Raw genomic sequence first — 57671 nt, forward strand, 5'->3', positions numbered from 1 at the left:
CGTGCGATATCAAGGACCCGACGCAGAACATCGTATGGGTCACGCCTGAAGGCGGCGGCGGTCCGAACTATCCGAACATGTAATCGATGCTTCACTTGCCTTCGCAGCGCCTGCTTCTAAATGCCGGCGCTGCGAAGGCAGGAACTCAACGCCGTTCCACCGCGTCAACCCGCTCCCGCACCCTCGCCACCACCGGCGCCCAGTCGCCGACGCGTGGCTGTCGAACCAGCTCAATCGAATCGTACCAGGCCGTCTTTGGCGTTCCATCGCCCCAGAACCAGGCGGAGACGTGGTCGATCATCAAACAGGTCGGCACGCCAAGCGCCCCCGCCAGATGCGCGGGCCCGCTATCGATCGTGACCACCAGATCCAGATTCGTCAGCAACGCCGCGACATCGTCGAAGCCTGATTGAAAATGATGCGTCAGATCGACGACGTCGAGACCCTTGGCGCGCCACTGCGCGACCGTCTCTCCGCGCCCCGGCGACACAGCGAAATAGGTCACACCGGCTACATCCAACAGCGGTTCGATTTGCCCGACCGGCACCGAACGCCGCATGTCCCGGATATGGTCCGGATTGCCGTTCCACACCAGACCGACCTTGCGATTGCCCCGCTTGCCGGCCATATGCGCTTCGACTCGTTCACGCCATGCCTGCTCAAGCGCGGCATCAGCGCTCAGGTACGGTGCGCCCCACCCGGTTGCGCCGACAATACCGAGCCGCAGCGGCAGGCTCATCAGCCCGCAATGAAAGTCCGGCTGCGTCTCCAGACTCGTTTCGAGCGGCAAATCGGCGGGCAGCATTCGTTCGAATAGATGCCGCAGAGGTCCGTCGTGGCCGAAAATCACCCGGCCGCCCTCGCGCCGCGCCCGCTCGGCGAGCAGCGGCAAAAACCGCACCGCCCAGAGGCAATCGCCGTTGCCTTGCTCGCCGTACACCACGAGCGTTTTGCCAGCTAGCGATTCGCCCTGCCAATGCGCGCTGATCGCCGCGAGGGCTTGCTGCGCGTTATTCAGTTCGCCCGCGGCAAACGCGATACGCGACTCGTAATGCGCCCAGCCTTCGGCAAAGCGCCCGCTGCGAATCTCGAGTTCCGACAGATCGAACAACGCATGGGCATTGTCCGGGGAAAGCGTCAGCACTTGTCGCAGCAAGCCCTCGGCCTCGGCGAAGCGCGCCTGCTCCTTGATGCACAACGCCAGCTTGTGAAGCGCCACCGGGTTGCCCGGCACGACGCGCACGGCTTCGCGCAACAGCGCCTCGGCCGCGGCAAAGTCGTCGCGCTGCTGGACGGCCGCCGCGCGCCAGATCAACGCGTTGGCGTCTTCGGCGTGGCGCGCGAGCAGCAGGCCGGTGGCCGAGTCGACCAGCGCCCAGTCGCGCAAGACGAACGCCGTTTGCGCAATCGTATGCAGCAGTGTGGGTTCGCAGGAAGGATCGAGTTGATACGCGCGCACCAGCGCAGCAAGTGCCTCGCGCTGGCTCGCCTTGTCGCGGCCGGCGTGTTGCAGCAGCGCCTGACCGAACGCCAGGCAGTCGCCGGCGGCGGCATCGGGCGCGGCGGCACTCGCACGCAGGCCCGCGAGGGCGCTCGCGGACGGCCCGGAATTGAGATCGGTCATGGAGACGGCACTGCTCACGCAGAACGGCTAAAGAGGCGCTGAAGCAGGCTCGTTAAGGCGCGCTCGCCGCGATCTTCGGCGTGCTGACGGCCACGTCGCCGCATTGCGCGCGATGACGCAGCGCATGGTCGATCAGCACCAGCGCGAGCATGGATTCAGCGATCGGCGTGGCGCGAATGCCGACGCACGGATCATGCCGCCCGAACGTTTCGACGACGACCGGCTGCCCCGCCTTGTCGATCGAGCGGCGCGGCGTGCGAATGCTCGACGTCGGCTTGATCGCGATCGACACCGTCACGTCCTGTCCAGTCGAAATACCGCCGAGCACACCGCCCGCGTGATTGCCGACGAAGCCCTCCGGCGTCAATTCGTCGCCATGCACCGAGCCGCGTTGCGCGACGCTGGCAAAGCCCGCGCCGATCTCGACGCCCTTCACCGCGTTGATGCCCATCATGGCGTGCGCAATGTCCGCGTCGAGGCGGTCGAACAGCGGCTCGCCGAGGCCGACCGGCACGCCGGACGCCACGACGTTGATGCGCGCGCCGATCGAGTCGCCGTCCTTGCGCAGCGCGTCCATGTACGCTTCCAGTTGCGGCACGATCTGCGCGTTGGGCGCGAAAAACGGGTTCTCGCGCACGTGTGCCCAATCGACGAACGGCACGTCGATCTCGCCGAGCGCGGCCATATAGCCGCGAATCTCCGTGCCGAACTTCTCGCGCAGCCACTTCTTGGCAACCGCGCCCGCGGCGACCGTCGGCGCCGTGAGACGAGCCGACGAACGGCCGCCGCCGCGATAGTCGCGGATGCCGTATTTCTGCCAATAGGTGTAATCGGCGTGGCCCGGGCGGAACGTGTCGGCGATGTTGCCGTAGTCTTTGCTGCGCTGGTCCGTGTTGCGGATCAAGAGCGCGATCGGCGCGCCGGTGGTCTGGCCTTCGAACACGCCCGACAGAATCTCGACCTTGTCTTCTTCCTGACGCTGCGTGACGTGGCGCGACGTGCCAGGCTTGCGCCGGTCGAGTTCGAACTGGATGTCGGCTTCGTTGAGCGCCATGCCCGGCGGGCAGCCGTCGATCACACAGCCGATAGCGGGGCCGTGCGATTCGCCGAAGGTCGTGACAGTGAAAAGCGTACCGAGCGTGTTGCCGGACATGGGCGTCGTCCAAAGAAATGCGGGGAAGACGCTATTATGCCAGCCCCGTGGCGGCTGGACCGCGCCGCGCAGTCGCGTTGGCCGATCGGCCAGGGCGTGCATGGGCAGGCGCTTCCGCCGGATCACCTGGCTTGTCGGGACATTCGCTGCGCCATGTAGGATTGTTCGCATCGCCGCCTCTGCCCTGGTCAGTTAGGCGCGGCCGCGCAAAACATCGCACGTCAGGAATTTCTGCGCCAATATTGCGCGCTACTTGCGCGAACTATCGGCGTTCGGGCGGCGCTGGCATTCCAGCACCTTGCGCCTCTCCGGCGTCCGCGCGGGCATCTTTCGTTTTCCGTGACGCCGCGCGCGGACTTCAGCGCTGCGGCCGCGCTACTTGCGCGCCCCGCGCAACTCGGTGACGATCTGCTGCAACGTCTCCGGCGTCGCCAGTTGCGGTTCGATCGGCTCGCCTACCGCCAGCGTGAGACGGCTCATGACGCCCTTCTGGATCGGCCGCGGCCAGCGCGCGTCGCCCGCGCGCGAAAACACGCTGCCCCATAGGCCGCGCAGCGCCATGGGAATGACTGGCGCCGGCGTGCGCCGGATGATCTCGGTGACGCCATGACGGAACGGATTCATGTCACCGGTTCTGGTCAGCTTGCCCTCCGGAAAGATGCAGACCAGATCGCCCTCCGCAAGCGCCTGCGCGCAGCGCTCATAGGCGCGCGTCAGCACCTCGGGATCCTGATGCGCGGGCGCGATCGGAATCGCTTTGGCGTGACGGAACACCCAGCCGGCAAAGGGCGACTTGAAGATCTGGTGGTCCATCACGAAACGGATCGGTCGCGGGCTTTCGGCCATGATGACGATCGCGTCGACGAAACTCACGTGATTGCAGACCAGCACGGCCGCGCCCTCTTCCGGAATCCGCTCGGCATGCACGAGGCGAATCCGGTAGAACGTGTGCACCAGCACCCACGCGATGAAGCGCAGCAGAAACTCCGGCACCAGCGAGTAAATGTAGGTCGCCACCACGATGTTGAGCAGCGCGGTGACGAGGAAAATGGCCGGAATGCTGAAACCCGCCGAGGTCAGAGCGACGGCCATCAGCGACGAGACGATCATGAACAGCGAGTTCAGGATATTGTTCGCCGCGATGATGCGCGCGCGGTGGCTCGGCTGGCTGCGGCTCTGGATCAGCGCATACAAGGGCACGCTGTAGAAGCCGCCGAACATGGCGAGCAGGAACAGATCGGCCAGCACGCGCCAGTGCGCGGGCCGCACAATGAACTCGCCGACGCTCAGCAGATGTCCCGGCAGCGGCAACGCATGGCTCGCGAAAAACAGGTCGATCGCGAACACGCTCATGCCGATCGAACCGAGCGGCACGAGACCGATTTCGATGCGTCGCTTCGAGAGCTTTTCGCACATCAACGAGCCGAGGCCGATGCCGATCGAGAAGGTGCCGAGCAGCACGGTCACGACGTCTGGATCGGCGGACAGCACATTCTTCGCGAAGCTGAAAAACGACGACAGGAAGATCGCGCCGACGAACCACAACCAGGAGATTCCAAGCAGACTCAGAAACACCGTGCGGTTCTCGCGCGCCAGTTTGAGGTTGCGCCACGTCTCGCTAACCGGATTCCAGTTGATGCGCAGATCGGCCTGCGGCGCCGGCGTCACGGGAACGAAGCTCGACACCACGCGCCCCACCAGCGCGATCGCGACGCACGCGCAGGCCAGCACCACCGCGCCATGTTCGGCGAAACCCGCGCCCACGCCCCCGACGATCGTGCCGATCAGGATCGCCACGAAGGTGCCCATTTCGACCATGCCGTTGCCGCCGACCAGTTCCGCCTTCGACAGATGCTGCGGCAAATAGGAGTATTTGACCGGCCCGAACACGGTCGAATGCACGCCCATCAGAAACGTGCACAGATACAGAAGCGGCGCGCTATGCAGCCAGAAACCCGCGCCGCCGATCAGCATCACGACGATCTCGAAGCTCTTGACGAAGCGCGTGAGCATCGCCTTGTCGTACTTGTCGGCAATCTGGCCGGAGGTGGCCGACAGCAGCACGAACGGCAGAATGAAGATGGCCGAGATCAGGAACGCCGCCGTCTTCGGATCGACTCCGGAGAAGCGCGCCGCCTGATACGTGACGAGCGACGTGAAGCCGATCTTGAACACGTTGTCGTTCATCGCGCCGAGGAACTGGGTCCAGAAAAACGGCGCGAAACGACGCTGGCTGAGCAGCCGGAACTGGGATTCGTGCGCCTCGTGTTGACGCGCGGCGCGGCGGGCAGCAGGTAACGGACGATCGCTCATGGAGTTCCGGAAGCAGGCTAAAAGAACGACAAGTAAGAAGGTGCGATGCGCGGTGTCGCGCACGGCCGGGTCGCCGAGCGGCGCGCGGTGCCGGACTGCAAACCCGTCACGCGGACTCGCACCGGCCTTGGTGTCGAGCCGGTTACCGAACCGGACACAAGACTCCACATAAGGCCAAACCCAGCGCCGGACACAAAAAAAGCGCACGCTTTCGCGCGCGCCTCGACTGCCTTTTCGCGCTCACCGCAACGGCTGGCGCGTCGCAGTGAATCGCCGCGCATTAACGCGCCGGCTGCTGCTCCTGCTGTTCTTCCGGCCAGTCGCGGATATAGGCCTTGAGCATGCGGTTTTCGAAACCCTGCTCTTCGACCACTGCCTTGGCGACGTCGTAGAACGAGATCACGCCCATCAGCGTGCGGCTTTCGAGCACCGGCAGATAACGCACGTGATGCTCGAGCATCATGCGGCGGACTTCGTTGACGTCCGTTTCCGGCGTGCAGGTGAGCGGATGGTCGTCCATCACCTTGCGGATCGTCGACGTGCCGACGCTGCCACCGTTCTTGCTCAGCGTCAGCATGATTTCGCGGAATGTGAGCATGCCGACGAGGTCGCCGTACTCCATCACCACCAGCGAGCCGATGTCGTGCTCGGCCATGGCGTTGACTGCGTCGTGCAGCGTGGTATCCGGCGTGACCGTGAATAGGGTGTTGCCTTTGACTTTGAGAATGTCGCTGACTCGCATGATCTGTCTCCCGTAGTGCCCGCTAAGCTGGTAATGCATCGATGTCTTTCGATCCTAGCGGAAAGACCCATAAAAGGAAAGCGGCCCGCCCACCAAGGCGCAGCGGGCGTTCGCAGGTTGGAAGCCGTGCTTGCGCGCCCACGCGCATCGGGAAAACCGCGCTTGATGCGCTGCATGCCAGTGATAGGATGGCCGCCACTTTCACCTTTCGCGAGGCCGTCCGTGGCCTCGCCGCCCAGCATGTCCGCCAACCGTTTCGACACGCTTGCGCTGCACGCCGGCGCTGCTCCCGACCCGACAACCGGCGCGCGCGCCACACCGATTTACCAGACTACCTCGTTTTCGTTCCGCGACTCGGACCACGCCGCGGCGCTCTTCAACATGGAGCGCGCCGGCCACGTCTATTCACGCATCTCGAACCCGACCGTGGCCGTGTTCGAGGAACGCGTCGCCGCATTGGAAAACGGCGCGGGCGCGATCGGCACGGCAAGCGGACAGGCAGCCTTGCATCTGGCCATTGCCACGTTGATGGGCGCGGGCTCGCATATCGTTGCCTCCAGCGCGCTGTACGGCGGATCGCACAATCTGCTGCACTACACGTTGCGGCGCTTCGGTATCGAGACGACCTTCGTCAAGCCCGGCGACCTCGACGCGTGGCGCGCCGCGCTGCGCCCGAACACACGACTGCTGTTCGGCGAAACGCTCGGCAATCCGGGCCTCGACGTGCTCGACATCGCCGCCGTGGCGCAGATCGCGCACGAACACCGCGTGCCGCTGCTGGTCGACTCGACCTTCACCACGCCTTACCTGCTCAAACCGTTCGAGCACGGCGCGGACTTCGTCTATCACTCGGCCACCAAATTTCTCGGCGGCCATGGCACGACGATCGGCGGCGTGCTGGTGGACGGCGGCACCTTCGACTTCGAAGCCTCCGGGCGCTTCCCCGAATTCACCGAGCCTTACGACGGCTTTCACGGCATGGTGTTCAGCGAGGAAAGCACTGTCGCACCGTTCCTTCTGCGCGCGCGCCGCGAGGGCCTGCGCGACTTCGGCGCCTGCCTGCATCCGCAGGCGGCGTGGCAACTGCTGCAAGGCATCGAAACGCTGCCTCTGCGGATGGAACGGCACGTCGCCAACACGCGCCGCGTGGTCGAATTCCTCGCCGGTCACGCGGCGGTCGAATCCGTCGCCTATCCGGAGTTGCCGACGCACCCGGATCACGCCCTTGCAAAGCGCCTGTTGCCGCGCGGCGCCGGCGCGGTGTTCAGCTTCAATCTGCGCGGCGACCGCGTCGCCGGGCGGAGCTTTATCGAGGCGCTTTCGCTGTTCTCGCATCTCGCCAACGTGGGCGACGCACGCTCGCTCGTGATCCATCCCGCATCGACCACGCACTTTCGCATGGACGCCGCCGCGCTCGCCGCGGCCGGCATCGCCGAAGGGACGATCCGCCTCTCGATCGGCCTCGAAGATCCCGACGATCTGATCGACGATCTCAAGCGCGCGTTGAAAGCCGCACAGAAAGCGAGCGCTTCGAGCGCTTCTAGCGCGCCGCACGGCGGCGCGGCCGGTGCAGCCGCCCAACCTCGCCCGGAGTCCGCATGATCCTGACCGTTCAAGGCAAAGCTGCCTACGCCTACACCGGCGGCAAAGCGTTCGATGCGAGCCTGCCGACCGCCGTATTCATCCACGGCGCCGAGCACGATCACAGCGTGTGGGCGCTGCAAACCCGCTACTTCGCGCATCACGGCTTCAGCGTGCTGGCCGTGGATCTGCCCGGTCACTGCCGCAGCTGCGGCCCGGCGCTGACCACCGTGCCGGCCATGGCCGACTGGCTGGCAGCGCTGCTCGACGCCGCCGGCGTGCAACGCGCCTTCGTAGCCGGTCACAGCATGGGCTCGCTGATCGCGCTCGACTTCGCCGGCCGCTATCCGGAGCGGACGACGCATCTCGCCCTGCTCGCCACGGCGATTCCGATGGCCGTCTCCGACGCGCTGCTCGACGCCGCCTTGCACCGTGAGCCCGAAGCGATCGGCATGGTCAATCAATGGTCGCATTCGACCTTCGCGGCCAAACCCTCCTGCCCCGGCCCCGGCTTCTGGCTGCACGGCATGAACCAGCGCTTGATGGAACGCGTCTCGGCAAGCGGCGAGCCGAATCTGTTCCACACCGACTTCGCCGCCTGCAACAGCTACGCGGACGGCCTCGCCCGCGCCGCGCAAGTGCGTTGCGCGGCACGCCTGATCGTCGGCCAGCGCGATGCGATGACGCCGCCGCGCGCCGCCAGAGCGCTCGCCGGCGCCCTGGCGCAAGCCGGTGTACCGGTCGACACAGTCACACTTGAAGCCGGTCACGCGCTCATGTCCGAGCAACCCGACGCCACGCTCGACGCCCTCTTCGGCTTCGCTTCCAGAGCGCCCCGCGAGGTCGGATAAGGGTCACGAGTTGTCACGATAACGGCGTGAAGAGCGGCGCGCCATCGGCCGAATGGCCAGGTTGCGCGCGTCGTCCGATAGCCGCACAATGGGTCAAGCCTGTCCTGTTTCGAGCGCGCGTGTCTGGCATGTTGGCGCACGCCGGAGCATCGGGAAGCGTCGCAATCCGGAGGCCGTGATGGCTCAAACCGCGCACACCGATCACTTCGCGAGTTTCGCGGAGTTCTATCCGTACTACCTGAGCGAGCATCGCAACACGGTCTCGCGGCGGCTGCATTTCGTGGGATCGCTCGGCGTGATCGGCTGTCTCGCCATGGCGCTCGCCACCGGCGACTGGCTATGGCTGCCCGCCGCCGTGATCTGCGGATACGGCTTTGCCTGGGTCGGACATTTCTTCTTCGAGAAGAACCGGCCCGCTACCTTCCGGCATCCGCTTTACAGCCTGATGGGCGACTGGGTGATGTTCAAGGACATCTGCGTCGGCAAGATTTCGCTGTAGCGATGCATTAGTTTCAGCGCCGGCCTGTACGCACTCCGCGACTCAAGCCGCCTGATGCGGCATGGAAGGCGTGCCGGGTTCGCTCTGCTCGGCGCGCGCCGCGCGAGCGGCCGCGCGCGCCGCCAGCAACGCGGCAAGTGTGACTTTCAGCTTGTCGTTTTCCAGCGCCGCCAACAGCATCTGGCCATCCACGCGGGTGGACGCCAGTTGGAGCTGATACTCGAGTTCCGAGTGGTCGATCACGAACAGTTCAAACAGGCGCTCAACCGTGATTTGCGCCGGATTTGCCAGCAGCAGGAAATGCGGACGCAGCCCGTCCTCCTGCAAGCGCGCGATCCACTCGATCTCCTCGAGCTTTTGCAGCAGGTTGATCGTGGTGTCCATATCGCGCCGAAGCATCCGCGAAAGTTCGGGTACGGTGTAGCCGCGCTTGCCCGCTTCACGCGCTTCCGAGAGCCGTGCGAGCAGTTCCAGCGAGTCGAACAGATTGCTGCCTTCGAAGGTGGGCCTGTGAAACTGGCCGATGCGAATGGCCGGCAACGCGGACGCGATCATCGCGCCTGCGAGCGTGATGAACCAGCACAGGTACATCCACACCAGAAATAGCGGCACGGCCGCGAATGCGCCGTACACCGCGGTGTAGGTCGGAATGCGCCGCACGTAATAGCCGAAGCCGCGCTTCGCCAGTTCGAAGGCGATCGCCGCGGTCACGCCGCCAATCACCGCGTCGCGCCATTCCACGCGGCAATTCGGCAGGTAAACGTAGAGAATCGTGAAGGCGACCGCGGTGAGCGGCAGCGCGGCGCCGGTGAGCGCCCACTCGATGACGGGCGTCATGCGCTGCGCCGCCGTGAAGGTCATGGACTGCGTGAACAGATACGACGATATCGACAAACTCACGCCGATCAGAATCGGGCCCAACGTGATGATTGCCCAATACACCAGAATGCGCTGCGCGATCGGCCGCGCTTTGCGCACGCGCCAGATCACATTGAAGGCAGATTCGACTGTCATCATCGTCATCACGGCGGTGACGAACAGAAAGATCATGCCGATGGTCGTGAGGCCTTTCGCCTTCGACGCAAACTGATTCAGATAGTTAAAGATCTGACTGTTGAGCTGCGCGGGCATCAGATGGTCGGCGAGAAAAATCTGCAGCGACATCTGGAACGAAGCAAAGATCGGAAACGCGGTGAACAACGCGAACGCGACCGTCGCAAGCGGCACGAGCGAAAGCATGGTGGTGAACGTGAGGCTGCCGGCCACCTGCGGAATGCGGTCTTCGCTGCTGCGCTGCGCGGCAAATTGCGCGAGCCGTTTGAGCGTGTCGAGATCGAAACGCACCCTGGACAACAAACCCACCTCCTTGCTGCGTGCAACGGTATGACAGGACCGCGCGAGACCTGGCCGAATGGCTATGGGCGGCCTGTGGAGCGGACCCAGCCCCTATAATACCCGTTCACCGATGAGGCCTATGAAAGACATTCTCGTGCTCTATTACAGCCGTCACGGCGCCACGCGCGAACTCGCGCTGGCGATCGCACACGGCATCGACAGCGTTCCCGGCATGCAGGCGCGCGTGCGTACCGTGCCGGCGGTCTCCACCGTCTGCGAAGCGACCCAGCCCGACATTCCCGCCGAGGGCCCGCCCTACGTCGAGCTGCGCGACCTCGAAGATTGCGCCGGTCTCGCGCTCGGTTCGCCTACCCGCTTCGGCAACATGGCCGCGTCGCTCAAATACTTTCTCGACGGCACCACGCCGCAATGGCTGTCCGGCGCGCTCGCCGGCAAACCCGCTGGCGTCTTCACGTCCACAGGAAGTCTGCACGGCGGCCAGGAGTCCACCCTGCTTTCCATGATGCTGCCGCTTTTGCATCACGGCATGCTGATCGTCGGCATTCCGTACACGGAGAGCGCACTGAGCACCACGCAAACCGGCGGCACACCTTACGGCGCGTCGCATTTCGCGCGCGCGGGCAGCGCCGAACACGGCATCTCCGCGGACGAGAAGACGCTCGCCATCGCGCTCGGCGCACGCATCGCGCGCACGGCGGCATCCATGAGTGAAAGGCCGTGAACGAGCCGCACGCCCAGCCGGCCGCGTCGAACGCCGACCTCGGCACGCAGGCGCCCACGACCGCCGCGGCTGCACCCGTGCCGCGAAATCGCGCCGCCGCGCTCGGCGCCACTACTGCCTTGGTTGCGCTGATCGTCGTGTCCGTCGTGTGGGAATGGTGGCTCGCGCCGCTGCGTCCCGGCGGTTCGTTGCTCGTGCTCAAGGCTGTGCCATTGCTGCTCGCCCTGCCCGGCGTCTGGCGGCAACGGCTGTACACGCTGCAATGGGCGTCCATGCTGATCCTGCTGTATTTTGCCGAGGGCATTGTGCGTGGCTGGAGCGAGCGCGGCTTAAGCGCGGGGCTTGGCTGGCTGGAAGCCGCGCTCTCGGTGGTCTTCTTCGTCTGCGCGCTGGCCTACGTCGCGCCGTTCAAACGCGCGGCGAAACGAGCGGCAAAGCAGGCTGCAAAGCAAGCTGCCACTCAGGCTGCAACCCGGCCCGCGAATCACGCCGGAAGCAAGCCCGCCGACCACGCCAATCCGTCCGGCTGACAAAAACGCTCCGCCTCACCCGACATTTCCGCCCGAATACGCTGACCGACCAACATGACCCAGACCGCTTTCCTCGCCGCCTGCCGCGACGCCATCGGCGCCGCGCAGGTGCTGACCGATCCGCACGACACTGCCCCGTACCTGACCGACTGGCGCCGCCGCTACATCGGCGCGGCGTGCGCGGTGCTCTGCCCGGCCGCGCCTGACGAAGTCGCGGCACTTGTGAAGCTCGCCGTCGAACATCGCATCGCGCTGGTTCCGCAAGGCGGCAACACGGGCCTCGCCGGCGGCGCCACGCCGGACGCGAGCGGCGCGCAGGCGGTCATCAGCTTGCGGCGTCTGAACCGGGTGCGCGACATCGATCCGCACAACAATACGATCACAGTCGAAGCCGGCGTGATTCTCGCCGAAGTGCAGAAGCACGCCGACGAGGCCGGCCGCCTCTTCCCCTTGAGCCTCGCCGCCGAAGGCAGCTGCACGATCGGCGGCAATCTCGCCACCAATGTGGGCGGCACCGGCGTGCTCCGCTACGGTAACGCGCGCGAGTTGTGCCTCGGTCTGGAGGTCGTCACGCCGCAGGGCGAACTGTGGGATGGCCTGCGCGGACTGCGCAAGGACAACACCGGCTACGATCTGCGCGACCTGTTCATCGGCGCGGAAGGCACGCTCGGCATCATCACCGCCGCCGTGCTCAAGCTGCATCCGCGACCGGCCGCGCGCGTCACGGCGCTCGCCGCGCTCGCGTCGCCGCATGCCGCGCTCGACTTTCTGTCGCTCACGCAGCGTGTTGCCGGGCCGCTACTGACCGGTTTCGAATTGATGTCCAATTTCTGCCTGCGGCTCGTCGGCAGGCATTTCGAGCAGATGCGCTATCCGTTCGCCGAGCCGCACGCGCAGGTCGTGCTGCTCGAACTGTCTGACAGCGAAAGCGAGGAGCACGCCCGCGAACTGTTCGAGCGTCTGATGGAAACGGCGCTCGAAAGCGGTTTGGTGCAAGACGCGGTGGTCGCGGAAAATCTCAGCCAGTCGCGCGCGTTCTGGAATCTGCGTGAACACATTCCGCTCGCCCAGGCCGAGGAAGGCCTGAACATCAAACACGATATCGCGGTGCCGATCTCGCGTGTCGGCCACTTCATCGAGGAAACCGACGCGGCGATCGCGCAGGCCGTGCCCGGCGCGCGCATGGTGACGTTCGGCCATCTCGGCGACGGCAATCTGCACTACAACGTGCAGGCGCCCGAGGGCATCGACGCGAAAGCGTTCCTCACGCAATACCAGAGCCCGATCAACCAGATCGTCTACGACAGCGTGCACCGGCATCGCGGCAGCATCAGCGCGGAACACGGGCTCGGCCAGTTGAAGATCGACGAGGCGATGCACTACAAGCAGGACGTCGAAGTGCAGTTGATGCGCGCCGTCAAACGTGCGCTCGATCCGCTGAATCTGATGAATCCGGGCAAGGTGCTACGCTAGCGTCTGAAGCTCCGCGTTCCCCCGCGGAGGCCATTTCAGGAGTCGTGGCCGTGAAGATTCGAGTGCTGTCCGATCTGCATCTGGAGAACGACGAGCCCGAGCTGATCCCGCATGCGCAGGCGGATCTGATCGTGCTGGCCGGCGACATCCACAATCACGCGGCTGGACCGCGCTGGGCCGCGCAGACTTTCGACGGCGCCGTGCCGGTGGTCTACGTGCCCGGCAATCACGAATACTACGACGGCGAGTTCAGCGCGCTCGACGCAGCGCTCTACGACGCGGCCACGCAGGTCGAGAACGTGCACGTGCTGAACAACGCCGCGCTGGTCGACCCGCAAGGCCGGTGGCGCGTGCTCGGCACGACTCTGTGGACCGACTTCGCGTTATACGGAAACGACCCGGACGCGCTCGCCAGTTCGATCGAGGCGTCGCGCAAGGCGATGCTCGACTTCCGCGGGCTGATCCAGATGAACTGGCCGCACGACACCCACGACGCCACGCGCGATTTCACGCCCGGCGACTCGCTTGCACTGCACCGGCGAGCGCGCGCCTGGCTCGAGGGTGAACTCGCCAGGCCGTTCGGCGGCAAGACGATTGTGGTCACGCATCACGCGCCGCATCGGCTGAGTCTGGCCGAGCGTTATGCGGAAGACCTCGTGTCGGCGGGCTTCGTCAATCATTTGCCGGACCTGGTCGGCCCGCCTGTCGCGCTGTGGGTTCATGGGCATACGCATACGCCGTTCGATTACAGCGTGAACGGCACGCGTGTGGTCTGCAATCCGCGCGGCTATCTCGACCGGCGCACTCGCCAGTTGGAGAATCCGCTTTTTGCGTGGGATAAGGTTGTAGAGATATAGCGGTGGCTTGAGGTGGCTTGGGGCCGATCTGAATAGCGCGCCCGCACAGCACGCACTACGCTATCGAGGTTGTCGAATCGCGGTTATCCAGCCGCGGCTATCGAAACCCACGCCGGTCGTCCCCGGAGGTCGCTCATGTGTGGTCGAATCAGCCAGTACCGCGATCCGCATTTCTACACCGAGCACCTCGGCCTCGCCGACCCGCTCATGCTCTTCGACGCCGCCGATCGCCGCCCCGGCTACAACCTCGCGCCCGGCACTCACCCGCTCGCCATCTTCCCGGACCAAACGGTGCACGCGGTCCACTGGGGCTATTGCCCTGACTGGGCACGCGCACAGCATCTGCCGCAGACGATCAACGCGCGCGCCGACGCCGCGCCGCACGGCCGCTACTTCAAGGACTTGTGGAGAACCGGAAGGGTGTTGGTGCCGGCAGACGGCTGGTTCGAGTGGCGCATGGAAACCGCGCCATTGGCCAACATCGCGGACAGCAAGGACCGGCTAGACGAGCCACCAGGCCGCCAACCCTACTTCGTGCATCTGAAGAGCGACGCGCCCATGTATCTCGCGGCGCTCTCGAGCGTGCGCGGCACTGAGCCGCAAACGGAAGGCATGGGGATGGTAATCGTGACGGCCATCGCCGACGCGGGTCTCGTCGATGTGCACGACCGCCGTCCGCTGGCATTCGCGCCGGACGCGGCGCGCCGCTGGCTGGACCCTGAATTGCCGCTCGATGAACTCGAGCAGTTGACGCGCACCGCCGGCATCGCCGCCGCGCGCTTTCGCTGGCACAGAGTGAGCCACGAAGTAGACCGCACACTCACCGACGAGCCGGGTCTGATCGCAGCAGTGAACTGATTTGAGCGCCGGATTTGAGCGCGGAAGGAAGGCGAACTGCGACGCGCCAAGACGGAAGCACCAATCGCCGCGCGCGAAACGCAACGTCAGCGCCCGACGCGAGCCCGCATCAACACGTCACCCAAAAGGACGAAAACCCGGCCGCCCGCTAGCAAGGACGCCACGACGAGTCTCAACGATCGCGCCGCTGCCCCTGCGAATCCGGGCGCTCGACCTTGACCGGCACCAGTTGCGGCTGCTGATCGCGCAACCGGCGCAGCAAATCGCGCGACGCGGCAATTGCGATCAAGCCAAACATGACGGCCACGCCGATCATCAGATGCGTATCCATGAATCCCTCGTCCTTCTGTCGTTGCGATTTTGTTGCGATTTGCCGAACTGCGGCGAATTCAGCGCGCCCGATGCAAGACCGCAGCGCATGAACGACACGTTAGCAAATCGACCGCGCTGCAGAAGTAAGGAAATGTTGCGACGCGGCAGCTATGTAACAGCCGCTCGCGCCAGCTTCCGGCAAACCGTCGATCATCGCCGGAACGCCCGCGCGGCGCGGTATCAAGTGCGCGCGAACTCGCGCAGTTCCGCCTGATCCGCGGCTAGCGTGGCGGGCAATTCGTCGCGCAGGAACTCGACCCACGTGCGGATCTTTGCATCCAGATACTGCCGGGACGGGTACAACGCATACAGATTCATTGCCTGCGACGTGTATTCCGGCAGCAGCCAAACGAGTTCGCCCTTTCGCAAGCCGCTGATCGCCGAATAGATCGGAATCAGCCCGACGCCCATGCCGCTCGACACCGCCACCGCCATGGCTTCGGCGACGTTCACCTGGAAGGTGGTCGCGCCCAGAGCAATGGTTTCCTCGCCGTTCGGGCCGTCGAAAATCCATTTTTCGGTCGGGAAGACGGGCGTGACCATTTGCAGACACGTGTGGCGCGTGAGGTCCGCCGGCGTTTGCGGCACGCCGTGCCGCTCCAGATAGGCGGGCGACGCGCACGCAATGCTGAACGCGCTGCCAAGCCGCTGCGACACCAGCCCCGAATCCGGCAGACCGGTGGCGAGCGTGAGCGACACGTCGAAGCCTTCGTCCAGCAGATCGGGCATGCGCTGCGCGAGCGTCAATTCGATTTGCACGTCCGGATAACGGTCCTGATAGCGCCCGACGGCCGGCACCACGTAGTGCTGGCCGAAGCTCGTCATGGCGTGCACCTTCAGCTTGCCGGACGGGCGGGCGTGGGCGTCGCTCGCCTCGGCCTCCGCCTGATCCACGTACGCGAGGATCTGCTCGCAGCGCTGCAGGTAGCGCTCGCCGGCTTCGGTCAGCGCGATGCGGCGCGTGGTGCGGTTCAACAGACGCGTGCGCAGATGCGCTTCCAGATCGGACACCGCGCGCGACGCGTAGGCAGTTGTCGTATTCAGATGCTGCGCGGCGCCCGTGAAGCTGCCCGCTTCGACGACACGGACAAATACGCGCATGTTTTGAAGCGTATCCATAACTTTCCCTTGTGATCGGAAGCGATTGTTACACGATTCGCAAAGGCGATTGTCTCATATTGCGTAAGAATGCCTTGCATCTTTACCGGTTATTCCCCAATCAATCGAAAAATATAATGACGCACATGCTTCTATAGCCAATTTTGGAGGAAATCGTGCAGTCTCCGGTACAGAAAGGGATCGCCGCAGCAGCGGTTCTTACGATCCTATTAACAATCGCCGGCTGTGCAAGTACCGGAGGCGTTGCGCCGCAGGCCAGCGGAATCGAGCCTGCTTCGCTCGACGCGGGCAACGCGATCCGCGCCGCCAACGCGGACGCCCAATGGCCCGCGCTCGACTGGTGGCGCGCCTATAACGATCCGCAACTGAACCGGTGGATCGAAGACGCGCAAGCGGGCAACCCGAGCCTCGCCGCCGCCCAGGCGCGCGTGCGCGAAGCCATGTCGATGGCGGGTGTCGCCCGCTCGGCGCTGTCGCCGCAAGTCAACGGCAGTCTTTCGATCCAGCGCCAGAAGTGGGCCGACAACCTTTATTACGGCCCGGGGCCGCTGGCCGGCGAGCAGTCGTGGAACAACACCGGCACGCTCGGCCTGTCGTATCACCTCGACATCTGGGGCAAGGACAAGAACGCCGCCGAACGCGCGCTCGACGCCGCGCACGCGAGTTCGGCCGATGCGCGCGCCGCCCAGCTCGAACTGGAAGGCAACGTGGTGCGCACGTACATCGAGATGTCGCTGAACTACGCGCTGCTCGATATCGCCAAGGCCACCTTGCAGCAACAGCAGCAGATCGTGGATCTGGCCAACCGGCGTCTGAAAGGCGGCATCGGCACGCAGCTCGAAGTGAGCCAGGCCGAAACGCCGCTGCCGGAATACGAACGCCAGATCGACGAAATCGAAGAAAAGATCGCGCTCGGCCGCAATCAGCTGGCGGCGCTGGCCGGCAAAGGTCCGGGCGCGGGCGATTCGATCCAGCGTCCGAGCCTGTCGCTCCAGATGGGGCCTGCCGGATTGCCGAGCGCCTTGCCCGCGGACCTGATCGGCCATCGGCCGGACGTGGTCGCGGCGCGCTGGACCGTCGCGGCGCAAGCGCGCGGCGTCGACGTCGCTAAGGCCGACTTCTATCCGGACATCAACCTGCTGGCGTCGATCGGCGGTTATGCGGCGATGGGGCCGCTGTTCCAGTTCCTGAAGAATCCGTCGCATAGCTGGAGCGCGGGGCCGGCGCTGTCGCTGCCGATCCTCGACGGCGGACGGTTGCGTTCGCAACTCGGCGCGGCATCGGCGGGCTATGACGAAGCCGTCGAGAGTTATAACCAGTCGATTGTCGGCGCGCTCAAGGACATTTCCGATCAGGTGATCCGCATCCGTTCGCTCGCCACTCAGGCCGACGACGCCGACCGTTCGGTCGCGGCGGCCCGCAAGAATTACGATCTGTCGCGCGAAGGATATCGGCGCGGCCTGACTGACTACCTCAACGTGCTGGTTGCGCAGAATCAGTTGCTGCGCGCGCAGGAAGGCGTCGCGAAGATTCAGGCCGAACGGCTGGGCGCGCATGCTTCGCTGGTCACCGCGTTGGGCGGTGGACTCGACGACCCGGCTAATGGTCCGCAGGCGAATGAGACGTTGCCGGCGCATGGGAAGGGGAAAGTGGCGAGTTCGGCCGTTGGCGGTCTACAGGCGAACGGGGCGGTGGGTTCCAGCGCTGGGTCGATGGCGGCGAACACACCGCCGAATTCACGCGCCGGATCAATACCCGCAAATGCGTCAGCGAGCACAAATGCCGCTGCCCGATCGGCTAAGTCGGGAAGCTGATCATGTCCGCCTCCCCTGCTTCCGCCTCGCGGTCGGCGTTGACAGCGAAGTCCGCCGCGCTCTACGCGGCCGCCGCCGACTGGGCCCGCAACGACGGCCTCACGTGGATCTACCTCTTCAAAGCGCTCGCCGCCTGCTTCCTCGCGCTCGGCATTGCGATGAAGCTCGACCTGCCGCAACCGCGCACCGCGATGACCACCGTGTTCATCGTGATGCAGCCGCAAAGCGGCATGGTGTTCGCGAAGAGCTTCTACCGGATCTGCGGCACGCTGGTCGGCCTTGTAGTGATGCTCGCGTTGATCGGCCTCTTCGCGCAGCAGCCCGAACTGTTCATCGTCACGACGGCGATCTGGGTCGGCATCTGTACCGCCGGCGCCGCGCGCAATCGCAACTTCCGCTCGTACGGTTTCGTGCTCGCCGGCTATACCGCCGCGCTAATCGGCATTCCCGCCTCGCAGCATCCGGACGGCGCGTTTCTGAGCGCGCTCACGCGGGTGGCCGAAGTGGTGGTCGGCATCGTCTGCGCGGGCGCGGTGAGCGGCCTCGTGTTTCCGCAGTTCGCCGGCTTGCAGATGCGCGGCACCGTGCGCGCGCGGTTCTCGGCGTTCGTCGAGTATGTGTCGACGTCGCTCGCCGGCCGCAACGACCGCGCGCAGATCGAAGCGACCAATGCGCGCTTTGTCGCCGACATCGTCGGTTTCGAAGCGGCGCGCAGCGTGGCCGTGTTCGAGGGCCCGGATTCGCGCATGCGCGGCGGACGTCTCGCGCGTCTGAACAGCGAGTTCATGACCGCGTCGACGCGCTTTCACGCGCTGCATCAGTTGATGAACCGCTTGCGCAACACGAACACGAGCGGCGCGGCCACCGCGATCGACGCGCTCGAACCGTACTTCAAAGAAATCGCCCCGCTGCTCGCGAAGTCCGGCGAGCCCGTGCTGAGCGCCGCCGACGCCGCGCACGCCGCCGCGCAACTCGAGGCCTACAAAGCCGAGTTGCCCAAACGCGTGCGGGCGACCCGCGCGCAACTGGAGGCGCATCCCGACGCGCCGCTGCTCGATTTCGACACCGGCGCAGAACTGCTGTACCGCTTCATCGACGATCTGCATGCGTATGCGGCCACGTACGCGTCGCTTGCAGTCGATACGCACGAGCGCGAGCGCTGGATCGAGCGTTACGAACCAAAGACGAACGCGATCGCGGCGGGCGTCGCAGGCGTGCGCGCGGCCCTCGTGATGATGGCGCTCGGCGCGTTCTGGATCGCGACCGCGTGGCCGAGCGGTTCGACCTTGACGCTGAATGCCGCGGCGGTTTGCGCGCTGGCGTCGTCGTCGCCGAATCCGAAGCGCACCGCGTTCCAGATGGCCGGCGGCACGCTGGTCGCCACCGTGATGGGCATGATCGCGGTGTACGGCGTGTTTCCGCACATCGACGGCTTTCCGCTGCTGTGCGCCGCGCTCACGCCGTTCCTGCTGCTCGGCGTGTTCATGACGACGCGGCCCGCGCTGGCCGGCTATGGTGTCGGCTATTGCATCTTTTTCTGTTTCCTGGCCGGCCCGGACAACGTGATTCACTACGACCCGAGCGCTTTCATGAACGATGCGCTGGCGCTGGTGCTGTCCATGCTGGTGTCGTCGATCGCGTTCGCGGTGTTGCTGCCGCCTTCGACGCCGTGGCTGCGCAACCGCCTGCTGGTGGACCTGCGCCGCCAGGTCGTGTTGGCGAGCCGCGCGGGCTTGCGTCGCGTGAGGTCGCGCTTCGAGAGCGGCGCGCGCGATCTGATGTTTCAGATCAATGCGCTCGCGCAGAACGAACCCGAGTTGAAACGCGACACCTTGCGCTGGCTCTTCTCGGTGCTCGAAGTGGGCAACGCGGTGATCGACCTGCGCCGCGAAGTGGCGGCGCTGCCCGCCGACGCGCGCTATGCGAAGTCGATGCCGTGGCGCGTCGCGTTGCGTTCGATGCGCGATACGCTGGCCGCGCTTTTCGAGCGGCCGCGTGAGGACCGCTTCGACCGCGCGCTCGCCGCGACCAGCGACGCCATCGCCGCCGTCCAGCAGATGCTGGCCACTTTCACGCCGCCGCGCGAAGAACGGCATCGGCTGCAACGCATTTTGAGTCAACTGCATTTCATTCGTACCGCGCTGCTCGATCCGCAATCGCCGCTTGAACCGCTGATGAGCGGACGTGCCGACGCGTCAGAGGGAGTTCTTCATGCCACGTGATATCGCCGTTTTCGACGCCTACGTGCCGGCCATCGTGTTGCTGTTCATCGCGGGCGCCGCGCTTACCTGGGTGCTGGACCGCGTGATTGCCTATACGGGCGTGTATCGCGTGGTGTGGCATCCGTCCTTGTTCCGGGCCAGCTTGCTCGTGTGTGTGTGCGGCGTGCTGGGTCTCGCCGTTTATCGTTGATCAGAGTCGAAACATGACCATCCGAAATCTTGTGGGCTTCGTCGCGACAGCCGTTATTTTTATCGTCGCGATTTTAATTGGACGCGTGCTGTGGGTCCATTACATGGACGAACCGTGGACGCGCGATGGCCGCGTGCGCGCCGAGATCGTGAATGTCGCGCCGGATGTTTCCGGCGCGGTTGTCGATCTCCCAGTGAAGGACAATCAATTGGTGAAGAAAGGCGATCTGTTGATGCAGATCGATCCGTCGCATTATCAGATTGCGGTTGAGCAGGCGCAGGCGGCGGTGGCGGCGCGCAAGGCCGAGTTGCAGATGAAACGCGATGATGCGCAGCGGCGCGCGGATATGGATGCTTTGGTTGTGTCTAAAGAAAGTCGCGAGAATGCGACTCATACGGCTTCGGCTGCGGAGGCTTCTTATCAGCAGGCTTTGGCTGCTCTGGATGCGGCAAAGTTGAATCTCGAACGGACGCGGGTGGTGTCGCCGGTTGATGGGTATGTCACTAATCTCAGCGTGTTTCGGGGGGATTATGCGACTGCTGGCGCCGCCAAGCTGGCGATTGTCGATAGTCACTCGTTCTGGGTTTATGGGTATTTTGAGGAGACCAAGCTGCCTCATGTTCGGGTTGGCGATAAGGCTGAAGTTCGGTTGATGAGTGGTGGCACCTTGCAAGGGCACGTCGAGAGTATTTCTCGTGGGATCTATGATCGGGATAATCCGGAGAGCCGGGAGTTGCTGGCTGATGTGAATCCTACTTTTAATTGGGTTCGGTTGGCGCAGCGCGTTCCTGTGAGGGTTAGGATTGATTCGGTGCCCGATGATGTTGTGCTTGCTGCTGGGATTACTTGTACTGTTGTTGTTATGCCTGCAGGTGGGAAGGTTGCTGGTTGAATTGTTCGGATTTCTAAGGTGTTGGGATTTTTTTGATTTGCTTGTGGTCTATTAGCGTTGCCCCTGTGCGGGGCGGCACCTACTTTTCTTTGCCGGCCGCAAAGAAAAGTAGGCAAAAGAAAGCGGCTCACACCGCTAATTCTTAAGCGGATCCCCCGCGCAGCCACGGTAGTGGTGCATCTGGAATCGGCGTTCTCGCGCATTCGTCGCGAGTGACAAAGGGCTCATTCTTCCGGCGGCGCTGCGCGCGCCGTCGTGGTTGCTCGGCAAACCAACCTTCGGTTTTTTTGCGCTTTCAATAGTTAGGATGTCTACTTTACTGAACCTAAGTGCAACGTCGAAGAATTGAGCAGGCGAGTTTGGCATCTGCCAATTCCGAGGCGGAGCCAGTGCCCGCCATAAGAACGACTCCGCTGTTTTCAGCCGCACCACTCCGACGAGCGCGCAGCGCGAGGCGGGAAGAATGAGCCCTTTGTCACTTACGCGGAGTGTGCGAGAGCACCGATTCCAGATGCGCCACTACCTTGGCTGTGCGGCGGACCCGCTTAAGAATTAGCGGTGTGAGCCGCTTTCTTTTGCCTACTTTTCTTTGCGGCCGGCAAAGAAAAGTAGGTGCCGCCCCGCACAGGGGCAACGCTAATAGACCACAAGCAAATCAAGGAAAGGCCAACGCCCAAGCATCCCAAACAAACAAAACAACCAACCAACCCGCCAGGGTAAAACCAACCTCACAACCTAAACTTCCCCACCATCACCTTCAACCCCCGCGCCTGATCGTCCAAAGATCTGGCAGCGGCAGTAGCCTCCTCCACCAACGCAGCATTCTGCTGCGTCCCGGAATCCATCTGCGTCACGGCAAGATTAATCTCCTCGATCCCCGCACTCTGCTCGGAAGAAGCCGCAGAAATCTCCCCCATGATGTCGGTCACGCGTTTCACCGCCTTGACCACTTCATCCATGGTCTGTCCGGCGTCCTGAGCGAGGGTCGAGCCATTGCTGACACGCTCCACCGACGTGCTGATCAACCCCTTGATCTCTTTCGCGGCAGCGGCACTACGCTGAGCCAGATTGCGCACCTCGGCAGCCACCACCGAAAAACCGCGCCCTTCCTCGCCGGCGCGCGCAGCCTCGACCGCCGCGTTCAGCGCCAGAATATTGGTCTGAAACGCAATCCCCTCGATCACACCGATGATGTCGCCGATACTGCGCGCGCTATCGTTGATGTCGTTCATCGTCGCGACCACGCGACTCACCACGGCGCCGCCCTTCTCCGCGATCTCCGAGGCGTTGTTGGCCAGTGTGCTCGCCTGCTTCGCGTTATCGGCGTTCTGGCGAACCGTCGACGTCAACTGCTCCATGCTGCTCGCCGTGCGTTCGAGCGCCATGGCCTGCTGCTCGGTGCGCTGCGACAGGTCCAGATTGCCCATCGAAATCTCACCCGACGCCGTCGCGATCGCATCCGCGCTCGACGCAATATCGGCGACCGTCGTGGCGAGCCCGCTTTGCATGTCGTTCAGCGCGAACAGCATGCTCGACTTGTCCTTGCGACCCAGCGCGATTTCCACCGACAGATCGCCCGCCGCGATCCGGCTGGCAATTTCCTTCGCATACGCCGGCTCACCGCCGAGCTGGCCGGCAAGGCGCCGCACCACCCACTCGCTGATGCCGAACGCGAGCACGATCAGCCCGAGCGTCGCCACCGCGAGCATCACGAACGACGAGTGGTAAATAAAGCCCGACGCCTCGATGGTCGCCTTGGCCGCCGTGCCGCGCTGCGCGACGAGTTCGTCGACCATTTTTTCAAGCTTGCCGGTTTCGACCAGCAGCGATACGTCCTGCGTGCCGACCTGCCAGTTCATCTGCGAGAGGTCGAGCGGCTGCGCTTTCACGAGCGTCACGAAGTCGCGCAGATGCCCGCTCCACACGGTCACGGCGGTGGCGAATTTCTTCTGCTGATCGACGGCCTTCGCGTCGGACGTGTCGACGTACTGCTGCAGCGTGCGGAGTTGCGCGGCGAGACCGTTTAAGCCCGCCTCGATGTCGGTGCCGAGTTCGTCGCGCTCCTTCGCGGTGCTGGCGGTGAGCAGCATTTTTTGCGCGCGGCTCGCGCGCAGCATGTAGCCGCGCGCTTCTTCCGCGGCACGGCTGGCGACGTGCCCCTGATCGTAGATCGATTGGGCCGACGCATTCAGACGGCTGATCTGGGTCAGCGAGAATACGCCGATCAGCAGCGTGCCGACCAGCAGCACGGCAAACGCGAGGCGCAACATCGCCTTCACCGACAATCCCTTGAGCCTCACCGCCCGCGAGCGGCTGCTCTGGCCACGCGGCGGCTTGCCCGCCGCTTCTCCCTCCGGTACGAATCCCGCGCCCGTCTGGCTTCCCAGCGAAACTGCTTTCATATTCCCCGTCCCCACGTTTAGAGCTGCCGGAAGGTCTGTTCCGGCATTGCTACTTATCTCTCCGGGTCTACGGCAAGAACGCCCGCGATCTTTAACGTCGCTCGCGAAAATGCCAGCCGCTTTCGCCACGCGTTTTGCCGCGGTTCTTGCCAAGTCTGTCGCCCGGTCCTCGGCGCGCCGCCTCGTAAGCCGCGCGCCCGCGACCGTTTTATACATGGCCAAAATTCACTGGTCGGCATATATCGGACGACTTGCCAGCCAATACATAACCGTGGCAGCACACTCGTCCCCGGCACCGCCAAGGTGCGCGCGGTTCCCCGTTTCGGCGCACGGTCTCTGGCCCTTATGAGCAGCCCCTGTCCGATTCACGACAAAACTTGTCCTTACATTTCGGTCAGGCCACATTAAACTTCGACAATCAGTTGACGACGCACACTGCCGCGTCGAAATGCCGCAGCACTGGAAACGTCGCCCAAGCAGCCTCGGTTATTCCTGATCCACCTTTTCTTCTCTCTCATCTAGCGTATGGAAACGAGCCTCGATAAAAGCGCCCTCGCCGCCGCGCAACCCGCCGCCAAAGTGCAGCGCACGGTGTACTCCGTGCTCGGCGCGATCAGCTTCTCGCACCTGCTCAACGACATGATCCAGTCGTTGATCCTGGCGATCTACCCGATGCTGAAGGACAACTTCTCGCTGTCGTTCGGCCAGATCGGCCTGATCACGCTGACCTATCAGATCACCGCGTCGCTGCTGCAGCCGCTGGTCGGCAGTTATACGGACAAGCATCCGAAGCCTTACTCGCTGCCCGTCGGCATGGGCTTCACGCTCGCGGGTCTGCTGCTGATGTCGGTCGCACCCAACTTCGGCGTGCTGCTGGTGGCGGCCGCGCTGGTCGGCTGCGGTTCGTCGGTGTTCCATCCGGAATCGTCGCGGGTCGCGCGCATGGCGTCGGGCGGCCGGCACGGGCTCGCGCAGTCGCTGTTCCAGGTGGGCGGCAATGCCGGCTCGTCGCTCGGGCCGCTGCTCGCCGCGTTGATCGTGATTCCGCACGGCCAGCGCAGCATCGCATGGTTTTCGGTGGCCGCCCTCGTCGCGATGGTCGTGCTGACGCAAATCGGCCGCTGGTACAAGGCGCATCCGTCGGTGAAGAAAGCGCGCGGCGTCGCCGGTCACGCCACGTTGTCGCGCAACAAGGTCATGTTCGCGATGGGCGTGCTGATCCTGCTGGTGTTCTCGAAGTACTTCTATCTCGCCAGCATCAACAGCTACTTCACCTTCTATCTGATCGACAAGTTCCATCTGCCGGTGCAGGCCGCACAGGTTCATCTGTTCGTGTTCCTCGCGGCCGTCGCGGCGGGCACGGTGATCGGCGGTCCGATCGGCGACAAGATCGGCCGCAAGTATGTGATCTGGGTGTCGATTCTCGGCGTGGCGCCGTTCACGCTGCTGCTGCCGTATGCCAACCTGTTCTGGACCGGCGTGCTGACGGTGATCATCGGCGTGGTGCTGGCCTCGGCGTTCTCGGCGATCCTCGTGTATGCGCAGGAACTGATTCCCGGCAAGGTCGGCATGGTCGCGGGCCTGTTCTTCGGCTTCGCGTTCGGCATGGGCGGGATCGGCGCGGCGGTGCTCGGGCAACTGGCCGATGCCACCAGCATCACGTACGTCTATAAGGTCTGCTCGTTCCTGCCGCTGATCGGCGTGCTGACGGTGTTTCTGCCCGATGTGGAGGGCAAGCGCGCAAAGGCGTGATGGCCGGCTGACAGCGAATCTGCTATGAGAAAGGCGCTTCGGCGCCTTTCTCTTTTTCTTCTCCCATCCCGATAGCACGCCGCATCGCTCATGGTGAACCCGCGTTGTCCGCCGAGCCACGCCTGCTCTATGCTTGTGCGGATACGCGCCCCGCTCTCGCACCGCGCCGCACGGCCGCACGACCCGACATCCGTTCACTCACGCAGCAGAAGGATCGCCGCAGATGACAAGCTATCGCGACTTCCACCGCCGTTCGATCGAAGACCCCGAGGCATTCTGGCGCGACGAAGCGCGGCGCATTCATTGGCACACGCCGTTCGAGACGGTGCTCGACCGTTCGAACCCGCCGTTCGCGCGCTGGTTTGTCGGCGGCCGCACGAACCTGTGCCACAACGCGGTGGACCGCCATCTGGCCGAGCGCGCGCAGCAGAACGCGCTGGTCTATGTGTCGACGGAAACCGGCATCGAGCGGCGCTACACCTACGCCGAGTTGTACGGCGAGGTCAACCGGATGGCGGCGGTCATGCGCTCGCTCGGCGTGAAACGCGGCGATGTGGTGCTGCTTTATCTGCCGATGATCCCCGAGGCCCTGTTCGCGATGCTCGCCTGCGCGCGGCTCGGCGCGATTCATTCGGTAGTGTTCGGCGGCTTCGCGGCGCCCAATCTCGCGGCCCGCATCGACGACGCAAAGCCGGTCCTGATCGTCACCGCCGACGCCGGCGCGCGCGGCGGCAAGGTGATCGACTACACGCCGCTGATGGACGAAGCGCTCGCCCGTGCCCAACACAAGACGCCGCGCGTCCTGCTGATCGACCGGCAACTCGCGCCGGAGCGGCTCAATGCCAGCTACCTGGTCGCCTACGAACCGCTGCGCGAGCAGTTCTTCGACGCCCACGTGCCGTGCGAATGGCTCGAATCGAACGAGCCTTCCTACGTGCTGTACACGTCGGGCACGACCGGCAAGCCGAAGGGCGTGCAACGCGACGTCGGCGGCTACGCGGTCGCGCTGGCGGCATCGATGGAACACATCTTTCAGGGCAAGGCGGGCGACGTGATGTTCACCGCGTCGGACGTGGGCTGGGTGGTCGGCCACAGCTATATCGTCTACGCGCCGCTGATCGCGGGCCTCACCACCGTGATGTACGAAGGCACGCCGATCCGCCCGGACGGCGGCATCTGGTGGCGTCTCGTCGCTCATCACCGGATCAATCTGATGTTCACCGCGCCGACCGCGTTGCGCGTGCTGAAGAAGCAGGACCCGGCGCTGCTAAAGCAAGCGGACCTGACGAGCCTGCGCGCGCTGTTCCTCGCCGGCGAGCCGCTCGACGAACCCACCGCCGCCTGGATCGCCGGCGCGCTCGGCAAGCCGGTGATCGACAACTACTGGCAGACCGAGACCGGCTGGCCGATGCTGGCGATTCCGCGCGGCGTCGAAGCACTGCCGACCAGGCTTGGCTCGCCGGGCGTGCCGTCGGCGGGATTCAATCTGACCTTGCGCAACGAGCTCACCGGCGAGCCCTGCCCGCCCGGCGAAAAGGGCGTGCTGACGCTGGACTATCCACTGCCGCCGGGTTGCATGTCGACGGTATGGGGCGACGACAAACGCTTCGTCAGCACTTACTGGTCGAGCATTCCGAACCAGCAGGTCTATTCGACCTTCGACTGGGGCGTGCAGGACGAAGACGGCTACGTGACGATCCTCGGCCGTACCGACGACGTGATCAACGTCGCCGGCCACCGGCTCGGCACGCGCGAGATCGAGGAAGCGTTGTCGAGCCATGCGGCCGTGGCGGAGGTCGCGGTGGTCGGCGTTACCGATCCGTTGAAGGGTCAGGCGGCGATGGCCTTCGTGGTGCTGCGCGACGCGCAGGCTTACGCAGACACGAAAAAGCGCGGCAAACTGGATACCGAACTCACGGCGACGGTAGACCGCCAGCTCGGCGCGATTGCGCGGCCGTCACGGGTCGTGGTGGTGTCCATGCTGCCGAAGACACGCTCCGGCAAGCTGCTGCGTCGCGCGATCGCGGCGCTCGCCGAGGGACGCGAGCCGGGCGATCTGCCGACCATCGAAGATCCGGCGGCGTTGCAGCAGGTGCGCGAGGCGCTGGACGACGGTGGGGGAAAGTAGCCTGCAAGGCAGCGGCGGGGGCTGAAGCGCGTGTCGTGATAGATGCGTCGACACGCGCATCTCGACACGCTCCATCAGACGGTCGAACTGCGCGCTTCCAAAAACCGCGTCAGAATCGCGTTCGAATAGGTCCCCGCGATCTCCGTGAGAAACGACACGAAAGACTCGGGCGCGTGATCGTCGGCGGTATCGGAAACGGTACGCACGACCGCGCACGGCACGCCGTATTCGTAACAGACCTGCGCGATCGCCGCGCCTTCCATCTCCACGGCGAGCGCATCCGGCAACGCCTCGCGCAAGGCCTGAACGCCGGCCGCGCTGGCCACGAACTGATCGCCGCTGATGATCAAACCGCGATGCACCCGCGGCTCACGTGTGCCGAAACGCGCGGCCGAGGCCAAGCCCTCTTCTGCGACGAACCGCTCGCAGGCCGCGGCGAGTTGATCGGCGAGCGCTGCGTCGGCGTCGAATCGCGAGACGCCCAGCAACGGCACTTCGAAGCGCGGAAAGAGCGGCGATGCGTCGAGATCGTGCTGCAGCAACGCATCGGCGACGACGATGTCGCCCACTCGCACTTCGCTCCCCACGCCGCCGGCCACGCCCGTGAAGACGATTGCTTCGACGTCGAAAGCATGGATCAGTGCGCTGGCCGTGGCCGCCGCCGCGACCTTGCCGACGCGCGCCAGCGTCACCACACACGACGCACCGTGGACGGTGCCCAGGTGATAGTCGCGCCGACCGTGCGTGATCGTGCGCACGCCGGACTCGGCTCGCATCGCTTCGATCAGATCGCCGAGCTCTTGCGGCAACGCCGCCAGAATCCCGAGCGGCCGCTGTGAAAGCGGCGTGGCGCCGCGGTTCGGATCGATCGCGGACCTGCTCGCGGCTGATGAGCCACCCACCACCGCCGGCGTGCCGGCAGCCTCGACGCCCTGAGCCTCGACGCCGGACACCCCGGAACCTGCGCCCGTCCCGCTCATTCCACCGCCTGCAATTTAGCGACCGCGAGCGCCAGCCACTTCTCGCCGTGCCGCTTGAATTTGACCTGCGCCTTCGCGTCGGTGCCGCCGCCTTCGAGCGCGGTGATCGTGCCTTCGCCGAACTTGGTGTGGAACACCTGCTGGCCGACGCGGAAACCCGTTTCCGCCGCACGCTGCTCGTTCGCGAACGCGGGCAACTGCGCGGGCGTGGACGATGCAGGCCCCGTATAACCCGGCCGCGCAAACCAGTCGCGCCCATAACCCGCGTTGTCCGAGCGACCGCCCCAGCGCGCGCCCGCCTCGACCTTCGGCGTGAGCCACTTGAGCGTTTCCTGCGGCAGTTCGTCGAAGAAACGCGACCGGATGTTGTAGCGGGTCTGGCCGTGCAGCATGCGGCTCTGCGCGAACGACAGATACAACCGCTCCTTGGCCCGCGTGATCGCCACGTACATCAGGCGGCGCTCCTCTTCCAGACCGTCCGATTCCATCGCGCTATTTTCGTGCGGGAACAGCCCCTCTTCCAGACCGGTGATGAACACCGCCGTGAACTCGAGGCCCTTCGCCGCGTGTACCGTCATCAGTTGCACGGCTTCCTGGCCGGCTTGCGCCTGGTTGTCGCCCGCCTCCAGCGATGCGTGCGACAGGAAACCGGCGAGCGGGGTCATCGTGTCCGGGTTTTGCGCCGGGTCGGCGATGCCGGGGGCGTCGAGCACGACGGTATTCGGATCGTCGGTGGCGACGGCCAGTTCGGGCGCGGCGGTCGCGCCCGGACGCAGCGGAATGGAGCGCGCCGGCGTGTCCATGCCGTAGCCCTCTTCGCTGACGAACGCGGCGGCCGCGTTGACCAGTTCCTGCAAGTTTTCCAGCCGGTCCTGGCCTTCGCGTTCGTTCTGGTAGAACTCCGAGAGACCGCTCGTGCGCACCACGTATTCGACGGTTTCCGGCAAGCTCATCTGCTGCGTTTCCGCGCGCATCTTGCCGACCAGGTTCGCGAAGGCCGCGAGGCTCGAACCTGCCTTGCCCGCCACGTACGGAATCGCCGCGGCCATCGAGCAGTTGTACAGACGCGCTGCGTCCGCGAGCTGCTCGATGGAGCGCGCGCCGATGCCGCGTGTCGGAAAATTGACGACGCGCGCGAACGCGGTGTCGTCGTTCGGATTGTCGATGAGGCGCAGATAGGCGAGCGCGTGCTTGACTTCCTGGCGCTCGAAAAAGCGCAAGCCGCCGTACACGCGATACGCGATGCCCGCGTTGACCAGCGTGTGTTCGATCGTGCGCGACTGCGCGTTGCTGCGGTAGAGAATCGCGACTTCGCTGCGCGACGTGCCGGTGCTGATCAGCGCCTTGATTTCTTCGACGATCCAGCTGGCTTCCTGCGAATCGGTCGCGGATTCATACACGCGGACCGGTTCGCCGTGACCCGCGTCGGTACGCAGATTCTTGCCCAGACGGCGCGAGTTGTTGGCGATGAGCTGATTGGCGGCGTCGAGAATATGGCCGTGCGAGCGGTAGTTCTGCTCGAGCTTGATCAGATGACGGACGTTGAACTCGTGTTCGAAGTCGCGCATGTTGCCGACGTTCGCGCCGCGAAACGCGTAGATCGACTGGTCGTCGTCGCCGACGGCGAAGATCGAGTTGGTCTGGCCCGCCAGCATCTTCAGCCACGCGTATTGCAGCTTGTTGGTGTCCTGGAACTCGTCGACCAGAATATGCCGGAAGCGCGCCTGGTAGTGGGCGCGCAGCGGCGGATTGTGCGCGAGCAGTTCGTAGCAGCGCAGCAGCAGTTCCGGAAAGTCGACGACGCCTTCGCGCTGGCATTGCTGGTCGTAGGCTTCGTAAAGTTCGACGAATTTGCGGTTGAAGTTGTCGGTGGCGTCGACGTCTTTCGGGCGCAGGCCTTGTTCTTTCGCGTTGTTGATGAAGTACTGGAGATTTTTCGCCGGGTACTTTTCGTCGTCGATGTTGAGGCCCTTCATCAGACGCTTGATCGCGGACAGCTGGTCGGCGGTATCGAGAATCTGGAAGGTGGCCGGCAGGCCCGCGTCGCGGTGATGCGCGCGCAGCATGCGGTTACAGAGGCCGTGGAAGGTGCCGATCCACATGCCGCGCGTGTCGATCGGCAGGAGCGACGACAGCCGCGACATCATTTCGCGGGCGGCTTTGTTGGTGAAGGTCACCGCCAGAATCGTGGCCGGCGACGCCAGGCCGTGCTGGATGAGCCACGCGATGCGCGTGATCAGGACGCGGGTCTTGCCGCTGCCCGCGCCGGCGAGAATGAGGGCGGGCTCGTTCGGGAGCGTGACGGCGGCGTGTTGTTCGGGGTTGAGATTGGCTAGCAGGTCGGGCATTTTTTCGGAGGGGCGGCGGGTCGTTCGACATTATATGCCCCGGAGGGGGGGTGGTTTTTTTGCCTGTTCGGCGGGGTGGGGTGGGGTGTGGGTTTTGGGTTTTTTGTTGGTCTTTTTTGCGGTCGTTGGGGGGTGGGTTGCTTGCTGCTTTGGCCTTTCCTTGAATTCTTTGTGGTCTATTGGCGTTGCCCCTGTGCGGGGCGGCACTCCCTTTCTTTGCCGCCGCAAAGAAAGGAAGCAAAGAAAGCGGCTTTACACCGCCAGCTCATAAGCGAGTCCCCCGCACAGCCTCGGTAGTGGCGCATCTGGAATCCGTGCCCTCGCGCATTCCGCGTTCGTGACAAGGCAGTCATCCTTCCGGCGGCGCTGCGCGCGCCGTCGCGGTCGTTCTGCAAGACGTCGGTCGGTTCGATGCCAAGGGCTTTCCATGAGTCGTGGACGGATTTCCCTCATTCGGCTTGCCAGGTGCTCGGCCTCTTTCGCTCGCGACCGTTCTCGTCCCGTCATTTTCCGCGCCCCACGGCTTCTCCCGTTGTGTGGCTCCGTCCCGCCCGCGCGCCTTCAGACCGCCGGCCGTTTCGCGGCATCGCCGGGCGAAGCCGGCGGCCCCACCGCGCGCACGAACCGCGACGGGTTTGGGACAGACCGTTCCGGCGAGCGCGCAGCGCGAGGCGGGCGGTATGACTGCCTTGTCACGAACGCGGAATGCGCGAGGGCACCGATTCCAGATGCGCCACTGCCTCCTCCAGGCCGGGGGACCCGCTTATGAGCTGGCGGTGTGAAGCCGCTTTCTTTGCTTCCTTTCTTTGCGGCGGCAAAGAAAGGGAGTGCCGCCCCGCACAGGGGCAACGCCAATAGACCACAAAGAATTCAAGGAAAGGCCAAAGCAGCAAGACAACCACAAACCACCCAAAACCCGCCCGCCGCCAAGGCGCCGCTTATAATCAACCATTCCCAGCATTCACCAGCCGAACCGACACAAATGAGCGAGACCCCGAGCGACACCACCTCCACGCTTGCCAAAAGCTTCGAGCCCCACACCATCGAAGCCCACTGGGGCCCCGAATGGGAAAAGCGCGCCTACGCGACGCCCGCCATCGAGGAAAACCGGAAAGATTTCTCGATCCAGCTGCCGCCGCCGAACGTCACGGGCACCCTCCACATGGGCCATGCGTTCAACCAGACCATCATGGACGGCCTCGCCCGCTATCACCGCATGCTCGGCGAAAACACCCTGTGGGTGCCGGGCACGGACCACGCGGGCATCGCCACGCAGATCGTCGTCGAGCGGCAATTGGACGCAAAAGGCGTCTCGCGCCACGACCTCGGCCGTGAAAAGTTCGTCGAACGCGTCTGGGAGTGGAAACAGGAATCCGGCTCGACCATCACGAACCAGGTGCGCCGCCTCGGCGCGTCGATCGACTGGTCGCGCGAATACTTCACGATGGACGACAAGATGTCGGCCGCGGTGCGCGACGTCTTCGTGCGTCTGTATGAACAGGGCCTGATCTATCGCGGCAAGCGCCTCGTGAACTGGGACCCGGTGCTGCTCACCGCCGTCTCCGATCTCGAAGTGGTCAGCGAAGAAGAAAACGGCTCGCTCTGGCACATCCAGTACCCGCTTACCGACGGCTCGGGCCATCTGACGGTCGCCACCACGCGCCCGGAAACCATGCTCGGCGACACCGCCGTGATGGTCCACCCGGACGACGAGCGCTACGCGCAGCTGATCGGCAAGACGGTCACTCTGCCGCTGTCGGGCCGCGAAGTGCCGATCATCGCGGATGACTATGTCGACCGCGAATTCGGCACCGGCGTCGTCAAGGTTACGCCCGCGCACGATTTCAACGACTACCAGGTCGGTCTGCGCCACAAGCTGCCGATGATCGAGATCCTCACGCTCGACGCGAAGATCAACGACAACGCGCCGGAAAAATACCGCGGCCTCGACCGTTTCGACGCCCGCAAGCAGGTGGTGGCCGACCTCGAAGCGTTCGGCGTGCTCGAATCGGTCAAGCCGCACAAGCTGATGGTGCCGCGCGGCGACCGTACGGGCGTCGTGATCGAGCCGATGCTGACGGACCAATGGTTCGTCGCCATGAGCAAGCCGGCGCCGGAAGGCACCTTCAATCCGGGCAAATCGATCGCCGAAACCGCGCTCGACGTGGTGCGCAGCGGCGAAATCAAGTTCGTGCCGGAAAACTGGACCACCACTTACTATCAGTGGCTCGAAAACATTCAGGACTGGTGCATTTCGCGCCAACTCTGGTGGGGCCACCAGATCCCGGCGTGGTACGGCGAAAACGGCGAAATCTTCGTGGCGAAGACCGAGGAAGATGCGCGCGCCAAGGCCGCGGCGGCCGGCTACACGGGCGCGCTCAGGCGCGACGAAGATGTGCTCGACACCTGGTTCTCGTCTGCTCTGGTGCCGTTCTCGTCGCTCGGTTGGCCCAATGAAACGCAGGAGCTGAAGCACTTCCTGCCGTCGTCCGTGCTGGTCACCGGCTTCGACATCATCTTCTTCTGGGTCGCGCGCATGGTCATGATGACCACGCACTTCACCGGCCAGGTGCCGTTCGACACGGTGTACGTGCACGGTCTCGTGCGCGACGCCGAAGGCCAGAAGATGTCGAAGAGCAAGGGCAACACGCTCGACCCGATCGATATCGTCGACGGCATCGGCCTCGACGCGCTGGTCGCCAAGCGCACCACCGGCCTGATGAATCCGAAGCAGGCCGCGTCGATCGAAAAGAAAACCCGTAAGGAATTCCCCGACGGCATCCCCGCGTTCGGCACCGACGCGCTGCGCTTCACGATGGCCTCGATGGCCACGCTCGGGCGCAACGTCAACTTCGACCTGGCGCGCTGCGAAGGCTATCGCAACTTCTGTAACAAGCTGTGGAATGCCACCCGTTTCGTGCTGATGAACTGCGAAGGCCACGATTGCGGTTTCGGCAAACCGGAACAGTGCGGCGAATGCGGTCCGCACGGGCACCTGCATTTCTCGCAGGCCGACTTTTGGATCGTCTCGCGTCTGCAGCGCGTGGAAGCGGAAATCGCCAAGGGTTTCGCCGACTATCGTTTTGACAATGTGGCCAACGCCCTATACAAGTTCGTATGGGACGAATACTGTGACTGGTATCTGGAACTGGCGAAAGTCCAGATCCAGACGGGTCAGCCGAACCAGCAGCGCGCAACTCGCCGCACGCTGCTGCGCGTGCTCGAGACGGTGCTGCGGCTGGCGCACCCGGTGATTCCGTTCATTACCGAGGCCCTGTGGCAAAAAGTGGCGCCGTTGGCCGGACGTTATCCCGAGGGCAAGGCCGAGGGTGAAGCGTCCATCATGGTGCAGCCTTACCCCGTCGCCGAACCGTCGAAGATCGATGAAGGCGCGGAACAGTGGGCGGCCGATCTGAAAGCGGTGATCGATGCGTGCCGGAATCTGCGCGGCGAAATGAATCTGTCGCCAGCGGTCAAGGTTCCGTTGCTCGCTACCGGCAACGCAGAGCGCCTGCGCACCTTTGCTCCGTACGCACAGGCATTGGCCCGTTTGTCTGATGTGCAGATCATTGCCGACGAGGCGACGCTGGACGCGCAGGCAGATGGCGCGCCAATTGCTATCGTGGGGAATGACAAGCTCGTACTGAAGGTGGAAATCGATGTGGCAGTCGAGCGCGAGCGGTTGTCGAAGGAGATTGCGCGGTTGAGTACGGAAATCGTCAAGTGCAACGGAAAATTGCAGAATGAGAGTTTCGTCGCAAAGGCACCGCCGGCAGTCGTTGAACAGGAGCAGAAAAGACTGGCAGAATTCGAAGCGACGGTGGGCAAGCTGAAAGCCCAACTGGCGCGCTTGCCGGCTTGATCACGCTCCGTGCCCGCCCCGAGAGGCAGGCAAGGACCGATAGCTAAACCAGAGGATTCAGGGTAATCACATGCTAAAAGTTACAAAGGCGGTTTTTCCGGTAGCAGGTCTTGGCACCCGGTTCCTCCCTGCCACGAAGGCGAGCCCGAAAGAGATGCTGCCGATTGTCGACAAGCCGCTGATCCAGTACGCGGTGGAAGAGGCAATGGCGGCCGGCATCACCGAAATGATCTTCGTCACGGGCCGCAGCAAGCGCGCGATCGAGGATCACTTCGATAAGTCGTATGAAATCGAGGCCGAACTCGAGGCGCGCGGCAAGGACAAGCTGCTGGAGCTCGTGCGCAGCATCAAGCCGAGCCATGTGGACTGTTTCTACGTGCGTCAGCCGGAAGCGCTGGGCCTGGGCCACGCGGTGATGTGCGCCGAAAAGCTGGTGGGCGACAACCCGTTCGCCGTCATTCTCGCGGACGACTTGCTGTACGGCACGCCGCCCGTCATGACGCAAATGATCGAGGTGTTCGACCACTATCACAGCTCGGTGATCGGCGTCGAAGAGATTCCCGCTCAGGAAACCAAGTCGTACGGTATCGTCGACGGCAAGGAGTGGGAAGACTCGATCATCAAGATGTCGGGCATCGTCGAGAAGCCGGAACCGAGCGTGGCGCCGTCGAATCTCGGCGTGGTCGGCCGCTATGTGCTGAAGCCGCGCATCTTCGAACATCTGCGTGCGTTGAAGCCGGGCGCGGGCGGCGAACTGCAGCTCACGGACGCAATTCAGTCACTGCTCGCCGACGAGCAGGTGCTGGCGTACAAGTATCACGGCACGCGTTTCGACTGCGGCAGCAAGCTGGGTTATCTGAAGGCGACCGTCGAGTTTGCGCTACGCCACCCGGAAGTGGCTGCCGATTTCGAAGAATATCTGCGCACGCGTTCGCCGGTGCTGGAAGGTTGAGCGGCTTTGAGCCGGTAGCCTCTCGGTAGCATTGAACTGAAGTCAAAAGGCGCTGTGCCCGCATTCGCGGGGACAGCGCCTTTTGTTTTTTGGTGACCGCTCAGGGGCGGGCGCGTTGCTGCGTCGGCTTCAGCGGCGCTTCATCAGGAAGGTGAAAACCTTGTCGTGCGCGGAGCTTTCGACGATTTCATTGCCGGTTTGCCGGGCAAACGCGGCGAAATCGCGCTGCGAGCCCGGATCGGTGGCGAGCACCTTGAGGATCTGGCCGCTTTCCATGTCGGCGAGCGCTTTCTTGGCGCGCAAGATGGGCAGCGGGCACATGAGGCCGCGTGCATCGACTTCCTTGTGAATCTGAATTTGCATCGATGATGACCTTCGGGACTGGGGCGTGTTTTTTTGACGCTGGAGGGTCAAATTCTACAGCAGGGTTAGCGTGGTTGCCGGCGGGCGGGTTTTTTGGCTGTCTGCTTGCTGCTTTGGCCTTTCCTTGAATTCTTTGTGGTCTATTGGCGTTGCCCCTGTGCGGGGCGGCACTCCCTTTCTTTGCCGCCGCAAAGAAAGGAAGCAAAGAAAGCGGCTTCACACCGCCAGCTCATAAGCGGGTCCCCCGGCCTGGAGGAGGCAGTGGCGCATCTGGAATCGGTGCCCTCGCGCCTTCCGCGTTCGTGACAAGGCAGTCATACCGCCCGCCTCGCGCTGCGCGCTCGCCGGAACGGTCTGTCCCAAACCCGTCGCGGCTCGTGCGCGCGGTGGGGCCGCCGGCTTCGCCCGGCGATGCCGCGAAACGGCCGGCGGTCTGAAGGCGCGCGGGCGGCATGGAGCCACACAACGGGAAACGCCGTGGGGCGCGGAAAATGACGGGACGAGAACGGTCGCGAGCGAAAGAGGCCGAGCACCTGGCAAGCCAGATGCGGGAAGTCCGTCCACGACTCATGGAAAGCCCTTGGCATCGAACCGACCGACGTCTTGCAGAACAACCGCGACGGCGCGCGCAGCGCCGCCGGAAGGATGACTGCCTTGTCACGAACGCGGAATGCGCGAGGGCACGGATTCCAGATGCGCCACTACCCCCTCCAAGCCAGGGGACTCGCTTATGAGCTGGCGGTGTAAAGCCGCTTTCTTTGCTTCCTTTCTTTGCGGCGGCAAAGAAAGGGAGTGCCGCCCCGCACAGGGGCAACGCCAATAGACCACAAAGAATTCAAGGAAAGGCCAAAGCAGCGAGCAACCCCAACCCACGACTTCAAGAAAAGCCCAACACCCCAAAAAAAACACAATCCAACCACGCCGCGCAGGCAAAAAAGCAAAAAGCAAAAAAAACCTACACCGTAACAGCCTCCCCCTTCAACAAAGACTCCCGCAACGCCACCCCAATCCGCGTAGCCTCCACCGCATCAGCGAGTGAAGCACCAGCCTGCGCAGCCGAAGCCCCCACCCCACCCCGCACCGCCGCAACAAACGCCCGAGCCTCAAACAAAAACGCATCCTCGAACCGATCAAAAAAATTCGGCGTGCACTCGTTCCGAATCCCCGTGGCATCATAAATCTCAACCCGATTCGCCCGCGGATTACGCCCAATAGCCAGCGCGCCGGCCGTACCGATCACTTCGCTATGCGTATCATTCCCATGCGCCTGCGTCCGCGACGCGTAAAACATCGCCAGCTTGCCGCCCTCGAACTCGCAGATCGCGACACCGTTATCGACATCGCCGAATTCCCGCAATCCTTCATGCATCACCGCGGCCCCCGCGGCAAACACGCGTTTCGCGCGCGGCCGCCCGAGCAGCCAGCGCGCGACATCGATATCGTGCACCGTGCAATCGAGAAAAATCCCTCCGGAGGTCGCCGCAAAACGCACGAAAAAACCATCGCTGTCGTTCTGATCCGCGGTCTGCGAGCGCACCAGAAACGGCCGGCCGATCTTGCCCGCTTCAACCTTCTCGAACGCGTCCCGATAGCTCGGATCGAAGCGTCGCATAAAACCAATCGTGGCCTGCAAATGCGGATAACGCGCCGACTCGGCCAGCACCCGCTCGCACTCGGCAATATCCAGCGACAAAGGCTTCTCGCAGAACACATGCTTGCCGGCTCGCAACGCATCGACAATCTGCTGCGCGTGCAACGAGGACGGCGTGACGAGCCACACCGCATCCACCTCGCGGTCAGCCAGCAGCTCCGCATAATCCTCGTACAGACGCGGCGCCGGCAACGCTTCGCGCGCCCACGCCCGCTCTTCCTCCACCGGACTGCAGGCCGCCACGAGCGACGCGCCCGGCACGCGATACGCCAGATTCTCCGCGTGCCGCTTGCCGAGCCGCCCGAGGCCGACTACGCCCACCCGAACCCGCGCCGCGGCGGCCGTCATCACGACGCCTCGCCGAGTTTGACCGCGCGGCCCTCGCGCCACGACCGGGTCGCGGCTTCAGCCAGTTCGAGCGCCTTCAAACCGTCGGCGACGGTGGTGCGCACCGGCTTGCCATGCGTCACCGCATCGAAGAAATGTGCGATTTCATGCGCGTAAGCGGCGCGGTAGCGTTCGAGGAAAAACGCCTCCGGCACGTCGCTCGACACCTCGGTTTTCGAATACGCCGTGACTTCGGTGGGCCGCACATTGCCCGCTTGCAACATGCCGTGGCTGCCCAGTACTTCGAAACGCTGGTCGTAGCCGTACGCGGCACGGCGCGCGGTATTGATCTGGCACAGGCGGCCGCGCTTCGTGCGGATCGTCACCGCGGTCGAATCGATATCGCCCGCCTCCGCAATCGACGGGTCGCTCAGACAACTGCCGGTGGCGTGCAACGTGTCGGCTTCATCGTCGAGAATCCAGCGGAAGATGTCGAAGTCGTGAATCAGCATGTCCTTGAAGATACCGCCGGAATGCTTGATGTACTCGACCGGCGGCGCGCCCGGATCGCGGCTCGTCACCACCAGCATTTCCGGCGTGCCGATCTCACCGGCATCGAGGCGCGCCTTCAACGCCGAGAACGTCGGATCGAAGCGGCGCTGAAAACCGATCATGCACACCACGCCCGCGCGCTCCACCGCATCCGCGCAAGCCCGCGCGCGCTCCAGCGTGAGATCGACCGGCTTCTCGCAGAACACATGTTTCTTCTGCGCGGCGGATTGCATGATCAGATCGGCATGCGTGTCGGTGCTCGAACAAATCACGGTCGCGCCGATCGACGCATCGCCCATCGCGCCGTCGACATCGGCAACCTGCGCGCCATGCTCGGCGGCGAGCGCCGCGGCGGCTTCACGATTCACGTCGACCACATACTTCAGCCGCACGCCCGGCTGCCGCGCAAGATTCGCCGCATGAATCTTGCCGATGCGCCCCGCGCCGAACACCGCCACGTCGATCGTCTTTGCCCCATCAGTCATCGTATCCTCCAGTGTCTTTGGATTCTTCAACATTCAATTCGAGCTTGTACGCGAGCGCGATGAACAACGCCTGGCACAAACAGATCGTGCTGGTCAGCGAGCGAAACGCAAACGCGCTGCCCTCTTTCACATACAGTTGCGTGCTGGCATAACGGGCAAGCGGAGATAGTTGGCTATCCGTAATAACCAGCGTTTTGGCCTGGTGATGATGCGCGACCCGCAAGCAATACTGCGTTTCCTTGCCATAGGGCGCGAAGCTGATTGCGATCACCACATCGCCCTTCTTCACACTGCGAATCTGTTCGCGGTACATGCCGCCGAAGCCGGACACCAGATGCACGCGTTTGGGCGTGTGCTGCAGCGCGTAGACGATATAGCTCGCCACCGGAAACGAGCGCCGCACGCCGATCACGTAGATGTTGTCGGCCTGTTGCAGCATCTTCACTGCGGCGTCAAACTCCTTGTCGTCGAGGCCCGCTTCGAGTTCTTCTAGAGCGCCGCGCGAGGCCGCGATGAATTCGCGCGCCACCGAACCGCCGGACAGCGCGCCAGGCTTCTCGTCGATCAGCTTGCGAATGCGCTGCTGATAACTCGGTGACGAACTGCCCTGCCCCGTGTAAGCCTGGCGAAACACCGCCTGCAGATCGGAGAAGCCGGAAAAGCCGAAGCGCTGCGCAAAACGCACCACGGCGGATGGATGCACGCCACAGCTCGCGGCAATGTCGCTGGTGCGGTCCACCATCACGCTCGATCGATGCTGCTCGATATACGTCGCGACATTCTTTAACTGACGCGGCAACGCGTCGTAGTTCTCCGCGATGCGCTGCATCAATTCTTCGACGCTTGGCAATTCCTCGGTGCTCTCTTCCGCCATGGCTCTCTCTCGGGTGCTTTATTGCAGTGCGGCAGCAGCTTCAAACCGCCGCCACACGGCCTCCTGACGCTGCCGATTATAGGCAGCCGCCCAGTCAAATGGAACGTATTTTCTATTTTTATTTGTAATGAAATTTTCATTGCAACGCCTTGGAAGATCGCCTAATCTTGGTCGTGAGCGATGGCGCTTTGGTGGCAACACCCGGGTTTGTACGCAGATGCAAAGCCGCCCGCCAGACGCTCCCTTCAAAAACGACATACCGAGAAAGGTGGAGACAATGAGACTTTGCAAGGGCAAGGCTACGCTCAGGATTCTGGTGACGGCATTGACGTTGGCGACGGGATTCGGCGCGGCCTCGGCCGCCCGCGCGGCTGACGCGCACTTCGTGCTGATCAGCCACGCGCCGGATTCGGATTCGTGGTGGAACACCATCAAGAACGCCATCAAACAGGCCGACGAGGACTTCAACGTCGAGACCGACTACCGCAATCCGCCGAATGGCGACATCGCCGACATGTCGCGTTTGATCGAACAGGCGGCCGCGCGCAACTATGACGGCGTGATCGTCACCATCGCCGACTTCGACGTGCTGAAGAGTTCGATCAACAAAGTCACCGCGAAGAAGATTCCGCTCGTCACGATCAATTCCGGCACCGAGGAACAGAGCGCGCAACTCGGCGCGATCATGCATGTGGGTCAACCGGAATACGTCGCGGGCAGAGCGGCCGGCGAGAAAGCCAAGGCCGCGGGCGTGAAGTCGTTCCTGTGCGTGAACCACATTGCCACCAATACGGTGTCGTTCGACCGTTGCCGTGGTTTCGCCGAAGCGCTCGGCGTCGACTACAAGGCATCCACGATCGACTCCGGTCAGGATCCGACCGAAATCCAGTCTAAGGTCAGCGCGTATCTGCGCAACCATCCGAACACCGGCGCGATCCTGACGCTCGGACCGACCCCGGCTTCGGCCACCTTGAAAGCGGTTCAGCAGATGGGTCTGGCGGGCAAGATCTACTTCTGCACGTTCGACTTCTCCGACGACATCGCCAAGGCGATCCAGAACGGCACGATCCAGTTCGCGATCGATCAGCAGCCGTACCTGCAGGGCTATATCCCCGTGGCCGTGCTGGCAATCGTGAAGAAAGAACACACCACCGATCCCGCGAAGATCCGCCAGATCCTCGAAGCCAATCCGAAGTTCAAGGAACGGCTCGCAACCTACGGCCTCGCACCTTCCTATGGGCCGAAGAACATTCGCTCGGGCCCGGGTTTCATCACCAAGGAAAACCTCGACAAGGTCATCAAGTACGCAGGGCAGTATCGCTGATTCTTTTCTTTAGCTAGTCACGCGCACGGCGGGCACCGCTTCGATTCGCAGCGGGCCGCCCGCCGCCACCGCGCATTTCACCGGCTGTCGTTCTCGCCACGCATCCTCGCGTGCGAGTTGCACACGGCCGGGCTCCAAGGAGACATCATGGGTGTAGCCGGCAAACACTTCCCACCGCACGTCAAGACGAATACCGGCGAAGCAGCGCCCTCGCTGCCCGATTCGGATGAACGGCTGCGCAAGGAATCCCGATTCGGCCATGTGCTAAATCGCCCCGAATTCGCAGCGATTTCCGGCGCGGTGCTGGTGTTTCTCGTGTTCGCGCTGACGGCCGGCAACTCCGGCATGTTCAACCTCGACGGCGTGATGAACTGGTCGCAGGTCTCCGCGTATCTCGGCATTCTCGCCGTGGGCGCTTGTCTGTTGATGATCGCCGGCGAGTTCGATCTCTCCATCGGCTCGATGATCGGTTTCTCCGGCATGATGGTCGCGATTCCCTCGGTGTATTTTCACTGGCCGATTTCGCTGGCGATTCTCTTCGCGTTCGCCGGCTCCATGCTGCTCGGCGCGCTGAACGGCTATCTGGTGATGCGTACGCGCCTGCCGTCGTTCATCGTCACGCTCGCGTTTCTGTTCATCCTGCGCGGCCTCACGCTCGCGCTCTCGATCATGTTCGCGGACCGCACCATCGTCTCCGGTGTCGGCGACCTCGCGCAGCAGGACTGGTTCGCGAATACGCTGTTTCACGGTGTCGCGTTGAACGGTCTGTTCACGATGCTCGCGCGCCATGGCATCGGCACCATGCTCGATAACGGCCACGCGCTCGTGCCGGGCATTCCCAAGGTGATTCTGTGGTGGCTCGCACTCGCCGCGGTGTGCGCGTTCGTACTGGCAAAAACGCGCGCGGGCAACTGGATTCTCGCGGTAGGCGGCGACGCCAACGCGGCCAAGAATGTCGGCGTGCCGGTGCGTCGCGTGAAGATTTCGCTGTTCGTGCTGACCGCGTTCTGCTCATGCCTGTTCGCGGTGCTGCAAGTGTGCGACATCGGCTCGGCCGCGGCCGACCGCGGTCTGCAGAAAGAATTCGAAGCGATCATCGCCGCGGTGATCGGCGGCACCTTGCTCACGGGTGGTTATGGCTCGGTGGTCGGCGCGTGTTTCGGTGCGTTGATCTTCGGCGTCGTGCAGATCGGCATCACCTACACCAACGTCAGTTCCGACTGGTTCCGCGTGTTCCTCGGCGTGATGCTGCTGATCGCCGTGCTGTTCAATCACTATGTGCGCCGCCGCGTCTCGCAGGCGTAAGGAGGAGACGAACATGTCCGATATGAATACCGCGGCGAACGCCTTGCCTGAATCGAACGCGAACGCGAACGCGACCGCAGCCGCGCCGCAGGAAGACGTGATCCTCGCACTGGAAAACGTCAACAAATACTTCGGCAAGGTCATCGCGCTAAGCGGCGTGACCTTGCGCCTGAAACGCGGCGAAGTGCACTGCCTGCTCGGCGACAACGGCGCGGGCAAGTCGACGCTGATCAAAACGCTTGCCGGCGTGCATCAGCCCTCTTCCGGACAGTATCTGGTGGACGGCAAACCGGTACTGTTCGAGTCGCCCAAAGATGCGCTCGATCTCGGCATTGCCACCGTGTATCAGGATCTCGCACTGGTGCCGCTGCTCTCCGTGGCGCGCAACTTCTTCATGGGACGCGAGCCGCAAAAGAAACTGTTCGGCTTCCTGAGCGTAATGGACCTCGAAACCAGCGCTATCACCGCGCGTGACAAGCTCGCGGAAATGGGCATCAACGTGCGCGACGCGCATCAGCCGATCGGCACCATGTCCGGCGGCGAGAAGCAATGTCTCGCGATTGCGCGGGCAATTCACTTCGGCGCACGCGTGCTGATTCTCGACGAGCCGACCGCCGCGCTCGGCGTGAAGCAGAGCTTCAACGTGCTCAAGCTGATTCACAAGGCGCGCGCCAAGGGCATCTCGGTGATCTTCATTACGCACAACGTGCACCACGCGTATCCGATCGGCGATTCGTTCACGGTGCTCAATCGCGGCAAATCGCTCGGCACGTTCACCAAGGAAACCATCAGCAAGGACGAAGTGCTCGACATGATGGCCGGCGGCGCCGAGATGCAGAAGATGATCGGCGAACTCGAAGGCGCGACGATCTGATTCATTCGCGCGACGGCCCGGCGCAGCCGCGCCGGCCGCCGCGCCTAGCTATTCAGGAAACTTCATGGATCAATCCACCACATCCAGCGGCGTCACATCCGCTTCGGCGCCGGCCACCGGCAGCCGCTTCGCGCCCGGCCGCGGCCGCGATATCGTCTGCCTCGGCCGCCTCGCCGTCGATCTGTACGCGCAGCAAGTCGGCGCGCGACTCGAAGACGTGTCGAGCTTCGCGAAGTATCTCGGTGGCTCGTCGGCGAATATCGCGTTCGGCTGCGCGCGGCTCGGCCTCGCGTCGTCGATGCTGGCGCGCGTCGGCAACGATCACATGGGCCGCTTTCTCATCGAGACGCTCACCAAGGAAGGCTGCGACGTCAGCCACGTGCGCATCGACCAGGAGCGTCTAACTGCCCTCGTGCTGCTCGGCCTGAAAGACCGCGATACTTTCCCGCTGATCTTCTATCGCGAGAACTGCGCTGACATGGCAGTCGACGAAGCGGATTTCGACGAGGCCTACATTGCGTCGTCGAAAGCGCTGTTGATCACCGGCACGCACTTTTCCACCGAACAGGTGAACCGCACGAGCCGCCGCGCGCTGGACTACGCGCGCCGCAACCAGGTGCGTACCGTGCTCGACATCGACTATCGCCCGGTGTTGTGGGGCCTCACCGGTAAAGCGGACGGTGAGACGCGCTTCGTCGCGAGCGAAGGCGTCACCGCGCATTTGCAGCGCATTCTGCCGCTGTTCGATCTGGTGATCGGCACCGAGGAGGAATTCCGCATTGCCGGCGGCAAAACCGAACTCGTTGAAGCACTCGCGATGGTGCGCGCCGTCACACCGGCCACACTGGTGTTGAAACGCGGACCGATGGGCTGCCAGATCATCGACGGCGCGGTGCCCGCCTCGCTCGACGACCTGCCGGTTCACGGCGGCGTGGAAGTCGAAGTGCTGAACGTGCTCGGCGCGGGCGATGCCTTCGCTTCGGGCTTTCTCTCCGGATGGCTGCGCGATCAACCGCTCGAAGCCTGCGCGCGCATTGCAAACGCGAGCGGCGCGCTGGTCGTCTCGCGCCACGGCTGCGCGCCGGCCATGCCGACGCCCGCCGAGCTCGACTACTTCCTGCGTGAAGCGAAAGCGGATCCGCAGCGCATGCGCCGCCCGGATCGCGACGCAACGCTCGCACGGCTGCATCGCGTCTCGCCGGCTCGCAAACAATGGGACGAAGTGCTCGGTTTTGCTTTCGACCATCGCAACCAGTTCTTCGAACTCGCGCAGCAAACCGGCACTGACGAAGCGCGCATTGCGCGCCTGAAGGGCCTGTTCGTCGAAGCCGTCGCGCAAACCGAAAGCGCGTTGGGTTTGCAGAACCGCATCGGCGTGCTGATCGACGACCGTTATGGCCAGGACGCGCTGAACGCGGCGACTGGGCGCGGCTGGTGGATCGGGCGGCCGGTGGAACTGCCGGGCTCGGTGCCGCTCGTGTTCGATCATGGCCGTTCGATCGGCACTACGCTGATCCCGTGGCCGCAGGAACATATCGTGAAGTGCCTCGTGCAGTTCCATCCCGACGAACCCATCGAGCAGCGGCTCGAACAGGAAGCGCAACTGCGCGCGCTCTACGACGCGACGCAAGCAAGCGGCCATGAATTGCTGCTCGAAGTGATTCCGCCGAAACACGCGCATCTGCCGCAAGCGCCGGACACCGTGTATCGCGCGTTAAAGCGCCTGTACAACATCGGCATCTATCCCGAGTGGTGGAAGCTCGAACCGATGGACGCCGCGCAGTGGCGCAATGTCGACGCGCTGATCGCCGAGCGTGATCCGTATTGCCGCGGCGTGGTGCTGCTCGGTTTGTCGGCGGCCGTCGAGCAGCTGGACGAAGGCTTCCGCGCGGCGGCGCAATCGGCGACATGCCGCGGCTTCACGGTCGGACGCACGATCTTCCACGAGCCGAGCCATGCGTGGCTCGCCGGAGAAATCGGCGACGACGAGTTGATCGCGCGCGTGCGCCGCACCTTCGAAACACTGATTGCTTCGTGGCGTGCGACGCGTGGCGCAAGCGCCGCGAAGTCCAGCGCTCCGAACCCTGTCCATCAGGAGCAAGCCGCATGAATCAGCGCGTAGTGCATCACGACGCGGCGTCCGCCAACGACGCCAGCCACGCCAGCACGCGCACGGGCGGCACGGTGCGCCTGACGACCGCGCAGGCACTGGTCCGTTATCTCGCCGCGCAACGCGTCGCGACGGAAGACGGCGCAGGCACAGAGCCGCTGTTCGGCGGCGTGTTTGCCATCTTCGGCCACGGCAACGTGGCGGGGATCGGCGAGGCGCTGTATCAGCACCGCGAAGAGTTGCCCACTCTGCGCGCTCACAACGAACAGGCGATGGCGCATAGCGCGATCGCCTACGCGAAGGCGCATTTCCGCCGCCGCATGATGGCCGTCACGACGTCGATCGGACCAGGCGCCACCAACCTCGTGACCGCGGCGGCGCTCGCCCATGTGAACCGTTTGCCGGTGCTGCTGCTGCCCGGCGACATCTTCGTTTCGCGCGCACCCGATCCCGTGTTGCAGCAGGTGGAAGACTTCCACGACGGCGGCGTCTCCGCCAACGACGCGTTCAAGCCCGTGTCGCGCTACTTCGACCGCATCGTGCATCCGGCGCAATTGCTGAATGTGTTGCCGCGTGCGGTGCGCGTGCTGACCGACACCGCCTTGTGCGGGCCCGTCACGCTCGCATTGCCGCAAGACGTGCAGGCGCAGGCATGGGATTTCCCGGCCGACTTCTTCAAGCCGCGCGTCGTCACGTTTTATTCGCCCGCGCCGCGCGCCGATGAAATCGAAGCCGCCATCGCGCGTCTGCGTCATGCGAAGCGGCCGTTGATCGTCGCGGGCGGCGGCGTGCTCTATGGCCGCGCAACCGACGCGCTGCACCGTTTCGCCACGACGCACTGCATTCCAGTGGCGGAAACACAGGCCGGCAAAGGCGCGCTCGCGTGGAACGATCCGCTGAACGCGGGCGCGCTGGGCGTGACCGGCTCGCCCGCAGCGAACGCGCTCGCGCACGACGCCGATTGCGTCTTGGCCATCGGCACGCGCTTGCAGGACTTCACGACCGGCTCGAACACCTTGTTCACGCAAGCCGACGTGATCGCCATCAACGCCAATGCGTTCGACGGTCTCAAGCATCGCGCGCAAGTGGTCGAAGCCGATGCGCGTCTCGCGCTCGAAGCGCTCGCCGAACCGCTGCAAGGCTGGCAAGCGGACCGCACGTGGACCGCGCGCGCGCACAAACTCGCGGCAAGCTGGCGCGATACGGTGAGCACGCTCACGCATGCGCCGCAGCGCGATACCGTGCTGCCTTACGAGGGCGACGTGATCGGCGCCGTGCAGCGTTCGAGCGCGAGTTCACCCGCGAACGACATCGTCGTCTGCGCGGCCGGCACGCTGCCCGCCGAATTGCACAAGCTGTGGCGCGCGGGCAAACCGGGCGCGTATCACGTCGAGTACGGCTACTCGTGCATGGGCTACGAGATTGCCGGCGGCCTCGGCGTGAAGCTCGCGCGGCCCGCGCGTGAAGTGATCGTGATGGTCGGCGACGGCAGCTATCTGATGATGAACAGCGAGATCGCCACCTCGGTGATGATCGGCGCGAAGCTGATCGTCGTGGTGCTCGACAATCGCGGCTATGGCTGCATCAACCGCTTGCAGCAGGCGTGCGGCGGCGCGCCGTTCAACAACCTGCTCGAGAACTGCATGCAAGGCCCGCTCGGCGCGCCGAAAATCGACTTCGCAGCGCATGCGCGGGCGCTCGGCGCGCAGGCCGAACACGCGGCGAATGTCGCCGAGCTCGAAGCCGCATTGCAACGCGCCCGCGCGGCGGATCGCACTTACGTGATCAGTATCGATACCGATCCCGCCCACACCACCGACGACGGCGGCTGGTGGTGGGAAGTGGCGGTGCCGGAAGTCTCGACGCGCCCCGCCGTGCGCGACGCGCGCGCGAAATACGAATCGCAACTCGCGGCCCGCGCCGAACCGGCCGGCTCCGCGCAGAACACCGGCTCCGCCGACAACGAATGAGGACGCCCGCATGACTGCTTTCGACGTACGTATCGGCATCAATCCGCTTTCGTGGATGAACGACGATCTGCCTTCGCTCGGCGGCGAGACGCCGCTCGACGTGGCGCTGACGGAAGGCCGCGAGATCGGCTATCAAGGCTTCGAGCTCGGCAACAAGTTTCCGCGCGAACCGCAGGCGTTGAAGACGCTGCTCGCGCAATACGATCTCGCGCTGGTCTCCGGCTGGTATTCCGGACGCCTCGCGCGACGCAGCGTCGAGGAAGAAATCGCGGAGGTCGGCCCGCATCTGGAATTGCTCGCGCAAAACGGCGCGACGGCCATGGTGTACGGCGAGGTCGCCGATTCGATTCAGGGCGCGGCGCAACCCCTGTACCAACGCCCGCGTTTTTTCAGCGAAAAGCAATGGGCCGACTATGCGGCCCGTGTCGACGAATTCGCACGTTATACGTTGAGCCGCGGCGTGCGGCTCGCTTACCATCACCACATGGGCGCTTATGTCGAAACACCGGCCGATGTCGATCAACTGATGGCGCGCACCAGCAACGCCGTCGGCCTGTTGTTCGACGCGGGACACATCACGTTTGCCGGCGGCGATCCGCTCGCCGTGCTCGACAAACATATCGGGCGCGTTTGCCACGTACATTGCAAGGACGTGCGCCCTGCCGTCATGAAGCTCGCGCGCAATCGCAACTGGAGTTTTCTGGACGCGGTCATCGCCGGCGCCTTCACGGTGCCGGGCGACGGCGCGGTGAATTTCCCCGCGATCATCGCGCGCCTGAAGCGGCACGGTTATTGCGGCTGGCTGGTGGTGGAAGCCGAACAGGATCCGGTCGTGGCGCCATCGTTCGAATACGCGCAGAAAGGCTACAAGACGTTGCGCGCGCTGGTCGATGCGCCGCTCGACGGCACAGAGCAGGAGGCAGCATGAGTTTATTGGTGAAGGCGCAGCGCGAAGGCCAGACAATCGCGCGAGTGACACCGGAGTCGGCGTGCTGGCGGTATGTCGGTTTTGCCGCTTACCGTTTGGGTGAGAAGGAAGTCGTGCACGTGTTCGAACCGTCGCGTGAAGTATGCATTGTCGTGCTCACCGGCGCCGTGGATATCGAAACCGCGGACACCAAATGGAGTTCGCTGGGTTCGCGCGACAGCGTGTTCGAAGACGCCGCGCCGTATGCGGTCTATCTGCCGCCGAATGTGCGGATCACGGTACGCGCTTGCCGCGATGCCGAGATCGGCGTGGCGAGCGCACCGGCCAAAGGCGAACTACCGGCGCGGTTGATCGAGCCGGGTTCGATGAAACGCTCGACACGCGGCAAAGGGCTGAATACGCGATACGTATGCGATATTCTTCCGCAGACCGAGCCGGCGGAGTCGCTGTTGGTGGTGGAAGTCAGAACGCCTGGCGGACACGCTTCGAGCTACCCGCCGCATAAACACGACACCGACAATGTCCCGCACGAGAGCTCACTCGAAGAGACTTACTATCACCGGCTCGATCCGCCGCAAGGGTTCGCGTTTCAACGCGTGTACACCGACATGCGCGATATCGACGAGTCGATGGCCGTCGAGAATCACGACGTCGTGATGGTGCCGCGCGGCTATCATCCGGTGGTCGTACCGTATGGGTACGACTCGTATTATCTGAACGTGATGGCGGGCGGACAACGGGTCTGGCATTTCCGTAACGACCCGGCGCACGAATGGATCATCAATAAGGACGCTTGATGTAGCAGCCTGCGCGGCGCTTTCGAGAAGCACCGCGCAGGCTATTTTCTAACGGCCAGATCGACATCCAGGCCGCCGTCTTCGCCCATCCTCACCGTTCCCTTCGACACGTCCTTGCGATAACCGTACAGATCGAACTTCATCACGCCGGGGTTCGAACTGTCCTTGATGAAGGTGCGCGTATTCGTCACCAACGAGTTGAACATCTTCACGTCGCCGGATTCGATCCAGACGAAGCTCTTGCCCGCGCCCGCAGGCGGCCTCGCGGCGGCGACGTTGCCGTCGCGCTTGAACTTCAGCACGAGGCCTTCGCCGGTAACTGTCGCGCTGGCGAGACGCCCTTGCAAAACCGGCGGCGGAAACACGGTGTACTGATCGAACACCAGCTCATTGCCCTTGAGCGCCACGCCCTTGCGCGTGAACGGCGTGAGCGACGCGAGCGGAATATCCAACGCGCGCAGCAAGCCGGCCTGCGGCACGCCGAGCACCTTCACCGACGCCGGCTCATACACGAGATGCCGCTCGTCTTTCGCGACGATCGTACCGCTCATCGTGGTCGGCAGCCAGACACCAGGAAAGTGATTCCATAACTTGATGCCGCCGCTCACTTCCAGCTTGCCGTCCACCGGCCTCAACTGCAAATCGTTGAGCGAGCGCGGCTCGTAGTCGAGCAGATAGTCGTTGAAAAGCGCCGCCATTGCGGGCCACGGCTCCACCACCTCGCCGCTGATGATGCGGATGTCGTACTGATCGGGATCGTCCAGGTCGACCGGTTGTCCCGGCTGTTTCGGCACCATCTGCGCGTCCAGCGTACGCACGTGAAAACCGATGCGCCCCGTCACGTAGAAGTCGACATTTTCGACGTGAATCAACGGTGCGGGTCCCGGCGAATGACGCTCGTCGCTCAACGCCGAACCCGGCATCGCCATACCTTGCCCCGAGAATGCCGCGCGCGTGCCGACTGGAATCGAGCGCGCCACCGCGGCGGTCCGCACCGTCTGCGGCACGTGTTGCCAAACGAGCCGCGCCTGCGCGAGCGCGGCCTGCTGCGCGCGAATGAAGCTGTCGTTAAAGCGCGCGCTCGCGCTGCCGGTTTGAAGTGAGGTGCCTTTGTCCGCGCTGGCTAGCGTCGTATATGACGGCAGATGCACGTCCAGCGCGCCCGCTTCGTCGAAGGTGAAATAGCCGGCCGCCATCTGCTCGCGATAGTGGTACAGATCCAGCACGAACGGCGCTTTGCCGTCGATTGGCGTGAGCGCCATGTCGATGTTCATCGGCATCGAGCGCATGAATTTCACGTCACCGCCTTGCACCAGCATGCCGCGCGCGGGCATCGTCGCGGGCCAGACGATGTTCGGCACGCTACGGTCGTCGAGCGTGAAGCGTACGCCCGCCGCGCTCGTTTCAATCTGGGTGATGGTCATGTGCAACGCAGGCGGCGGCGTCAGTTTGGCCACTTGCATCACGACGTCGTCGCCCTCCAGACGCGCGATCGGCGTGTCCACTTTCAGCAGGTCGGCCATCTTCACGTGCGCGGCCTGCATCAGCTTGTCGGCGCCGACGCCGGCTACTTCGACGTGATCGGCGTGAAAGACGAGTTCGTCGGGGTTGCGCATCGACAGCGAACCGCTCAGCACGATCGGCACCCATGTCTCGCGATGCATTTCGCCGCTGATGCGCAGATTGCCGCCGTCCTGCGGCACCACGCGCATGTTGCGCAACGGCGAGCCCTGATACTGGAACAGGTAACGGTTGAAGATCGCCGTGAGCTTCGCGGTGTCGAGCGTCACATGGCCGCGGTGGACGTTGATCGTCACGCTGGTCGGATCGTCGAATACGATCGGCTGGCCGGGACGCGCCGGGCTCAGCGTCGCCGCCATGTCGTGAATCATGAAGCCGATGTCGCCGGTCACGCGAAAGTCGACGTCGCGCGCGAACATCAGCGAGCCGTCGATGCCGGAATCGCGCAGCGTCAGCGGACGGCTGCGTTTCTCGGTCATTCCGCTCGCCGATGGTGTGCGCGCAGCGATGGTTTGCTCCATCGCAAGTTGTTTGGCCTTGGCGAGTTCGAGTGCGGGTCGCGTCGACGAGGCGGGTTGAGCGGCGCGCGCGACGTCCGGCGATGTCGTGGCACTCGCGCGGCGGTCGGTGGTGCTGGCTTCGTTGCTCGACGCGTTGGTTGTCGTATTCGCGGGATTTGACGTTGCGGACGCCGTATCGCTGGTTGTCGAGCTCGCGTCGGCGCATGCGGACATCAGCAGCGCGGCCGTCAACAGCGCGGTGCCCGCACAGATGGGCGTGTACCACCATGCGTGCTTCGACTTCAGATCTTGCCGCGAGTGCGTCGACGTCCGCGGATCGTTCGCCGACGCCGCCTGCAATGCGCGTCTCTGTCTCATGATGTCTCCTCCTGAAGCCGTGACGCGTTCTTCGCGCGCCGGGCACGACATGGTTCGCCGCGCATACCGCGGCTTTAAACAGCAAGCCGCCGTCACGCGTCTTTATCCGATTGTCTTTATTTGTCAGCGCGCTGCCGACAAGATTTCTGGAGGACGCTCACCAAACGATCAAGCGTTTGAATCGCTGTGCCGGGTGATCGGAGAGCCGCGTGCACGGGGCGTGAGCGGCGCGTGGACAAATGGGATTCAAACGGCACGATTGGCGCGATCCGAGCGCTCTGCGCGGATCGAGCGACTCATTCGACGCGAAAGGCATTCGGCAAGGACAGCACTCGGTCGCCCATCACCGCGCGGCGCCGCAATAAAACGCCGCTAGCGAACGTCGATCGATCAACCGACGCCGAGCCATTCCCGCATCACGTCCGCCCGCTGCACGAACGACGCGAGCGCGCCGTCGAACACGATTTCGCCGTGCCCCATCACCGCGACGCGGCTGGCGATGTCCTGCGCAATCACGAGACGCTGCTCGATCAGCAGCATCGCCACACCGCGATCGCGCAAGGTCCGCAAACACTGCGCGACCTGCTCCATCACGAGACTCGCGAGACCCTCGCCGGGTTCGTCGATAACGAGCAGATCGGGATCACCAAGGAGCGCGCGAGCGAGTGTCAGCATCTGCTGCTCGCCGCCCGAGAGCGCGCCCGCGCGCGTGCGCTTTCGTTCGCGCAGCACGGGGAAAAGCGCGTAGGCATCGTCGAACGTGAAGCGCGGCGCGCGGCCGCGATCCCGTGGCGCGACGCCGAGTTGCAGATTCTCGTGCACGCTCAGCGTCGGAAATACGTCGCGGTGTTCGGGCACATAGCCAAGTCCGAGACGCGCGATCTCGAAGGTGCGCAGAGCGCCGAGCGGCCGGCCCGCGAAACGCAACTCGCCTTCGCTGCGCACGAGGCCCATGATCGCGCGTGCGAGCGTCGAGCGGCCCGAGCCGTTACGGCCGACCAGCGCCAGGACTTCGCCCGCTTCGATGCTGAGCGTGACGCCGTGCAGCGCCTGGCTCGCGCCGTACCACGCGTTCAGCGCGCGAATTTCGAGCAAGGCGCTCATGTGCCGAACCCTTCGCCGAGATAGGCAGCGCGCACTGTGTCGTCCGTGCGGATCGCCGCCGGCGTGCCGCTCGCGATGATGCGTCCTTGCACGAGCACCGAAATGCGATCGGCGATCGCGAAGACCGCGTCCATGTCGTGCTCGACCATCAAGAGCGTGCGGCCCGCCGTGGTCTCGCGAATCAGTTCGATGGTGCGCGCCGCTTCCGCGCGATTCATGCCGGCCGTCGGCTCGTCGAGCAGCAAGGTATGCGCGCCGCCCGCGAGCGCAATGCCGAGATCGAGCGCGCGCTGCTCGGCATAGCTGAGCGTGCCGGCCTGGATGTGGCGGCGCTCACTCAAGCCCACAGCGTCGAGCACTTGTGCGGCGCGCGCATCGACCGTTGGCGCGCCGCTGAAACGCTGCCACCAGCGCGTGCGGTCACGTTCGGCCAGCATCGCCGCGCAGCGCAGGTTGTCGAACACGCTGAGGCGCGCGAACACACTGGTGCGCTGGAAGCTGCGCGCAAGCCCGCGACGCGTGATCGCGGCCGGCGCGAGCCGCGTGATCTCGGCGCCGAACAGATCGATGCGGCCCGCGTTCGGCCGCGCGCCGCCGGCGATCAGATTGAAGAGCGTCGACTTGCCCGCGCCGTTCGGACCGATCAGCGCGTGACGCTCGCCCGGTTGGATCGCGAGATCGACGCCGCGCAGAATCCGCGTCGAGCCGAAGCGTTTTTCGATGCCGTAGAGCGCGAGCGCGGGGATCATTGCGAGGCTCCGGCAGTGGGGATGGCGTTTGAGTGCAGGGTTACGAGCAACGCTTGCGCGCGCCTCGCGTAATGCGCGGCCAGTCCTCCCAACGCGGCCAGCACAAAGACCGTCGCGCCGAAGTAAGCAGGCGACGCGATAATCCACGAAGGCACACCAGGCACACTGAACGCCGCGCCATCGCCCGCGTCGAATTGCACCGCGTAGGCCCATTGCACGGCGAGCACGGCGGCCACGCTCCACAGCAACGCGGCAACCGTGCCCCACCCATACGCAGCGCCGCACCGGCGCCACCCGTACGCGGCCACCCGCGCCATAAAACGCCGCGCGAAGCCCGCCAATCCATCCGGCGACATCACCACGATCACGATAAAGAACAGCCCCAGATAAAACAGCCAGGCTCGCGTGACGCTCGCCACCGCGACGCTGAAAAACGTCAGAACGACCGCGCCCGCGACCGGCCCGAAAAACGCTGCCGTGCCGCCGATCACCGTGGCGATCAACACCGCGCCCGAGCGCATCATGCCGACGCTTTCCGTCGACACCAGCTCCACATTGATCAGCGCCAACGTCCCCGCGATACCCGCGAAAAACGCCGACATCACCACGACGCCGTAGCGAACACGGCGTGGGTAGCAGCCGATCGCCGCGGCCCGCACGGGGTTGTCGCGCACCGCATTGGCAAGCCGCATGAAAGGCGTGCGCGACAGCGCGAACATCGCCGCGCACGCGAGCAGGCACCACACGGCGATCAGCGCATAAGCCTCGCGCGCAGGGCCGAAGTTCCAGCTTCCGATCGGCACGCCGCTCGTGCGATCGATCGCCACGCCCGCCTCGCCGCCGAACCAGTCGGGCAGCGTCCACGCCGCAGCCGCGACGAGTTCGCCGAGACCGAGCGTGATCATCGCGAAGGCCGTGCCGGCGCGCCGCGTCGCAATGAAACCGAACAGCACGCCGCACAGCGCACCGCCAATGCCGCCGACCAGCGGCAGCAGCGCGAGCGGCACGCCGATCCGGTTGAACACCTGCGCGGCCACCAGCGCGCCCAACCCCGAGTAAGCGGCATGACCGAACGACAGCAGCCCCGTCTCGCCGAGCAGCAGGTTGTATGAAAGCGCGAGCACGATCATCGTCGCGGTCTGCGCGAGATAGGCGAGCAGCCAGCTTTGCGGCCAGACGAAGGGCGGCACGGCGAGGAACAGAATCAGCGCAAGCCACGGCGCGAGCACGCGCCAACGCGCATGCGGCGCGGCCCTGGATTTCGCTGACGATTCGCCGGCTTCATGCATGATCGTCGCGCCGTCCGAACAGGCCGCGCGGGCGCAGCGCCAGCATCGCCACCAGCAGAAGATACGGAATCAGCGGCGCGAGTTGCGCGAGCGTCAACGCGTCCCATTCGACGGGGAGCGTGGCATCGAAGATCGACAGCACGTCGCCCAGCGACACATTGCTCGCCACGGCCAGCGTCTGCACGCAACCGACCAGCAGCGACGCCGCCAGCGCTCCGCCCAGCGAGCCCAGCCCGCCGATCACGACCACCACGAACACGATCGAGCCGAGCGACTCCGCCATCCCCGGCTCGATCACGAAGAGCGGCGCGCCGATCACGCCGGCCAGCGCGGCGAGCGCCGTGCCGGTCGCGAACACGCCGGTGAACACGCGCGGCACGTTGTGGCCGAGCGCTTCGACGGCGCTCGCGTGCGTGAGCGCGGCGCGCACGATCAGCCCCGCCTTCGACACGCGCAACACCGCGAACAGTACGGCGAGCATGGCGAGCGACACCGCCATCATGAACGCGCGGTAGCGCGCGAACGCCGCGCCGTAGACGGTGAAGAGCGGCCCGTCGAGCACGGCGGGCACGCTCGCGGACAGCGGGCTCAAGCCCCAGCCGAGCTTGACCAGTTCGCCGAGCAGATACGCGGCGCCGAACGTCAGCAGCAACTCGGCAAGGTGGCCTTGCACGCGCACGCGCCGTAATAGCCAACGCTCGAGCGCTGCGCCGGCCAGCCCGACGACGAGCGGCGCGACGACCAGCGCGCTCCAGAACCCCGTGCGCGCCGCCACCGAAAACCCGACATACGCGCCGAGCATGTAGAAACTCGCATGCGCGAAATTCAGCACGCCGAGCATGCTGAAAATCAGCGTCAGGCCCGCCGACAGCATGAACAGCAGCAGGCCGTAGCTGACGCCGTTGAGCAGATTGATAACGAGCGACTGCACGCGCCTAATCCGGCTGTTCTGCGACGCTCAACGGTTCGAGCGCCGCGCGCAATTCAGCGGGCAGATTCACGGGGCGCCGTGTGACACGATTCACATACACATGCACGAAGTGTCCTTGCGCGGCGGGTTCATCTTCGCCTTCCTTGAAGAGACCCACCTGATAGCGCACGCTCGACGTGCCGAGCCGTATCACGCGCAGGCCCGCGTCGATCCGCTCGGGAAACACCACCGGCGCGAAGTAGTTGCACTGCGTCTCCACCACGAGGCCGATCGTCTCGCCCCGCTCGAAATCGAGCACGCCGGTGCGCAGCAGATACTCGTTCACCACGGTATCGAAGTAGCTGTAGTAGACGACATTGTTCACGTGACCGTAGACGTCGTTGTCCATCCAGCGGGTAGGAATCGTCAGGAAATGCGGGTACGCGCTGCGCGGGGCGGATGCGGGTTTGTTCATGCTGGCGTGGTCGGCTCGGGCTTTATCGTGAACGTTGTGCGGCTAGCTGTTTTCGTCAATGCGAGTCGGGCAGCATGCGCTGCGGGCGCATTCGCCGACAGCGCATGATCAGGCAGGAAATATTAGCTGTGCCGCATTATTCGGTCAGCACGGCTCATCGGCGCATTGGTCACGCGGCTCACTGCCCCGGTCGTTCGACGAACTCGAACGGCAGGCCGCGCCGCCGCATCCATTCGCCGAGCGCCTGGCCGGTGCCGGCGCGCCACGGCCGCAATTTGGCCGGCTCGACCAGCCGGTACTCCAGCAATTCCGGCGACAACGCAATGGTGCCGTACGCCTTCACGTGATACGCGATGATCAGTTCGTTCTTGCGGATGAATTCGTACACGCCGATCAGTTCGACCGTCTCCGCATGCAGTGAAGTTTCCTCGAGCACTTCGCGGGCAATGCCCTCTTCCGGCGTCTCGCCGTTTTCGAGGAAGCCCGTGATCAGCGCGAACATGCCCTCCGCCCAGGCGGCATTGCGCGCCAGCAGAATCTTGCCTTCGTATTCGACGATCGCCGCCACCACCGGCAGCGGATTGTTCCAGTGGACGTAGCCGCACGTCGAATCAGGGCAACTCTGGCGGATGCGCCCGCCTTCGTGTTCGGCGTCGGCGCGCTCGGTCAACGGCGTGGCGCAGCGTGGGCAAAATCGGTATTCGGTCATGGCGAAGAGGACGTCTCGTTTGTCTTGTGTGATGGCTTGTAGCTTCTGGGTGTGACGATCGGTTTGCGCTTGCCGCTTGTTGACGCGGCACTACGCCACACTAGATGCGTGCAAGAGCGGATTAGCGTGGCTTCTGCTGCGTGGCATCCGGTATTTGCATTCCAGGCGGCGCGAGGATCGGTGCTTCGCGGGTCAGTGGACGATACGACGCGATCCCGAGCTGCCGTTGCCGCGCGTTCGGTCGCGTGCTCATCCCGCAAAATCCCGTCGGGCACTCACGCCGCGCACAACTCGCGCACCTCGGCGGCGAACCGCTCGACGGTTTCCGGCTGCGTATCCCACGCGCACATCAGCCGGCAGCCGCCCGCGCCGATGAATTCGTAGAACTTCCAACCACGCGCGCGCATCGCCTTGGCGGCTTGCGCGGGCAATTGCGCAAAGACCGCGTTCGATTCTCCGGGGAACATAATGCTCACGCCCGGAATTTCCTGCAACCGCGTTTGCAGCAGTTGCGCCATCGCGTTCGCGTGACGCGCGTTGCGCAACCACACGTCGTTGTCGAGCAGACCGAGCCAGGGCGCGGAAATGAAGCGCATCTTCGAGGCCAGTTGGCCGGCTTGCTTCAGGCGGTAAGCGAAATCGTCGGCCAGCGCGCGATCGAAGAACACCACCGCCTCACCCACGGGCAAGCCGTTCTTGGTGCCGCCGAAACACAGCACGTCGACGCCCGCGCGCCACGTGATCTCCGACGGATGCACGTCCAGCGCGGCGACCGCGTTGGCGAAACGCGCGCCGTCCATATGCACTTTCAGATGACGCCGTTTGGCGATCGCCGCGATCGCCCGCACTTCCTCGACGCTGTAGACCGTGCCGACTTCCGTCGAC

46 protein-coding genes (1 of these 46 running past the window's edge) are annotated in these 57671 nt (G+C 64.3%); 24 read left to right on the forward strand and 22 right to left on the reverse strand.

Annotated features, from left to right (window positions below; translation table 11 throughout):
- The coding region (locus ACFSNN_RS23630) for a 4Fe-4S dicluster domain-containing protein (RefSeq protein ID WP_200878033.1) at positions 1 to 83 on the forward strand (83 nt) is incomplete at its 5' end.
- A gap of 62 nt (positions 84 to 145) precedes the next feature.
- Here ACFSNN_RS23630 and ACFSNN_RS23635 read toward each other — a convergent pair.
- The 4 genes from ACFSNN_RS23635 to ACFSNN_RS23650 form a co-directional block, all read right to left on the reverse strand.
- Entirely contained in the window at positions 146 to 1624 is a 1479-nt protein-coding gene (locus tag ACFSNN_RS23635) for a tetratricopeptide repeat protein (RefSeq protein WP_134458418.1), read from the reverse strand.
- Positions 1625 to 1676: 52 nt separating this feature from the next.
- Positions 1677 to 2777: a chorismate synthase gene (aroC, locus tag ACFSNN_RS23640; protein ID WP_106309582.1), complete on the reverse strand. Its 1101-nt coding sequence runs from the start codon at positions 2775 to 2777 to the stop codon at positions 1677 to 1679.
- A 375-nt stretch (positions 2778 to 3152) separates the two neighbouring features.
- Complete coding sequence (locus ACFSNN_RS23645; RefSeq protein WP_134458416.1) at positions 3153 to 5090, reverse strand: MFS transporter; 1938 nt, start codon at positions 5088 to 5090, stop codon at positions 3153 to 3155.
- A gap of 280 nt (positions 5091 to 5370) precedes the next feature.
- The gene (locus ACFSNN_RS23650; RefSeq protein WP_012433753.1) at positions 5371 to 5832 is read right to left on the reverse strand and encodes a CBS domain-containing protein; all 462 of its coding nucleotides are present in this window, start codon (positions 5830 to 5832) and stop codon (positions 5371 to 5373) included.
- Positions 5833 to 6072: 240 nt separating this feature from the next.
- Between ACFSNN_RS23650 and ACFSNN_RS23655 the strand changes: the two genes are divergently transcribed.
- From ACFSNN_RS23655 to ACFSNN_RS23665, 3 genes are all read left to right on the forward strand, one after another.
- The gene (locus ACFSNN_RS23655; protein ID WP_134458414.1) at positions 6073 to 7434 is read left to right on the forward strand and encodes an O-acetylhomoserine aminocarboxypropyltransferase; all 1362 of its coding nucleotides are present in this window, start codon (positions 6073 to 6075) and stop codon (positions 7432 to 7434) included.
- Positions 7431 to 8264, forward strand: coding sequence for an alpha/beta fold hydrolase (locus tag ACFSNN_RS23660; protein ID WP_134458412.1), 834 nt, complete (start codon positions 7431 to 7433; stop codon positions 8262 to 8264). Before ACFSNN_RS23655 ends, ACFSNN_RS23660 begins: the two co-directional genes overlap by 4 nt.
- Before the next feature lie 178 nt (positions 8265 to 8442).
- Positions 8443 to 8763: an Mpo1-like protein gene (locus tag ACFSNN_RS23665; protein WP_012433756.1), complete on the forward strand. Its 321-nt coding sequence runs from the start codon at positions 8443 to 8445 to the stop codon at positions 8761 to 8763.
- Positions 8764 to 8805: 42 nt separating this feature from the next.
- On the opposite strand, the gene ACFSNN_RS23670 is transcribed toward ACFSNN_RS23665, so the two are convergent.
- Entirely contained in the window at positions 8806 to 10119 is a 1314-nt protein-coding gene (locus ACFSNN_RS23670; protein ID WP_208949507.1) for a YihY family inner membrane protein, read from the reverse strand.
- Between the two features lie 118 nt (positions 10120 to 10237).
- Here ACFSNN_RS23670 and wrbA point away from each other — a divergent pair, with 118 nt between their 5' ends.
- The 5 genes from wrbA to ACFSNN_RS23695 all read left to right on the forward strand — a co-directional run bounded on the left by wrbA (position 10238) and on the right by ACFSNN_RS23695 (position 14558).
- Positions 10238 to 10840, forward strand: a complete 603-nt coding sequence (gene wrbA / locus ACFSNN_RS23675) for an NAD(P)H:quinone oxidoreductase (RefSeq protein WP_134458410.1) — start codon at positions 10238 to 10240, stop codon at positions 10838 to 10840.
- Positions 10841 to 10917: 77 nt separating this feature from the next.
- A complete protein-coding gene (locus tag ACFSNN_RS23680) occupies positions 10918 to 11370 on the forward strand; it encodes a DUF2069 domain-containing protein (RefSeq protein ID WP_244322864.1) in 453 nt (150 codons plus the stop codon).
- Positions 11371 to 11424: 54 nt separating this feature from the next.
- Positions 11425 to 12843, forward strand: a complete 1419-nt coding sequence (locus ACFSNN_RS23685) for an FAD-binding oxidoreductase (RefSeq protein ID WP_134458406.1) — start codon at positions 11425 to 11427, stop codon at positions 12841 to 12843.
- Positions 12844 to 12893: 50 nt separating this feature from the next.
- Positions 12894 to 13700 (forward strand): metallophosphoesterase, encoded by an 807-nt coding sequence (locus tag ACFSNN_RS23690; RefSeq protein ID WP_134458404.1) that lies wholly within the window; start codon positions 12894 to 12896, stop codon positions 13698 to 13700.
- A 135-nt stretch (positions 13701 to 13835) separates the two neighbouring features.
- A complete protein-coding gene (locus ACFSNN_RS23695; RefSeq protein WP_134458402.1) occupies positions 13836 to 14558 on the forward strand; it encodes an SOS response-associated peptidase in 723 nt (240 codons plus the stop codon).
- A 172-nt stretch (positions 14559 to 14730) separates the two neighbouring features.
- On the opposite strand, the gene ACFSNN_RS23700 is transcribed toward ACFSNN_RS23695, so the two are convergent.
- Together ACFSNN_RS23700 and ACFSNN_RS23705 are read right to left on the reverse strand one after the other, a co-directional pair.
- Positions 14731 to 14889, reverse strand: a complete 159-nt coding sequence (locus ACFSNN_RS23700; RefSeq protein WP_012433763.1) for a hypothetical protein — start codon at positions 14887 to 14889, stop codon at positions 14731 to 14733.
- 221 nt (positions 14890 to 15110) lie between these two features.
- The gene (locus tag ACFSNN_RS23705; protein WP_134458400.1) at positions 15111 to 16049 is read right to left on the reverse strand and encodes a LysR family transcriptional regulator; all 939 of its coding nucleotides are present in this window, start codon (positions 16047 to 16049) and stop codon (positions 15111 to 15113) included.
- Positions 16050 to 16204: 155 nt separating this feature from the next.
- Between ACFSNN_RS23705 and ACFSNN_RS23710 the strand changes: the two genes are divergently transcribed.
- Genes ACFSNN_RS23710 through ACFSNN_RS23725 form a run of 4 tightly spaced genes read left to right on the forward strand, consistent with a single transcriptional unit; the run spans position 16205 to position 21167 of the window.
- The gene (locus tag ACFSNN_RS23710) at positions 16205 to 17863 is read left to right on the forward strand and encodes an efflux transporter outer membrane subunit (RefSeq protein ID WP_134458398.1); all 1659 of its coding nucleotides are present in this window, start codon (positions 16205 to 16207) and stop codon (positions 17861 to 17863) included.
- A 2-nt stretch (positions 17864 to 17865) separates the two neighbouring features.
- Positions 17866 to 20085, forward strand: a complete 2220-nt coding sequence (locus ACFSNN_RS23715; RefSeq protein ID WP_134458396.1) for an FUSC family protein — start codon at positions 17866 to 17868, stop codon at positions 20083 to 20085.
- Complete coding sequence (locus ACFSNN_RS23720) at positions 20075 to 20275, forward strand: DUF1656 domain-containing protein (protein WP_012433767.1); 201 nt, start codon at positions 20075 to 20077, stop codon at positions 20273 to 20275. Before ACFSNN_RS23715 ends, ACFSNN_RS23720 begins: the two co-directional genes overlap by 11 nt.
- A 13-nt stretch (positions 20276 to 20288) precedes the next feature.
- On the forward strand, positions 20289 to 21167 hold the full coding sequence (locus ACFSNN_RS23725; RefSeq protein WP_012433768.1) for an efflux RND transporter periplasmic adaptor subunit: 879 nt from the start codon (positions 20289 to 20291) through the stop codon (positions 21165 to 21167).
- A 728-nt stretch (positions 21168 to 21895) separates the two neighbouring features.
- Here ACFSNN_RS23725 and ACFSNN_RS23730 read toward each other — a convergent pair.
- The gene (locus ACFSNN_RS23730) at positions 21896 to 23569 is read right to left on the reverse strand and encodes a methyl-accepting chemotaxis protein (RefSeq protein WP_134458394.1); all 1674 of its coding nucleotides are present in this window, start codon (positions 23567 to 23569) and stop codon (positions 21896 to 21898) included.
- Between the two features lie 525 nt (positions 23570 to 24094).
- Between ACFSNN_RS23730 and ACFSNN_RS23735 the strand changes: the two genes are divergently transcribed.
- Together ACFSNN_RS23735 and ACFSNN_RS23740 are read left to right on the forward strand one after the other, a co-directional pair.
- On the forward strand, positions 24095 to 25321 hold the full coding sequence (locus ACFSNN_RS23735; RefSeq protein WP_134458392.1) for an MFS transporter: 1227 nt from the start codon (positions 24095 to 24097) through the stop codon (positions 25319 to 25321).
- 133 nt (positions 25322 to 25454) lie between these two features.
- Positions 25455 to 27449: a propionate--CoA ligase gene (locus tag ACFSNN_RS23740; RefSeq protein WP_377765391.1), complete on the forward strand. Its 1995-nt coding sequence runs from the start codon at positions 25455 to 25457 to the stop codon at positions 27447 to 27449.
- A 74-nt stretch (positions 27450 to 27523) separates the two neighbouring features.
- Here the strand turns inward: ACFSNN_RS23740 and ACFSNN_RS23745 are convergent, their stop codons facing one another.
- Entirely contained in the window at positions 27524 to 28429 is a 906-nt protein-coding gene (locus ACFSNN_RS23745) for a 5'-methylthioadenosine/adenosylhomocysteine nucleosidase (protein WP_244322820.1), read from the reverse strand.
- The gene (locus tag ACFSNN_RS23750) at positions 28426 to 30777 is read right to left on the reverse strand and encodes a UvrD-helicase domain-containing protein (protein WP_134458388.1); all 2352 of its coding nucleotides are present in this window, start codon (positions 30775 to 30777) and stop codon (positions 28426 to 28428) included. The genes ACFSNN_RS23745 and ACFSNN_RS23750 overlap by 4 nt, the downstream gene beginning before the upstream one ends.
- A gap of 982 nt (positions 30778 to 31759) precedes the next feature.
- On the opposite strand from ACFSNN_RS23750, the gene ACFSNN_RS23755 reads away from it, so the two are divergent.
- Complete coding sequence (locus tag ACFSNN_RS23755; RefSeq protein ID WP_134458386.1) at positions 31760 to 34639, forward strand: valine--tRNA ligase; 2880 nt, start codon at positions 31760 to 31762, stop codon at positions 34637 to 34639.
- 70 nt (positions 34640 to 34709) lie between these two features.
- Positions 34710 to 35591 (forward strand): UTP--glucose-1-phosphate uridylyltransferase GalU, encoded by an 882-nt coding sequence (gene galU, locus ACFSNN_RS23760; RefSeq protein WP_012433783.1) that lies wholly within the window; start codon positions 34710 to 34712, stop codon positions 35589 to 35591.
- A 129-nt stretch (positions 35592 to 35720) separates the two neighbouring features.
- On the opposite strand, the gene ACFSNN_RS23765 is transcribed toward galU, so the two are convergent.
- The 4 genes from ACFSNN_RS23765 to ACFSNN_RS23780 all read right to left on the reverse strand — a co-directional run bounded on the left by ACFSNN_RS23765 (position 35721) and on the right by ACFSNN_RS23780 (position 39843).
- Positions 35721 to 35948 (reverse strand): sulfurtransferase TusA family protein, encoded by a 228-nt coding sequence (locus ACFSNN_RS23765; protein ID WP_041759012.1) that lies wholly within the window; start codon positions 35946 to 35948, stop codon positions 35721 to 35723.
- 961 nt (positions 35949 to 36909) lie between these two features.
- Positions 36910 to 37953, reverse strand: coding sequence for a Gfo/Idh/MocA family oxidoreductase (locus tag ACFSNN_RS23770; protein WP_134459136.1), 1044 nt, complete (start codon positions 37951 to 37953; stop codon positions 36910 to 36912).
- The gene (gene iolG / locus ACFSNN_RS23775; protein ID WP_134458384.1) at positions 37953 to 38969 is read right to left on the reverse strand and encodes an inositol 2-dehydrogenase; all 1017 of its coding nucleotides are present in this window, start codon (positions 38967 to 38969) and stop codon (positions 37953 to 37955) included. The genes ACFSNN_RS23770 and iolG overlap by 1 nt, the downstream gene beginning before the upstream one ends.
- Positions 38962 to 39843, reverse strand: a complete 882-nt coding sequence (locus ACFSNN_RS23780; protein ID WP_012433787.1) for a MurR/RpiR family transcriptional regulator — start codon at positions 39841 to 39843, stop codon at positions 38962 to 38964. The genes iolG and ACFSNN_RS23780 overlap by 8 nt, the downstream gene beginning before the upstream one ends.
- Before the next feature lie 277 nt (positions 39844 to 40120).
- Here ACFSNN_RS23780 and ACFSNN_RS23785 point away from each other — a divergent pair, with 277 nt between their 5' ends.
- The 7 genes from ACFSNN_RS23785 to iolB all read left to right on the forward strand — a co-directional run bounded on the left by ACFSNN_RS23785 (position 40121) and on the right by iolB (position 49151).
- Entirely contained in the window at positions 40121 to 41167 is a 1047-nt protein-coding gene (locus ACFSNN_RS23785; RefSeq protein ID WP_134458382.1) for a sugar ABC transporter substrate-binding protein, read from the forward strand.
- Positions 41168 to 41314: 147 nt separating this feature from the next.
- A complete protein-coding gene (locus tag ACFSNN_RS23790) occupies positions 41315 to 42472 on the forward strand; it encodes an ABC transporter permease (RefSeq protein WP_134458380.1) in 1158 nt (385 codons plus the stop codon).
- A gap of 13 nt (positions 42473 to 42485) precedes the next feature.
- Entirely contained in the window at positions 42486 to 43346 is an 861-nt protein-coding gene (locus ACFSNN_RS23795; protein WP_244322819.1) for an ATP-binding cassette domain-containing protein, read from the forward strand.
- Positions 43347 to 43410: 64 nt separating this feature from the next.
- A complete protein-coding gene (locus tag ACFSNN_RS23800; RefSeq protein ID WP_134458378.1) occupies positions 43411 to 45456 on the forward strand; it encodes a bifunctional 5-dehydro-2-deoxygluconokinase/5-dehydro-2-deoxyphosphogluconate aldolase in 2046 nt (681 codons plus the stop codon).
- Positions 45453 to 47426, forward strand: coding sequence for a 3D-(3,5/4)-trihydroxycyclohexane-1,2-dione acylhydrolase (decyclizing) (gene iolD, locus ACFSNN_RS23805; RefSeq protein WP_134458376.1), 1974 nt, complete (start codon positions 45453 to 45455; stop codon positions 47424 to 47426). Before ACFSNN_RS23800 ends, iolD begins: the two co-directional genes overlap by 4 nt.
- 10 nt (positions 47427 to 47436) lie before the next feature.
- Entirely contained in the window at positions 47437 to 48354 is a 918-nt protein-coding gene (iolE, locus tag ACFSNN_RS23810; protein WP_134458374.1) for a myo-inosose-2 dehydratase, read from the forward strand.
- A complete protein-coding gene (iolB, locus tag ACFSNN_RS23815; protein WP_134458372.1) occupies positions 48351 to 49151 on the forward strand; it encodes a 5-deoxy-glucuronate isomerase in 801 nt (266 codons plus the stop codon). The genes iolE and iolB overlap by 4 nt, the downstream gene beginning before the upstream one ends.
- 41 nt (positions 49152 to 49192) lie before the next feature.
- Here iolB and ACFSNN_RS23820 read toward each other — a convergent pair whose 3' ends face one another.
- The 8 genes from ACFSNN_RS23820 to ACFSNN_RS23855 all read right to left on the reverse strand — a co-directional run.
- Entirely contained in the window at positions 49193 to 51550 is a 2358-nt protein-coding gene (locus ACFSNN_RS23820; protein ID WP_134458370.1) for a hypothetical protein, read from the reverse strand.
- Positions 51551 to 51940: 390 nt separating this feature from the next.
- Positions 51941 to 52654, reverse strand: coding sequence for an ABC transporter ATP-binding protein (locus ACFSNN_RS23825; protein WP_134458368.1), 714 nt, complete (start codon positions 52652 to 52654; stop codon positions 51941 to 51943).
- Complete coding sequence (locus ACFSNN_RS23830; RefSeq protein ID WP_134458366.1) at positions 52651 to 53403, reverse strand: ABC transporter ATP-binding protein; 753 nt, start codon at positions 53401 to 53403, stop codon at positions 52651 to 52653. The genes ACFSNN_RS23825 and ACFSNN_RS23830 overlap by 4 nt, the downstream gene beginning before the upstream one ends.
- On the reverse strand, positions 53400 to 54692 hold the full coding sequence (locus tag ACFSNN_RS23835; RefSeq protein ID WP_208949506.1) for a branched-chain amino acid ABC transporter permease: 1293 nt from the start codon (positions 54690 to 54692) through the stop codon (positions 53400 to 53402). The genes ACFSNN_RS23830 and ACFSNN_RS23835 overlap by 4 nt, the downstream gene beginning before the upstream one ends.
- The gene (locus tag ACFSNN_RS23840; RefSeq protein ID WP_134458364.1) at positions 54685 to 55623 is read right to left on the reverse strand and encodes a branched-chain amino acid ABC transporter permease; all 939 of its coding nucleotides are present in this window, start codon (positions 55621 to 55623) and stop codon (positions 54685 to 54687) included. Before ACFSNN_RS23840 ends, ACFSNN_RS23835 begins: the two co-directional genes overlap by 8 nt.
- 4 nt (positions 55624 to 55627) lie before the next feature.
- Positions 55628 to 56077: an acyl-CoA thioesterase gene (locus ACFSNN_RS23845; RefSeq protein ID WP_134458362.1), complete on the reverse strand. Its 450-nt coding sequence runs from the start codon at positions 56075 to 56077 to the stop codon at positions 55628 to 55630.
- 178 nt (positions 56078 to 56255) lie between these two features.
- Entirely contained in the window at positions 56256 to 56786 is a 531-nt protein-coding gene (locus ACFSNN_RS23850; RefSeq protein ID WP_134458360.1) for an NUDIX domain-containing protein, read from the reverse strand.
- Positions 56787 to 57061: 275 nt separating this feature from the next.
- Positions 57062 to 57671 carry the 3' portion of a threonine aldolase family protein gene (locus ACFSNN_RS23855; protein WP_134458358.1) on the reverse strand. The gene runs 422 nt beyond the window's last position, so the window shows 610 of its 1032 coding nt (coding positions 423-1032); its start codon lies beyond the right edge, outside the window — the gene reads right to left on this strand; it ends in the stop codon at positions 57062 to 57064.

The organism is Paraburkholderia dipogonis, from assembly GCF_042680985.1.
Classification (GTDB): Bacteria; Pseudomonadota; Gammaproteobacteria; order Burkholderiales; family Burkholderiaceae; genus Paraburkholderia; species Paraburkholderia phytofirmans.

Coding starts and splice junctions, on each gene's coding strand:
- ACFSNN_RS23635 (WP_134458418.1), bottom strand. CDS start 1,624: ATGACCGATCTCAATTCCGGGCCGTCCGCGAGCGCCCTCGCGGGCCTG.
- aroC (WP_106309582.1), bottom strand. CDS start 2,777: ATGTCCGGCAACACGCTCGGTACGCTTTTCACTGTCACGACCTTCGGC.
- ACFSNN_RS23645 (WP_134458416.1), bottom strand. CDS start 5,090: ATGAGCGATCGTCCGTTACCTGCTGCCCGCCGCGCCGCGCGTCAACAC.
- ACFSNN_RS23650 (WP_012433753.1), bottom strand. CDS start 5,832: ATGCGAGTCAGCGACATTCTCAAAGTCAAAGGCAACACCCTATTCACG.
- ACFSNN_RS23655 (WP_134458414.1), top strand. CDS start 6,073: ATGTCCGCCAACCGTTTCGACACGCTTGCGCTGCACGCCGGCGCTGCT.
- ACFSNN_RS23660 (WP_134458412.1), top strand. CDS start 7,431: ATGATCCTGACCGTTCAAGGCAAAGCTGCCTACGCCTACACCGGCGGC.
- ACFSNN_RS23665 (WP_012433756.1), top strand. CDS start 8,443: ATGGCTCAAACCGCGCACACCGATCACTTCGCGAGTTTCGCGGAGTTC.
- wrbA (WP_134458410.1), top strand. CDS start 10,238: ATGAAAGACATTCTCGTGCTCTATTACAGCCGTCACGGCGCCACGCGC.
- ACFSNN_RS23685 (WP_134458406.1), top strand. CDS start 11,425: ATGACCCAGACCGCTTTCCTCGCCGCCTGCCGCGACGCCATCGGCGCC.
- ACFSNN_RS23695 (WP_134458402.1), top strand. CDS start 13,836: ATGTGTGGTCGAATCAGCCAGTACCGCGATCCGCATTTCTACACCGAG.
- ACFSNN_RS23700 (WP_012433763.1), bottom strand. CDS start 14,889: ATGGATACGCATCTGATGATCGGCGTGGCCGTCATGTTTGGCTTGATC.
- ACFSNN_RS23705 (WP_134458400.1), bottom strand. CDS start 16,049: ATGGATACGCTTCAAAACATGCGCGTATTTGTCCGTGTCGTCGAAGCG.
- ACFSNN_RS23715 (WP_134458396.1), top strand. CDS start 17,866: ATGTCCGCCTCCCCTGCTTCCGCCTCGCGGTCGGCGTTGACAGCGAAG.
- ACFSNN_RS23720 (WP_012433767.1), top strand. CDS start 20,075: ATGCCACGTGATATCGCCGTTTTCGACGCCTACGTGCCGGCCATCGTG.
- ACFSNN_RS23725 (WP_012433768.1), top strand. CDS start 20,289: ATGACCATCCGAAATCTTGTGGGCTTCGTCGCGACAGCCGTTATTTTT.
- ACFSNN_RS23730 (WP_134458394.1), bottom strand. CDS start 23,569: ATGAAAGCAGTTTCGCTGGGAAGCCAGACGGGCGCGGGATTCGTACCG.
- ACFSNN_RS23735 (WP_134458392.1), top strand. CDS start 24,095: ATGGAAACGAGCCTCGATAAAAGCGCCCTCGCCGCCGCGCAACCCGCC.
- ACFSNN_RS23745 (WP_244322820.1), bottom strand. CDS start 28,429: ATGAGCGGGACGGGCGCAGGTTCCGGGGTGTCCGGCGTCGAGGCTCAG.
- ACFSNN_RS23750 (WP_134458388.1), bottom strand. CDS start 30,777: ATGCCCGACCTGCTAGCCAATCTCAACCCCGAACAACACGCCGCCGTC.
- ACFSNN_RS23755 (WP_134458386.1), top strand. CDS start 31,760: ATGAGCGAGACCCCGAGCGACACCACCTCCACGCTTGCCAAAAGCTTC.
- galU (WP_012433783.1), top strand. CDS start 34,710: ATGCTAAAAGTTACAAAGGCGGTTTTTCCGGTAGCAGGTCTTGGCACC.
- ACFSNN_RS23770 (WP_134459136.1), bottom strand. CDS start 37,953: ATGACGGCCGCCGCGGCGCGGGTTCGGGTGGGCGTAGTCGGCCTCGGG.
- iolG (WP_134458384.1), bottom strand. CDS start 38,969: ATGACTGATGGGGCAAAGACGATCGACGTGGCGGTGTTCGGCGCGGGG.
- ACFSNN_RS23780 (WP_012433787.1), bottom strand. CDS start 39,843: ATGGCGGAAGAGAGCACCGAGGAATTGCCAAGCGTCGAAGAATTGATG.
- ACFSNN_RS23785 (WP_134458382.1), top strand. CDS start 40,121: ATGAGACTTTGCAAGGGCAAGGCTACGCTCAGGATTCTGGTGACGGCA.
- ACFSNN_RS23790 (WP_134458380.1), top strand. CDS start 41,315: ATGGGTGTAGCCGGCAAACACTTCCCACCGCACGTCAAGACGAATACC.
- ACFSNN_RS23795 (WP_244322819.1), top strand. CDS start 42,486: ATGTCCGATATGAATACCGCGGCGAACGCCTTGCCTGAATCGAACGCG.
- ACFSNN_RS23800 (WP_134458378.1), top strand. CDS start 43,411: ATGGATCAATCCACCACATCCAGCGGCGTCACATCCGCTTCGGCGCCG.
- iolD (WP_134458376.1), top strand. CDS start 45,453: ATGAATCAGCGCGTAGTGCATCACGACGCGGCGTCCGCCAACGACGCC.
- iolE (WP_134458374.1), top strand. CDS start 47,437: ATGACTGCTTTCGACGTACGTATCGGCATCAATCCGCTTTCGTGGATG.
- iolB (WP_134458372.1), top strand. CDS start 48,351: ATGAGTTTATTGGTGAAGGCGCAGCGCGAAGGCCAGACAATCGCGCGA.
- ACFSNN_RS23820 (WP_134458370.1), bottom strand. CDS start 51,550: ATGAGACAGAGACGCGCATTGCAGGCGGCGTCGGCGAACGATCCGCGG.
- ACFSNN_RS23825 (WP_134458368.1), bottom strand. CDS start 52,654: ATGAGCGCCTTGCTCGAAATTCGCGCGCTGAACGCGTGGTACGGCGCG.
- ACFSNN_RS23830 (WP_134458366.1), bottom strand. CDS start 53,403: ATGATCCCCGCGCTCGCGCTCTACGGCATCGAAAAACGCTTCGGCTCG.
- ACFSNN_RS23835 (WP_208949506.1), bottom strand. CDS start 54,692: ATGCATGAAGCCGGCGAATCGTCAGCGAAATCCAGGGCCGCGCCGCAT.
- ACFSNN_RS23845 (WP_134458362.1), bottom strand. CDS start 56,077: ATGAACAAACCCGCATCCGCCCCGCGCAGCGCGTACCCGCATTTCCTG.
- ACFSNN_RS23850 (WP_134458360.1), bottom strand. CDS start 56,786: ATGACCGAATACCGATTTTGCCCACGCTGCGCCACGCCGTTGACCGAG.